The organism is Streptomyces populi (genome assembly GCF_002911015.1).
GTDB classification, from domain to species: Bacteria; Actinomycetota; Actinomycetes; order Streptomycetales; family Streptomycetaceae; genus Streptomyces; species Streptomyces populi.
Genome location: NZ_KZ626846.1, coordinates 1 through 57109, shown reverse-complemented (window position 1 = coordinate 57109; position 57109 = coordinate 1). Strand labels below are relative to the sequence as shown.

The following is a 57109-nucleotide window of genomic DNA, read 5'->3' as shown; positions in this document are numbered from 1 at the left end:
GAGAAGGACGCCAAGGAGGCGCTGGTCGCCGAACGGCTCGACCGGCGCCGGGCGGTCCCCGATCCGGCGACCGTGCTGTCGCTGGGCACCGGGCCGCGCACCCGGCTGTGGGAGCGGCGCCGCACCGACGCCGACCACCTGCTGCTGCGCGTCGGCACCGGACGGCTGCCGTCCGAGGTCGTGCTCGACGATCCCGAGCAGGACGACCACAAGCGCCAGGTCACCTGGACCATCGAGGACACGCCCGTCGCCCTCCCGCTGGCCGAGCGCGGTGTCGTCGGTATCGCCGGACCCGGTGACTCGGCCCGGGCGCTGGGCCGTTGGGCCGTCGCGCAGACCGCGGCGCTGCACAGTCCGCTGGACGTCCAGTTCTACGTCCTGACGGAGAACGGCGGCCAGGACAGCTGGGACTGGGTGCGCTGGCTCCCGCACAGCAGGCCCGCCGGCGCCCAGGACGCCAACGTCCTCATCGGCACGGACGCCGAGACCGTCGGCGCCCGCATCGGTGAGCTGACCCAGCTCCTCGACGCCCGGCAGAAGGCCGCCAGGCAGAACGGCAACAAGGCCTCGTTCGGCGATCCGGACATCGTCGTCGTCTGGGACGGGTCCCGGCGGCTGCGGTCCATGCCGGGTGTGGTGCGGCTGCTGCGCGAGGGCCCGGCCATGTCCGTGTACGCGATCTGCCTGGACGCCGAGGAGCGGTTCCTGCCCGGCGAGTGCCAGGCCGTCGTCATCGCGGAGCCCAGGCCCGAGGAGCACCCGGACGAGCGGCGGCCCGTCGAGGCCGCGCCGGCCGCCCCCGGCGGCTTCCCCTCCTTCCACGCCTGGCACGCCGCCGGGACCGACGTCTCCGCCGCGGACACGCCGAAGGCGCTCGAACTGCGGCTGCGCGTCCAGCAGGCGGGCATCGCCCGCGTGCAGGACGTACGGCCCGACCTCGTGTCGGCCGCCTGGTGCTCCCGGCTCGCGCGCGCCCTGTCCGCGCTGCGCGACATCAGCGGCGAGACCGAGGACTCGGCCCTGCCCGGCGCCAGCCGGCTGCTCGACGTGCTCCAGCTGGAGCCGCCGACCGGGGACGCGATCAGCGCGCGCTGGCGGATGGGCGGGCAGTCGACGACGGCCGTCATCGGCGAGTCCTACGACGGGCCGTTCGGCATCGACATGCGGCGCGACGGCCCGCACGGTCTGATCGCCGGTACGACGGGCTCCGGAAAGTCGGAGCTGCTCCAGACCATCGTGGCGTCGCTGGCCGTCGCCAACACCCCCGAGAACATGACGTTCGTCCTCGTCGACTACAAGGGCGGCTCGGCGTTCAAGGACTGCGTCCAGCTCCCGCACACCGTGGGCATGGTGACCGACCTCGACGCCCATCTCGTGGAGCGGGCGCTGGAATCGCTCGGCGCGGAGCTCAAGCGGCGCGAGCACATCCTCGCCGCCGCCGACGCCAAGGACATCGAGGACTACCAGGACCTCGTCCGCCGTGATCCCTCGCACGCGCCCGTGCCCCGGCTCCTCATCGTCATCGACGAGTTCGCCTCCATGGTGCGCGACCTGCCCGACTTCGTGACGGGTCTGGTCAACATCGCCCAGCGGGGCCGTTCGCTCGGCATCCACCTGCTGCTGGCCACCCAGCGGCCCAGCGGTGTCGTCTCGCCCGAGATCCGGGCCAACACCAACCTCCGGATAGCGCTGCGCGTGACCGACGGCGGCGAGTCGAGCGACGTCATCGACTCCCCGGAAGCCGGGCAGATCTCCAAGAGCACGCCGGGCCGCGCCTACGTCCGGCTCGGGCACGCCTCGCTCGTACCGTTCCAGTCGGGACGCGTCGGCGGACGCCGGCCCGGTGCCGCCGATCCGGCGGTGCTCGCACCCTGGGCGGGACCGCTCGGCTGGACGGACCTCGGGCGGGCCGCGCTGGTCAAGCCGAAGGCCGAGCAGCGCGAGGAGGAGGAGATCACCGACCTCAAGGTGCTGGTCGACGCCGTGCGCGAGGCCAACCGGGCCCTCGGCATCCCGCCCCAGCACAGCCCCTGGCTGCCCGCCCTCTCCGAGACGCTGCTGCTCGACGAGATCACCGTGCCCGCGTTCTCCGGCGGTCCGGGCAAGCTGCCGCCCGCCCCGTACGGCGTCGCGGACCTGCCCGCCGACCAGGCCCGCCGGCCCGTCGTGGTGGACTTCGCCTCCTTCGGGCACCTGCTCATCGGCGGCGCCCCCCGCAGCGGACGCTCGCAGATCCTGCGGACGATCGCGGGTTCGCTGGCCCGTACCCACTCGGCGGCCGACGTCCACCTCTACGGCATCGACTGCGGCAACGGCGCGCTCAACGCGCTGACCCGGCTGCCGCACTGCGGCGCGGTCGTCGGCCGCAACCAGACCGAACGCGCGGTCCGTCTCGTCGCCCGGCTCAAAGGTGAACTCACCCGCAGGCAGGACCTGTTGGCCGACAAGGGCTTCGCCGACATCGGCGAGCAGCGGGCCGCGTCGGCGGAGGACGAACGGCTCCCGCACATCGTGGTGCTGCTGGACCGCTGGGAAGGCTGGCTGCCGACGCTCGGCGAGTACGACCACGGCGACCTGACCGACCAGCTCACCGCGATGATGCGCGAGGGCGCGAGCGTCGGGCTGCACCTGGTGATGACGGGCGACCGCCAGATCCTCTCCACCCGGATCGGCTCGCTCACCGAGGACAAGTACGCTCTGCGGCTCGCCGACCGCTCCGACTTCTCCCTGATCGGCGTCAACGCGCGCAAGGTCCCCGAGGAGATCCCGCCCGGCCGCGGCTACCGCAACGAGCACGGCACCGAGACCCAGTTCGCCCTGCTCACGGAGGACGCCACCGGCCAGGGCCAGGCCGCGGCGCTCACGGCGATCGGCGAGGCGGCCACGGTCCGCGACGCCGGGCTGCCGCGCGCCCGGCGCCCGTTCCGGGTCGACGTGCTGCCCACCCGGATCGGCTTCGCCGAGGCGTGGGAGATGCGCGACCCGGAGGCCTCCCGCTCCCGGCTGTGGAGCCTGGTGGGCATCGGCGGCGACGACGTCATGGGCTTCGGCCCCGACCTCTCCCGGGGCGTGCCGACGTTCGTCGTCGCGGGGCCCGCCAAGTCCGGGCGCAGTACGACGCTGATGAACATGGCGCGCTCGTACCTGGCCCAGGGCGTACGTCTGGTCGTCGCGGCGCCGCGCCCGTCGCCGCTGCGTGAACTGGACGGGCGGGAAGGCGTGTTGAAGGTCTTCGACGAGGACGACATCGAGGGCGACGACCTGCGGGAGGCCATCGACTCCGCGACGCCCGAGGAGCCGGTCGTGGTGCTGGTCGACGACGGCGAGGTCCTGGAGGACTGCGACGCCGGGACGGTCTTCAAGCGGATCGTGCAGCGCGGCACCGAACGCGGTCTCGGTCTGGTCATCGCCGGTGACGAGGAGGACGTGTGCAGCGGGTTCTCCGGCTGGCAGGTCGAGATGAAGAAGGGCCGCCGCGGCATCCTGCTGTGTCCGCAGGACTCCTCCGCGGGTGAACTGATCGGCATCCGCACGAACCGCAGCATGGTCGGCGGCCCGGTCGCCCCCGGCAAGGGCCTGCTGCACCTCGGCGACGGGGAGCCGCTGACGGTGACGACACCGATGTGAGCCGCGGGCCTGAGCGGAGCGGGTGGCAGAGGGATGAAGGGGGCGGGCCCGGTGGGCGGATCGGCGAAACCGAAGCGGCGCAGGGCCGCTGGGGCGGCGCTGGGCCACGAGCACGTGCGGCGGCGGCCGTCCGCGTGGGCGCAGGCGAGGGAGAAGGCGTCCCGGGGGGAGGCGTCCGGTGGCTGTCTGATCCTTCTGGCCGCCATGGCCGCAGCCGTCGGGTTCGCGTTCATGGTCATGACCTGGGGATCCGAACTCTGGGGCGACACGGCCCCCGCCTGGCCCGGCAACGGCTACGGCTTCGCGGCCGCAGTCGGGGCCGTACTGCCCCTCGGACTGGCCACGGTGATCGTGACACTCGACAGGATGAAGTGGAGGACGAGCCCGCTCCGCTCGCTCGGCTGGGTGCTCGCCTCACTGCCCGGAGTCGCCGCCTGCTTCCTGTGGGCCGTGGTCGTGTTCGCCACCTTCCGCCCCAGGCACCACCGCGACTGGGGCTCCGCGTGCCACAGCAGGGGCAACCCCTGCTGGGTCCACGTCGAGTACCCGTATGTCTGGGCCGTCGGCCTGCTCTCGACGGTGCTCGTCGCCGCCGCGCTGATCACCGTGCTCGTCAGGATCGCGAACGCCCACGAGAAGACCCCGTCCGCCTGAGCCCCGTGCCTCCCGCCCCCGCTCCGAGCCCGCCCCTGGGGCCGGCGTCCGGCGGCCGGCCGACCCCTCCGCCGCCCCGTGTGACGCGGATCACGGGAACCCGGGGTGCACGGATCGACAGTCACGAGGGTGAGCACTGACATGCGTACCCGGATACGGGCCGGGGATCCGAGCGCGTTCGCCGAGCTGTACGACAGTTACGCACGCGCCGTGTACAACCACGCCTTCCGCCTCACCGCCGACTGGACCGCGGCGGAGGACGTGATGGCCGAGACCTTCATGGAAGCGTGGCGGCTGCGTGACCGGGTCAGCGCCGAAGGCGGCAGCCTGCGGCCGTGGCTGCTGGGCGTGGCGGTCAACGTCGCCCGTGGCCACCACCGCAGCAACCGGCGCTACCGGGCCGCGGCGAACGCCGCCGCGGAGGCCGAGACGGCGCTGCCCGACCATGCCGACGAGGTGGCGGGCCGGCTCGACGACCGACGGCGTATCGCCGCCGCCCTGCGCGCGCTCGCCGCACTGCGCAGACCCGAGCGCGAGGTCCTGACGCTGTGCCTCTGGGAGGGGCTGGAGTACACGGCCGCGGCCGAGGCGCTCGGCATCGCCGTCGGGACGGTGCGCTCACGTCTCTCCCGCGCACGCGCCAGACTGCGCAAACTCACCGAGGCCGAACTCGGCGGCCGAACTGCCGCCCGGGCGGCGCCGGTCCCGTACTCGGACCACCGCGCCGAAGGACGCACGGGAAAACCCGTACGAGGAAATCGGGAACTCGGCCGGCCGGATCGACAGACAAGAGGAGAACACATCCACTCGATCCGGCCCGTATCGGAAGGAAATCGATGAAAGCGACCCAGTCCCGGCAGAATCCGGCCGAGTGGGAGGAGAGCGCGCCTCTCCTCCCGAAGACTGCGCGCGATCTCCCGGCGGGCCGTCACCAGTTCCACAAGGAGCGTTTGATGGCCCACATCCAGCAGGACACCCAGCGGGACGCGAGCACCACGAAGGCCGCCCCCGCCCAGCCGAAGTCCCGAGGGTTCCGCCTGCTGCGCCCGGCGTTCGCGCTGCCCGCGATGGCGCTGGCCGGCGCGGTCGTCGCCGGGACGCTGCTGGTCGACAACGGCGTGCACGGCGGTGGCGCCGCCACCGGACCCACCACCGAACTCGCCACCGGACCCGCGATGATCGTCCCCGTCGGCGCCACGACCACCAGGGGCCTGCCGCAGCTGATCGATCAGGTCTCGTTGGCGGCGGCCGAGGAGACCCACCCCACGGTCGGGCCCGGCCAGTACGTCTACATCGAGTCCCAGACGTCCGACACCTTCGTGAAGACGGTCGGCGACGACAGCAGCCTCGCCAGCTACGCGCTGCACCGGCGCCAGATCTGGCGGTCCGCCGACGGCACCAAGGGCTGGCTGATCGACGCGGCCTCCAACGACAGTGCCGAGGGCGAGACGCTGAGCCTGCCCGACGAGCAGGGCAACACCCCCGAGGCCAACCTGAACCACCCGTCGTACGACTCCCTGGCCCGGCTGACCACCGACCCCGACGAGTTGCTGAAGCTGATCTACAAGGAGACCGCGGGACAGGGCAACACCCCCGACCAGGAGGCGTTCACCACGATCGGTGACCTGCTCGGCGAGAGCTACCCGCCCGCGGAGCTCTACTCGGCCCTGTTCAAGGCCGCCGCGAAGATCCCGGGCGTGGTCGTGGTGAACGACGCCAAGGACGCGCTCGGCCGCTCGGGCGTCGCGGTGGCACGGCTGGACGAGACCAGCGGCGAACGCGAGGAGTGGATCTTCGACAAGAAGACCCACGTCTTCCTCGGCGAGCGGACCGTCCAGGTCAAGTCGGTCTCCCAGGACGGGGTCGCCTTCAAGCCCGGCACCGTCCGCAACACCAGCGCCATCACCAGGCGCGCGATCGTCGACGGCATGAAGCAGACCCCCGGGCAGAAGGGCTGAGGTCCCGCCGCCCCAGGCTGAGACGCACCGCTGCTCACCGGCCCCGTGGCCGCCGTCCCAGGACGGCGGCCACCGTGCTGTGCGGGCCTCGGCGGCCGAGGCCCGGCGTCGGCACCGGCAGTGCACGGCCACTACCGGGGATTTCCGGCGCAGGCCCTAGCCCACCTTGTTCATCCGGGCCACCGGGTCCCCCGCCTCCGCGTTGTCCGTCTCGTAGGTGAGGTCGCCGCCGACAGGGGTCAGCCGGACCTCGTGGCGTCCCTTGGTGCAGACGTCACGGTTGGACTCCGAGGCCACGCTCGTGGCGACGAGCTGCTTCTTCGTGACCTTCTTCAGCACGAGGACGTCGTCGCAGATGCCGCCGATCTGGTCGGTCTGCCGGAAGGTGCCCAACTCCTGCCCCACGGCGGCCCGGTGGACGGTGACGCGGAAGGTGCCCATGGGGAGGGTGCCGCCGAGACCGAGACCGTCGCCCTCCCAGGTGCCGAGGTAGGAGGCCGGGACCGCCGACAGCTGCTCGTCGGGACCGGAGGCGCTCGTCGTCGGAGCCGGTTCCGGGGCACTCTCCGTGGAGCCCGGCTCCTCGGCGGTCGCGCTCGGCCCCGTGTCGGAGACGCTCCGGCTCGCCGTGGCCGACGGGCGCCCGCCCGCCACGCTGCCCTCGCCCTTGTCGCCGCCCGGCAGCAGGTCGAGGAGGAACGCGGATCCCACGGTCACCGCCGCCAGCGCTCCCGCGACGGCGAGCGCGACCGTGCAGCTCATCCTGCGGCCCCGTCCGCCCGCCCCGGGCGCGGAGGTCGCCGCCACGCTGACCGAGAGCCTGCCCGGCCGGTCGGACGTGCGCCGGTCCGCTGTCCCCTCGTGGTGCACGGCGTCCCGGGGCCCGGTGTCCGGGCCCGCGCCCTGTCCCGGTACGTACGCGGGCATCGTGGGCGGCGGCCCGAAGCCCGGCGGAGGCGGCCCGAAGCCGCCGCCCGGTCCCGGAGTCCCGGCCGTCCCCCCGGACACCGCCCCGCCCGTCCCGGGGCCGGACCCGGAGTCCTGGACGGCCCGGGAGCCGGTCCCGGCCGCCCGCCCGGCCTCGACCGAGGGACTGCTGAAGCCCAACGGCCCCGAGGGCGCGGCCTGCGCGGCTCCCGTCGCCTCGAGGTTCAGCAGCTGTACGGCGCTTCGGCTCACCCGCTCGACCAGGGCGCCCGGCAGCCAGCCCGCCGACACCAGCCGGGCGGCACCCTGCGGTGCGAGCCGCAGGGCCACCTCGCCCGGAGCGGGCCGCGCCGAGGGCTCCTTGGCCAGGCAGTCCGCCACCAGCTCGCGCAACTCGCCTTCCAGGGAGTCGAGTCGGGGTTCCTCGTGCACCACCTTGTAGAGGAGGGAGGCGGAGGAGTCGCCGGGGAAGGGGGGTTCCCCGGTGGCCGCGTACGCGAGGACCGCGCCGAGCGAGAAGACGTCGGCCGCTCCCGTGACGCCCTTGCCGAGGATCTGCTCGGGGGACATGTAGCCGGGGGAGCCGACGGAGACCCCCGTCGAGGTCAGCGAGGCGGTGCCGTCCGTGGCCCGCGCGATGCCGAAGTCGATCAGGAGCGGACCGTCGAGGGTGAGCAGCACGTTGGAGGGTTTGACGTCACGGTGGACGAGGCCCAGCGCGTGGACCGCCGTGAGCGCCTCGGCCAGACCCGCGCCGAGGACGCGCGCGGAGTGGGGCGGGAGCGGTCCGCCGTCCGCCACGGCGGCCGTCAGCGAGGGACCGGCCGCGTAACCGGTGGCGACCCAGGGAACCGGTGCCTCCGGGTCCGCGTCCAGGACGGGCGCCGTCCACGCGCCGCCGACCCGCCGCGCGGCCTCGACCTCGCGGCGGAAGCGGGCGCGGAACTCCTCGTCGAGCGCGAAGTGCGGATGCACGATCTTGACCGCGACCGTACGGCCGCCCGCGCTGCGTCCCAGGTACACGCGCCCCATGCCGCCGGAACCCAGCCGGCCGAGCAGCCGGTAGGGCCCCACGGCCGTGGGTTCGTCGGCTCCGAGCGGCTGCATGGCACTCACGGTTCCCCCTCCCCCGTACACACTGCCCAGCAGCGTAGTGCCGTGACCGCCCCGGGCCCCCGGAACGAACGGGACCGGGGCGGCCGGGGCCTCACGGTTGCAGGAGCCGTACGTTCACGTCCGCCGGGAACCCGGTCGTCGAGCCGACCCGGCGCGCGAACTCCCGCACGGCCTCCAGCTGGGGGCCGCCGAAGCGGAAGTCGAGCGTGGTGAAGTACTGCTCCAGGACGGACTCGTCGAAGGCCTCCCACCGGGCCGCCTGCTCGGCGACCTTGGAGACCTCGTCCAGGGAGAGGTCCCGGGAGGAGAGGAAGGCCTGGTGCACCTTGCGGGTGAGCAGCGGTTCGCGCTCCAGGTAGTCGCGCCGGGCCGCCCACACGGCGAAGACGAACGGCAGACCCGTCCACTCCTTCCACAGCGCGCCGAGGTCGTGCACCTGGAGCCCGTACTTCGGCCCGTCGAGCAGGTTGGCGCGCAGCGCCGCGTCGCCGATGAGGACGGCGGCGTCGGCCTCCTGCATCATCAGGCTCAGATCGGGCGGGCACGTGTAGTAGGAGGGCCGCACCCCGACCTTCTCGGCCAGCAGCAGCTGGGCGAGCCGCACGGAGGTGCGCGAGGTCGAGCCGAGGGCGACGCGGGCGCCGTCCAGCCGGTCGAGGGGGACCTGCGAGACGATCACGCAGGACATCACGGGGCCGTCGCAGCCGACAGCGATGTCGGGAAAGGCGACGAGGTCGTCGGCGTGCTTGAGGAACTCGACGAGCGTGATGGGCCCGATGTCGAGATCCCCTCGCACCAGCTGCTCGCTGAGCTTCTCAGGGGTGTCCTTGGTGAGCTCGAAGTCGAGGAGCGTGCCCGTTCTCGCGAGCCCCCAGTACAGGGGCAGGCAGTTCAGGAACTGGATGTGGCCGACGCGCGGCCGGGTGCGAGAATTGTCCACATCGCGAGGCTAGCCCCCATGCGATACCGTGCAGGCTCCAGGGTCGGCGTGTGCGGGTGGAAACCGTCCCGACCCCTCGTGTCAACCGTCGTGACACCTCGCAGTCAACGCACGTCAGGCCTTTGACCAGCACGGACCACCCATCCGAATGACTTGATCTTTGCCTCTATTGCTTTCGGCTGCCTGCGTGCTAGGCTCGCCGCAAGTTGCAGTTTGGTTTCCCTTGCAGTACAGAGCCTGCGGAGCATGTGACCGCGGGCTCTCGTCGTTTTCAGACGTATGCAGTTGTTTACACAATCGCAGGTTCTGGAGCAGGGCAACCCTTTGGGCCCAAGGAGGGCTTATGGCTACCGGAACCGTGAAGTGGTTCAACGCCGAAAAGGGCTTTGGTTTCATTGCCCAGGAAGGCGGCGGCCCGGACGTCTTCGTCCACTACTCCGCGATCAACGCGAACGGCTTCCGTTCGCTCGAAGAGAACCAGTCGGTTTCCTTCGACGTCACGCAGGGTCCGAAGGGCCCGCAGGCGGAGAACGTCACTCCGCTCTAAGCCTGCGGCTCCATGAGCCCGAAGCTTTGATCCGGAACGGATAGCAGTACCCAAGGAGCCCCGCGCCAGCCGGCAGCGGGGCTCCTGCCTTTGCCGGGTCAGCCGGTGAAGAGGAAGTACTTCCAGGCGCCGTCCGTCGTCGAGTTCACCGAGTCGCCCGACGAGCCCTTGACGTAGGAGTCACGCACCCGGAAACGGACGTTCTTCGGCGGGGTGCCGGTGATCTGCACCTGGGACTTGCCCGAGGAACTCAGCGTGAAGTACTGCGTGCCCGTCGTCACCCAGGAGCCCTGGGAGTAGGCCTGCATCTGCAGACGCTGCTTGCGGCCCGGGTAGGCCGTCATGGTCGTCGTGAAGACGGGGTCCGTGGACTGGTGGAAGTAGTAGTACGTGTGTCCGTACACCGACCTCGTCGTGTAGTGCTTGGAGACGGCCGTCGACACACTGACCCGGGCGCCCACCTTCACGGTCACCGACTTGGCGGCGTAGCGGGCGTCGCCCGCGAACTTCGCCGTGACCGTCGCGTTCCGCTTGAGGTCGAGGGTGACCGACAGGTTGCCGGACGCGTCGACCCTGCCGGTCCGCACCCGCGTGTTGGGCTTGTCGGAACCGTAGGGGTCGGCCCAGATCTCGACCGTGCGGTTCTTGTACGTCGAGCCGAGGTGCGCGGTGAACTTCACGTCCGCGCCGTAGGAGTACACCTTGCCGTTGTTGTTCAGCGTCAGGGCGGGGGTCGCGCGCGAGACGGCCACGGTGTCCGAGCCGGATCCCGCCGCGTGGGCGGGGTCCCCCGCGTACGCGGCCGTGTACTTCACGTTGCCGCCGACCGTCGGGGTGTCGGTGAAGGAGTACGTGCCGTCGGCGGCGACCGCCACCGAGCCGAGCGACTTGCCTCCCGGTGACTCCAGGTCGGTGCGGGTCAGCGTCAGCCGGACACCGGCCGGGAGCGCCTCCTTGGACGTGACCTTGCCCTTGACGGTCAGCTTCCTGGCGCGGGTCGCGGTGGCCGGGGCGCTCACGCTGACGGAGGTGGCCGGCTTGGCCGCGTCGACCAGGACGCGCAGCGAGTACACGCCCAGGCTGTTGGTGGAGACGGCGAAGAGCCGGCTCTGGTCGGGTGCCCAGGCGAGGCCGGACTCTGCCAGCGTGTCGGCGCCGCTGCTGTCCCCGGTGTTGGGGAAGTCGTACTGTCTGAGCGCACTCGTGGCGCCGGACCGGAAGACGTACACGTCCGGGTCGTACCAGGCGAAGGAGCCGGCCGCGACCATGCCGCTCGGGGCGATGTCGACCGCGTTCGGGTAGGCGACGGTCCGGTAGGTGCCGTCGTCCGACAGGTCCGACGTGCGGTACACGGTGTGGGCGTTGGGGCCCGCGCCGGCGACCACGACGTCCTTGCCGTCCGGTGTGACGGCCAGGTCCGCCAGGCTGCCGCCGCTCGACGGAGAGGTGTGGGCGGTACGGACGACCGTGTCCCCGGACACGTCGTACACGGCCAGTTCGAGCGGGCTCTGCACCGGGATGCCGGCGACCAGCTGACCGGGCGCACCCGGTGCGGAGGCGAGCATCGGGGCCGCGAACCAGGGACTGTCGGCGTCCTGGGCCAGCGCGACCTTGTGCTCGGGACCGGTCAGGTCGACGGATCCGATGTTGCCCTGACCGGCCGAGCCGTAGCCGAACCAGAGCCTGCCGCCCGCGAGGGCCGGGTACTTCGGGTCGGTGTTGCCGGTCGGGTAGCGGTCGGACTGGGTCGCCGTCGCCGTGTCGACCGCGACGATCGCGTCGTTGCCACCGGGCACGGCCGCGTACAGCGTGCCGGAGTCGGCCGACAGTTCGAGTCCCTGCACACCCGGCAACGAGGTGATCTGCTTGACGACGCTGCCGCTGTAGTCGGTGACCACGATCTTGCCGTTGGACGGATCGCTCACGAAGACCCGCCGGTGGACCCCGTCCACCACGATGTCGCCGACGGACTTGACCGGCAGGACCTTGCTGGAGTCGGCGGCGGCCGTCGTGGCCGTGCCGACGGTCAGGGCCACGGAGCCGAAGGCGACCGCGAACGCCGTGGCCATGGAAAGAGTGCGCTTGCGCACGCTGATTCGAACCCCCCGGAACGAAGATGTGGGGCCGCCGGACGTGCGGGCGACGGAAGCTGTGCGTGACCTGTGCACTCCGTGCGGCGAATGAGCGAAGGCTAAGTCATGGCACTGACAACCCGATCAACGGGGGGCACTTGCTACACGGCGTACAGAGCCTCTATCTCCCTGCCGAAGTCCTTCTCGATCGCCGCGCGCCGCAGCTTCATGGAGGGGGTGAGGTGGCCGGCCTCCTCGGTGAAGTCGACGGGCAGGACGGTGAACCGGCGGATGGACTCGGGGCGCGAGACGAGCCGGTTGGCCTCGTCGACGGCGCGCTGGAGGATGGCCAGCAACTCCGGTTCGTCCGCCACGAGTTCGGGGGAAACCGGGTGCTTGCCGTTCATCCGGCGCCAGTGGGTGATGCCCTCGGGGTCGAGGGTGAGAAGGGCGGAGACGAACGGGCGGCGGTCGCCCAGGACCATGCACTGGGAGACCAGCGGATGGGAGCGGAGGAAGTCCTGCAGGGGTGCCGGGGCGACGTTCTTGCCGCCCGCGGTGATCAGGATCTCCTTCTTGCGGCCGGTGATGGCGAGATAGCCGCCGTCGTCCAGTTCCCCGATGTCGCCGGTGGCGAGCCAGCCGTCCGGGGCGGCGTCGACGACACCGCCCGCGTGCGGGTCCCAGTAGCCGCGGAAGACCTGGGCGCCGCACAGCAGCACCTCCCCGTCGGCGGCGATCCGCACCCGGGTGCCCGGCAGGGGCAGACCCACCGTGCCGAGGCGCGGCTTCTGCGGGGGCGTGACGGTCGCGGCGGCCGTGGTCTCCGTCAGTCCGTACCCCTCGAAGATCTCGATCCCGGCTCCCGCGTAGAAGGCGGCGAGCCGGCGGCCGAGCGGGGAGCCGCCGCAGATGACGTGCCGGACCCTGCCGCCGAGGGCGCTCCGGATGCGGCGGTAGACCAGGGGGTCGTAGAGGGCGCGGGCCGCGCGCAGGGAGCGGCTCGGTCCGGGACCGGTGCCGTGTTGCCCGGCCTCGACCGCCTCGCCGTACTTCTGGGCGATCCGGGCCGCCCGGTCGAAGGACGGACCGCGGCCCATCCGTTCGGCCGTGGCGCGGGCGGTGTTGAAGACCTTCTCCAGGACGTACGGGATGGCGAGCAGGAAGGTCGGCCTGAACGAGGCCAGGTCCGCGAGGAGTTCCTCGGTCCCCAGACCCGGCGCGTGGCCGAGTTTCACCCGGGCGCGCAGACAGGCCACGGCCACCATGCGTCCGAAGACGTGCGAGAGGGGGAGGAAGAGGAGGGTGGAGGCGGGTTCCTGGGTGCGGGACCTGAAGACCGGGTGGAGCAGTTCGACGGCGTTGTCGACCTCGGCGAAGAAGTTGCCGTGGGACAGGACGCAGCCCTTGGGACGGCCGGTGGTTCCCGAGGTGTAGATGAGGGTGGCGAGCGTGTCCGGGCCCAGCATCCCGCGCCGTACGGCCACCTCCTGGTCCGGGACCTCTCGGCCGAGTTCCGCGAGCCGCTCCAGATGCCCCTTCTCGAAGACCCACATGTGCCGCAGGTCGGGCAGGTGATCGCGCTCGGGGCCGAGCGCCGCCGCCTGCCCCACGTTCTCCACGGCGAGCGCGACGGCCCCCGAGTCCTGGAGGATCCAGCGGGTCTGGAAGACCGAGGAGGTCGGGTAGACGGGCACGGTGACCAGGCCCGCGGCCCAGGCGGCGAAGTCGAGGAGCGTCCATTCGTACGTCGTCCGGGCCATGATGGCGATCCGGTCGCCCGGCACGAGCCCCTCCGCGATCAGCCCTTTGGCCACCGCCAGGACCTGGTCGGCGAACTCCGCGGCGCTCACGTCCCTCCAGCCCTCGCCGTCCGGCGCCTTCCGGCTGAGGACCGGCTCCAGCGGAGCCGCTGCGGCGTTGTCGAACGGGATGTCCGCGAGGGAGCCGTGCGTCACCCGGCCCACGATCGGCGGCACCGCGACCTCGCGCACGACACCGTCCAGCCGCTTGATCTCGGGCTCCGGGAGGAGGGGGACGGAGTCGGAGGAGTACGGGCTGGACACGGGGCGGCTCCTTGTCGGCCGGAGGCCGGGGCGGGTGCAAGGCGTGTTCGGGCTCGGACGGGCGCGGGGCGCACATCCTCATACGGCCCTGGGAAACGGGGGGTTCAGGGGTCTCCGCAACCCGGTGAGACGGGGATCGTACGGCGCCGAAGTGTGGGGTTTGTGACGCTTTGCCGCAGGCGAGGTGGGAGTTACCCGGGGTAGCTGTGCCCTTCTGCGCACCGACGGCCCCTGCGCCGACGGCCCCGGCGACCTCGGCGCGGACACTCCCGGGGCACCCGCGCCCGGACCCCCGCGAGCCGTCACCGGGCACCCCGGCCCCAGGGGATCTCCGCACGGCATCTCGACCCCACCCTCCCCCTGACGTAGCCTTACCCCCGGTAACTTACTCCAGAGTAAATAGATGCCCGCCCGGACACCGGACAATCCCCTTCCCGGAAAACACCGTCCCGCCCGCCGAGAGCCGCACCTCCCCGTCCGCCTGGAGACTTCGATGCGCACTCAGCCGCCCGTCCGCCCCGAGCCGCGGACCCGCACCCTCGCCGCCGCCCCCTCCCTCGTCCCGCTGCTGGCCCGCGGCGCCCTGCTCTCCCCCTTCAAGCGACCCCGCCCGGACGCCCCCGTCCCCGCCACCCGGCTCGTCCTCCCCGGCGTGCGGATCGACCTCGCCCACCTCGCCGCGTACGAGCGGGCGTGCGGGTTCCCGACCGGCGCGGACGCCCTGCCGGTGACCTATCCGCACGTGCTCGCCTTCCCGCTGGCGATGCGGATCATGGCGGGGCGCGCGTTCCCGCTCCCGCTGCTCGGGCTGGTGCACACCTCGATCGAGATCACCCGGCACGAGGGGATCACCGCGACCCAGGAGCACGAACTCGAGGTGACGGTGGAGAAGTCGGCGCCGCACCGACGGGGGACGGAGGTGACCGTGCTGACCGGGGCGAGGGCCCGCGGCAGGCTCGTGTGGGAGTCGAGGAGCACCTATCTCGCCCGGCACCGCCCCCGGACCCCGGACCGGACCGGGACCGGGACCGGGACCGGGGAGCACGAGACCCCGCCGCGCGCCCCGCTCCCCTCCCCCGGCGGATCCGAGCCGCTGCCGGCCGTCGCCGAGTGGCACCTCGCCCCGGACGTCGGCCGCCGCTACGGCGCCGTCTCCGGGGACCGCAACCCCATCCATCTGCACCCCCTCACCGCCCGCCTCTTCGGCTTCCCGCGCGCCGTCGCGCACGGCATGTGGACGGTCGCCCGCTGCCTCGCCGAGTACGGACCAGGGCAAGCGGTCGAGATACGGGCCGAGTTCAGGGCGCCGGTGCTGCTGCCGGGGACGGTGACGTACGCCGAGCGGGGGCCGTCCTTCGAACTCCGCTCGGGCGGCCGGGTCCATCTGCGGGGCGACGTACGGCCGCACGCGTGAGACGGATGACCTTCGGGCGAACGGCGCATGGCCCGAACCCCTCACCGCACGGCGCCCCGGCCGTCGGCTCCCGGTCGGCGGGGCCGGGGCGGCACGGCAGGGCGTCGGCAAGAGCGATCCGTACGCCGCCGCCCGCGCCCGGGCCGCCGCGCCGGAAGCGTCCGAACGGCTGCCCGCGCTCCGGCCGTACTACTCGCCGCAGCGGGCGGGCGCGTATCTCGAAGGCATCCTGGAGCGCAACGGCCTCGACGAGAAGGGCAGGCCACTGGCGCCCGCGCCGGACGGGAACGCGGGCCCCTGCGGACGGTGGTCCGCCGGGCCGCGCGCTGCGGCGCCAGGTCCCTGTACCGCGTGGGCCGTGAGAAGGTCGCCCCCGCGCTGCGCCGCTGGGGCCGGAACCGACGTCGGCCGGCTCGGCGGGACCCGCCGGCCGGAGGTGTCAGACCTCCGCCGCGGCCCGGGACGGGACGCCCGCGGCGGGCGGGGTCCAGGGCCGGCCCTGCATGAGGGTGCCGAGTCCCGCCCAGGCGAAGTTCATCAGGGTGGCGGCGGCCTGCCGGGCCGAGACGCCGGGGGTGGCGTTGGCCCACGCTGCCATCGACTCGGCGGCGCCGACGAGCGCCTCCGCGAGTCCGGCGACCTCGCGCGCGGGCAACGACGGGTCGCGGTGCGCCTCGCGCGCCGCGACGACGATCAACTGCGTGACGAACCGGACCAGTTCCTCGCGCATCGCGAAGACCTCGGCGGCGAAGGGCTCACCGTGCGTACGGGCCTGGAGGTGCAGGACCGACCAGCCGTCGGGGTGCTCGGCGGTGTGGGTGAAGAACGCCCGCAGCCCTTCCCAGAGTTGCCGGTCCGCGGGCAGCTCCGTGCGGACGCCGGAGCGGACCGCCGCGGTGAGCGCCTCGGCCTCACGCCGGATGCACGCGGTGAAGAGGTCTTCCTTCGAGTTCAGGTACAGGTACACCAACGGCTTGGACACGCCCGCCAGTTCGGCGATCTCGTCCATCGACGCGGCCCGGTACCCACGCTGCCCGAAGGTCCGTACGGCCGCGTCCAGCATCTGCTGTTCGCGCACCGCACGCGGCATCCGCTTGTTCTTCACAGCACCCATGCGCCAAGCCTACGAGGGGCCGCCGCCCGGCCGGGCGCACAGCGGCCTCAGGAAGCCTGGTTCGCGGCGCCCCGGGCGGCCTCGTCCACGGCGGCGTCCTCCTGGTTGCGGTTGCGCTCCAGGTTGGCCTTGGCGCGGTCGACGCGGGCGACGACCTGCTCCGAGGCGCGGTCGCGGGCGCCGCGCAGCGCGACGAAGCTGATCGGCGCGGAGATCACCAGGGCCAGCAGGACGATCCACATGAAGTTCGAGTCGCCGAGGCCGCGCGGGGCGATGCCCGAGTAGACGAGGCCCCAGACGACCACGAAGCAGCCCACGAAGACACCGAGGCGCATCAGTGTGTAGCGGAGCATCTCAAATCCACTCTTCCGTTCCGAATGTTCCCGAAGAACCCCGTCCAGTGAAGCACGCCGGGAGGTCGATCTTGCAGGGGGTCCTCCGTCGCCCGGCGCCGGGCACCTCAGGCGCGCCGGGCGAGGGGCAGCAGCATCGTGACGTCGTCCCGTTCCTCGCCGGGCGCGACGCGGATCGCGCCCGGGACCCGCCCGACCTCCTTGTAGCCGCAGGAGGCGTAGAAGCGCTCCAGGCCTTCGCCGCCCCGGCAGGTCAGCCGTATCGCGTCGATGCCGTCGAGGCCGCCCGCGGCCTCCTCCGCGGCGGCGAGCAGGTCCCGGCCGTACCCCTTGCCCTGGTGCCGTGGGTGCACCATCACGGTGTACAGCCAGACCCAGTGCCGCATCAGCCGGTGGGTGTTGTGGGTGATGAAGGCGGTCGCCGCGACGGCGCCCCCCTCGTCCCGCCCCACCAGGAGCCGGGTGCGGCCCTCCGCCATGGCGACGAAGTGCTTCACGAGTTCGGGGCGCACGTCGCCGGCGGCCACCGGCGGCACGAAGCCGACGGAGCCGCCCGCGTTCGAGACGTCCACCCACAGGGCGACGACACCGTCCCGGAGTTCGGGGGTGACCGCCGGGTCCAGTTCGAAGACCAGTGCCACGTCAGACCCGCATCGGCTGGGGCGCCTCACGGCGCGCCGGGTCCGGTCCGTCGTACTCGCGGATGATCTCGTACCGCGTGTTGCGCTCCACCGGGCGGAAGCCCGCGTCGCGGATGAGGTCCAGCAGGTCCTCACGGGTGAGCTTGTTCGGGGTGCCGTAGTTGTCGGCGTCGTGCGTGATCTTGTACTCGACGACCGAGCCGTCCATGTCGTCGGCGCCGTGCTGGAGCGCGAGCTGGGCGGTCTGGACGCCGTGCATGACCCAGAAGACCTTGACGTGCGGGACGTTGTCGAAGAGCAGGCGCGAGACCGCGAAGGTCTTCAGCGCCTCGGCACCGGTCGCCATCTGGGTGCGCGCCTGGAGCCGGTTCCTGACCTTGCCGTCCTGCATGTCCACGAAGTCGTGCTGGTAGCGCAGCGGGATGAAGACCTGGAAACCGCCGGTCTCGTCCTGGAGCTCACGCAGCCGCAGCACGTGGTCGACCCGGTGCCGGGGCTCCTCGATGTGCCCGTACAGCATCGTGCACGGGGTCTTGAGACCCTTCTCGTGCGCGAGGCGGTGGATGCGCGACCAGTCCTCCCAGTGGGTGCGGTGGTCGACGATGTGCTGCCTGACCTCCCAGTCGAAGATCTCCGCGCCGCCGCCGGTCAGCGACTCCAGACCGGCCTCGATCAGCTCGTCGAGGATCTCGGAGGCCGACAGCCCCGAGATGGTCTCGAAGTGGTGGATCTCGGTGGCCGTGAACGCCTTCAGCGAGACGTTCGGCAGGGCCTTCTTCAGCTCGCTGAGCGAGCGCGGGTAGTAGCGCCAGGGCAGGCTGGGGTGCAGGCCGTTGACGATGTGCAGCTCGGTGAGGTTCTCGCCCTCCATCGCCTTGGCGAGCTTCACCGCCTCCTCGATGCGCATCGTGTACGCGTCCTTCTCGCCCGGCTTGCGCTGGAACGAGCAGTACGCGCAGGACGCGGTGCACACGTTCGTCATGTTCAGGTGGCGGTTGACGTTGAAGTGGACGACGTCGCCGTTCTTGCGCGTGCGCACCTCGTGCGCGAGGCCGCCGAGCCACGCCAGGTCGTCCGACTCGTAGAGCGCGATGCCGTCCTCGCGGGTCAGCCGCTCACCGGCCCGGACCTTGTCCTCCAGCTCGCGCTTGAGCCCGACATCCATGCGATTACCTCTCCCTGTGACGAACGCTGCAACCGTACTCCCCGCCCTCTCGGCGAAAAGCCCCCACCTGGGCCTTTCGCCCCCCGGGGTGTGCCTAGTCCTCTTCCGGCAGCTCTCCGACCCGGTTCTCCCACTTCGTGGAGAGCACGATCGTCGTACGGGTGCGGGAGACGCCCTTGGTCCCGGACAGGCGCCGGATGGTCTTCTCCAGTCCGTCGACGTCGCTGGAGCGCACCTTGAGCATGAACGAGTCGTCGCCCGCGATGAACCAGCAGTCCTCGATCTCGCTGAGGTCGCGCAGCCGCCGGGCCACGTCCTCGTGGTCGGCCGCGTCGGAGAGCGAGATGCCGATCAGGGCGGTGACGCCGAGACCGAGCGAGGCCGAGTCGACCGTCGCGCGGTACCCGGTGATGACGCCGGCCGCCTCCAGCCGGTTGATGCGGTCGGTGACACTGGGTCCCGACAGACCGACGAGGCGCCCCAGCTCCGCGTAGGAGGCCCGGCCGTTCTCCCTCAGGGCCTGGATGAGCTGCCTGTCCACCGCGTCCATGCGATCGAAGCCTTCCACTGAAAAGGTCTGAGAAGTCCTGAGAATCTTGCGAGTCTAGGGGGTCGCGCCCCGGGAACCGCTCCCGAGTTCGCCCTTCCACCGGCGGTAGAGACCGTGTTCGACGCCCGCCGCGTCGAGGACCCGCCCGGCGACGAAGTCCACCAGGTCCTGGATGTGCGTGGCTCCCGCGTAGAACGCCGGCGAGGCGGGCAGCACGATGGCGCCCGCGTCGTCCAGGGAGACCAGGTGACGCAGTGTCTGCCCGTTCAGCGGGGTCTCCCGCACGGCCACGACCAGCTTGCGCCCCTCCTTCAGGGTGACGCTCGCGGACCGCTGCAACAGGTCCTTGGACAGGCCGAGCGCGACCCCGGCCACGCACGCGGTGGAGGCGGGTACGATCAGCATGCCCCGGGCCGGGTACGAGCCCGACGAGGGCCCGGCCGCCAGGTCGCCCGCGCTCCAGTGCCGTACGGCGTCGAGGTGCTCGTCGGGGACGTCGAAGGTGCCGGGCTTGCCGTCGGCGCCCCGCTCCAGCCACGCGCGCAGGTCGCCCCGCCAGTGGGCGTCACGGAAGGGGAGGCCGGTCTCGTCGAGCAGCGTGAGCCGCGAGGCCCTGCTGACGACCAGGTCGACGCTCTCCCCCGCGTCCAGCAGCGAACGCAGCACCGCGGCCGCGTACGGCGTACCGGACGCGCCGGACACCCCCACGATCCAAGGCCGGCGCTGCGTCTGTCCTGGCTTCATGATGTCGAGCCTATCCGGCCACCGCCCATGTTCAGACCGTCAGCCCGCGCACCAGCAGGTCGAGCAGGGCGCACACGAACAGGGCGATCCCGATGAAGCCGTTGACCTGGAAGAACGCCCGGTTGAGCCGGCTCAGGTCGTGCGGCTTCACGATGGAGTGCTCGTAGAGGAACGCGCCCGCCACGATCACCAGACCGAGCCAGAAGAAGGCTCCGGCGCCGGTGGCCACCCCGTACCCGACGAAGAGCGCCGTCGTCACCGCGTGGCAGACCCGCGCGCCCGTGACCGCGGCCGGGATGCCGAAGCGGGCCGGCACGGACATCACACCGATCTCGCGGTCCGTCTCGACGTCCTGGCAGGCGTAGATCAGGTCGAAGCCGCCGATCCAGACGCCGACCGCGAGACCGAGGAGGACCGCGTCCCAGGACCAGGAGCCGGTGACGGCGATCCAGGCGCCGACCGGGCCCATCGCCTGGGCGAGCCCGAGGATGGCCTGCGGGAAGTTCGTGAACCGCTTGCCGTACGGGTAGACGACCATCGGGATGACCGCGACGGGCGCCAGCGCCAGGCACAGCGGGTTGAGCAGGGCCGCGGCACCGAGGAAGACGACCAGGGCGATCAGCGCGCCGGTCCAGGCGTGCTTGACGCTCATCGCGCCGGTGACCAGTTCGCGCTGGGCCGTACGGGGGTTGCGGGCGTCGATCTCGCGGTCGATGATCCGGTTCGCCGCCATGGCGAAGGTGCGCAGACCCACCATCGCGACGGTCACCAGGAGCAGCTTTCCCCAGTGGATGTTCTTGTCGACCTCGAACATCGCCGTCAGCGCCGCGATGTACGCGAAGGGCAGCGCGAACACCGAGTGCTCGATCATGACGAGGCGCAGGAACGCCTTGGTGCGGCCCGGCTGCGGAAGCGCCGCGGAAGCTGAACTCACAGCCCGTACTCCTTCCAACGGCGGTCGACCGTCGCCGCCGTCTTCGGGTCGGACAGCACCATCTCGGGCCAGCCGCCGTCCCGGGTGTAGCCCTCCTCGGGCCACTTCCTCGTCGCGTCGATGCCCGCCTTGCCGCCCCAGAACTGCTGGTAGGAGGCGTGGTCGAGATGGTCGACCGGGCCTTCGACGACGGTGAGGTCACGGGCGTAGTCCGTGTTGCCGAGGGCGCGCCAGGCGACCTCGTGCAGGTCGTGGACGTCGCAGTCCGCGTCGACGACCACGATGAGCTTCGTCAGGGACATCATGTGGGCGCCCCAGACGGCGTGCATCACCTTCTGGGCGTGCTTGGGGTACTTCTTGTCGATCGCGACGATCGCGCAGTTGTGGAAACCGCCCGCCTCGGGGAGGTGGTAGTCCACGATGTCCGGCACGATGATCTTCAGCAGGGGCAGGAAGAACCGCTCCGTCGCCCGGCCGAGGGGCCCGTCCTCCGTCGGGGGCCGCCCCACCACGATCGACTGGAGCAGCGGCCGGCGCCGCATCGTCACGCAGTCGATGGTCAGCGCCGGGAACGGCTCCTGCGGGGTGTAGAAACCGGTGTGGTCGCCGAACGGCCCCTCGGGCAGCATCTCGCCCGGCTCCAGCCAGCCCTCCAGGACGACCTCGGCGTTGGCGGGCACCTGGAGCGGGACGGTCTTGCAGTCGACCATCTCGATCCGCTTGCCCTGGAGGAACCCGGCGAAGAGGTACTCGTCGATGTCCCCGGGCAGCGGGGCGGTCGAGGCGTAGGTCACGGCGGGCGGGCAGCCGAAGGCGATCGCCACGGGCAGCCGCTCGCCCCTGCGGGCCGCGACCTGGTAGTGGTTGCGGCTGTCCTTGTGGATCTGCCAGTGCATGCCGATGGTGCGCTTGTCGTGGCGCTGGAGCCGGTAGAGACCGAGGTTGCGGATGCCGGACTCGGGGTCCTTGGTGTGGGTGAGCCCGAGGTTGAAGAAGGAGCCGCCGTCGTCGGGCCAGGTGAACAGGGCGGGCAGGGCGTCGAGGTCGACGTCCTCACCGCGCAGCACCACCTCCTGCACCGGCGCGTCCTTGACCTTCTTCGGCGGCACGTGCGCCATCGCGCCGAGCTTGCCGAAGGCCTCGCGCACGCCGACGAAGCCGTGCGGCAGCTCCGGCCTGAGCAGTCCGCCGATCTTGTCGGAGATCTCGCCGTACGACTTCAGCCCGAGGGCCTTCAGCAGGCGCCGGTCGGTGCCGAACACGTTCATCGCGAGGGGCATGGCGGAGCCCTTCACGTTCTCGAAGAGGAGCGCGGGCCCGCCGGCCTTCTGCACCCGGTCGACGATCTCCCCGACCTCCAGGTACGGATCCACCTCGGCCTTGATGCGCTTGAGGTCTCCCTCGCGCTCCAGCGCCCTGAGCAGGGAGCGAAGATCGTCGTAAGCCATGTGTCCAAGTATCGGCCACCCGCTAATCTGTGCCCGTCACCGGGGGGCCCGTGCCGCCCCGCCGTCGCTCACTGGGGGATCGTTCGGCCATGCTCAGGTATCTGCCCTTCCTGCTGGTCCTGGCGCTGTGGATCTACGCCTTCATCGACTGTCTGAACACGCCGGAGGAGGAGGTCAAGGGCCTGCCGAAGGTGGTCTGGGTCATCATCATCCTGCTCTTCGGCGAGGTGCTGGTCGGTCCGATCGCCTGGCTGGTCGCGGGCCGCAACCGCCGGGGCCCCGCGGGCGGCTCCACCCCCTCCGAATGGCACCGCAACCACCGGACGGAGTTCGTCGCGCCCGACGACAACCCCGAGTTCCTGAAGTCCCTCAAGGCCGAGAACCGCAAGGACGAGGCCCTGCTGAAGGACTGGGAGGCGGACCTGCGCCGCCGCGAGGAGGAACTGCGCCGGCGCGAGGACCGGGGCGGGTCCGACGAGGAGTCCTGAAGGGTCCTGAGGAGTCCCGAGATGGAACTGCGCCTGCTGGTGACCTTCGAGAAGGTCGCGACCGTGCTGAGCTTCACCCGGGCCGCGGCCGAGCTGGCGTACGCGCAGTCCAGTGTGACCGGCCAGATCCGCGCCCTGGAGTCCTCGCTCGGCACGGAGCTCTTCGACCGGCTGGGCGGCAGGATCCGGCTGACCGGGGCGGGCGAGCGGCTGCTGCCCTACGCCCGGCAGATCATCGAGCTGACCGAGGAGGCGCGGGCCGCGGTCGTCGACGCCGGGGAACCCTCCGGGGCGCTCACCGTCGGCACGATGGAGTCCCTCACCTCGTACCGGCTGCCGCCGCTCCTGGAGTTCTTCCACCACCGTCACCCCGGGGTGAAGCTGTCGCTGCGCACGACCATCGGCGACGAGACCCGCCAGGCCCTGCGCCAGGGCACGTACGACGTCGGCTTCCTGATGGAGGCGGAGACCGAGCACGCGGGTCTGGAGGTCGTGGTGCTCGCGCGGGAACCCCTCGCGCTGGTCGCCGCGCCCGGCGATCCGCTCGCCGGTACGGCACCGGACACGGCCCGCCTGCCGAGCCGCCCGCTGCTCGCCACCGAACCCGGCTGCGCCTACCGGGACTTGTTCGAGCGGGAGATCGACTCCCGCCTCCCGGAGGGCTCCTCCCCCGACTTCACCGAGTTCGGCACGATCGAGGCGACCAAACGCGCCGCGGCGGCCGGCCTCGGGATCGCGCTGCTGCCCGAGGTGACGGTCGCCGCGGAACTGGAGCGGGGCGAGCTCGTACGGCTGGACTGGGAGCCGCCGTTCACGCTGTGGACGCAGCTCGCCTGGCGGGCCGGGAAGCGGCTTCCGGCTCATGCGCGGCTGTTCGTGGAGCGGGCCCGGCGACTGGTGTCCGAGGAGTCCGGTCCGCCGGGGTGAGCGAGGCGTTCTCGGCGATCCGGCGGGCCATGACGCTCCTGGCGCTCTCGGTCTTCCCGGAAAGCGTCACCTTCAGGCTGGCGGTCACGATCAGCGGGACGCCGAGGGCCTGGACGAGCCCGATGTGGTGGCCGTACACCGCCCAGTCCATGACCATCGCGACGGCCGGGTAGGTGAAGGCGAGCACCGCGATCTTCGCGGTCGGGAGCTTGGCGTACGCGGCGTACATCAGGACGTACATCAGCCCCGTGTGGACGACTCCGAGCCCGATCAGCCAGCCCCAGTCCGCGCCGGTCCCCCGCATCGCGCCGAAGTCGGCGAAGGGGAGCAGCAGCGGGATGCCGACGACGACCTGGACGAGCGCGACGAGGTGCGGGCGGACACCGGTGACGCTCCCCCTCTGCTCAACGCGTGGGGGCACCCCCATGGTGACCAGGGTGGAGAGGCCGTAGAGGAGCGCGGCGAGGAGCGCCTGTCCGACGCCGGTGAGATACGCGCCGCCGTGCGCGAAGTCGGCCGGGGAGACACCGGCGACGAGGACCAGGCCGACGAAGGCCAGTGCGATCCAGCCGGCCTTGGCGGCGGTGAGCCGTTCGCGGAAGAGCAGGGCGCCCAGCAGCACCACGTAGAACGGCTGGGTGTGGTAGACGACGGTGGCGACGGAGATCGAGGTGTTCTCGTACGACTGGAAGAGCAGGACCCAGTTGAAGACGATGAACACCCCGCCGAGCGCGGCGAGTCCGAGGGTGCGCGGGGTGAAGCCGTGGCCCCGGAAGTAGCCCCGGGCCAGCGCGTAGCCGCCGAGGGCGAGGGCCCCGAACAGGACGCGGAAGAAGACGACGTCGAACGGCGAGGCCCCGGACTCGACGACGAAGACGCCGAGGGTCCCGGAGAGCATCATGGCGGCCGTGAGCTGGACGGCGCCCTTGTTCTCGACTGCGGTGGCTGAGGTCATGCCCCGAAGGTAGGAGCGGCGGCACCCCGCGGGCCACGGCCCACCGGGGCGTCCTGCCGATGCCCTCATCGGCGGTGCCGATGACCCCTGGTGAGGGCTCCTAGAGGGCCGGCTCCTCGCGCAGGACGAGGGCGAGGAGGCCCGGGAAGCGGGCGTCGAACTCCGCCCGGCGCAGCCGGTTGACCCGCTTGGGTCCCTCGTCACGCTGCTCGACGAGACCGGCGCCGCGCAGCACGGCGAAGTGATGGCTGAGGGCGGCCTTGCCGACGGGCACGTCGAAGGAGCCGCAGCTGCGGCTCCACTCCGGGGACCCGGCCAGCTCCCTGACGAGCCGGATGCGCACGGGATCGGCGAGCGCGGCGAGGGCGGTGAGCACGGGGACCTCGTCGGGGTGGACGTGCTCGGGCGCCGCCCGGTGACTGGTGCGCTCCGCCACGTCGGCCTCCCTGGTCCCGCTGATCCGCTTGCAGAGTGTTCGATGAAAACCATACACTCCCGAGTGTTCGCTTTTCATTGAACAGTCGAGCGTCAACCAGGGGTGTGCCATGCGTACGGTCGAATTCCAGGAGTACGGCGGTCCCGAGGTGCTGCGGGTCACCGAGGCGAAGGTCCCCGACCCGGGCCCCGGGCAGGTGAGCATCGACGTGGCCTACGTGGGCGTGAACTTCGCCGACCTCAAGGCGAGGTCGGAGGGCTACCGCGTCCCCGCCCTGCCCTTCGTGCCCGGACTCGAGGTCTCGGGCCGGATCCGGGCGGTCGGACCGGACGTCACGGGACTGCGGGTGGGCCAGGAGGTCACCGCGCTCACGGAGGGCGGGGCGTACGCGGAGGTGACCGTGGCCGACGCCGTGACGGTCTTCCCGCTGCCCGACGGCATCGGGCTGCGCACCGGCGCCGGACTGCCCACCGTCCTGCCCACGGCGTACGCGCTGCTGCACACGGTGGGCCGGATCCGGCCCGGCGAGACGGTGCTCGTCCAGGGTGCGGCGGGCGGCGTGGGCACGGTTCTCGGCCAGTTGGCGAAGGCGGCCGGGGCCGGCACGGTGTACGGCGTCGTGTCCGGCCCGGCGAAGGCCGAGTACGCCCTCGGCAACGGCTACGACGAGGTGTTCGTGGGCTCCTTCACGGACGAGGTCCGCGCCGCGACCGGCGGGCGCGGAGTGGACCTGGCCCTGGACCCGGTGGGCGGCGAGACCCTGCGCGGCTCCCTCGCCTCCCTCGCGCCCTTCGGCCGGCTGGTGTCCTTCGGCAACGCGAGCTCGGCGGAGCCCTGGACGGTGGGCCAGCCGGAGCTCTACCCGACCGGCCTGTCGGTCTCCGGGTTCTCGATCCTCGGCCTGGCGAAGACGGCCCCGGCCGCCCTCCGCGACATCGCCTCGCGCGCGTTCGAGACGGTGGCCGACGGCACCGTCAGCCTGCCGGTGACGGCGGAGTTCGCCCTGGAGGACGCCGCCGAGGCGCACACGCTGATGGGATCGCGGACGAGCACGGGCAAGCTGCTGCTGCGGGTGGCCGGTTCGCAGTGGTCGTGACCGTGGCCGTCGCACCCCCCGTCTAGCCTTCACCGCCATGACGACCCGCCTCCACGCCACCCGCGCCTCCTACGACACCGTCGCCGCCGACTACGCCGAGCTGCTCAAGGACGAGCTGGACGGGAAGCCGCTGGACACGGCGATGCTGGCGGCGTTCGCCGAGCGGGTGCGGGCCGGCGGGGGCGGGGCCGTGGCGGACCTCGGGTGCGGGCCCGGCCGGGTGACGGTCCGTCTGGAGGGCCTCGGGCTCGACGCGTTCGGGATCGACCTGTCGCCCGGGATGGTGGCGGTGGCCCGGCGGGCGCATCCCCATCTGCGGTTCGAGACGGGCACGATGACCGGCCTCGACATCCCGGACGGCACGCTCGCCGGAGCGCTCGCCTGGTACTCCACCGTGCACACGCCGATCGACGAACTGCCCGTGATGTTCGCCGAGTTCCACCGTGTCCTCGCCCCCGGCGGCCATCTGCTCATCGCGTTCAAGGCCGGCGACGAACAGGTCCGGCTGGAGCACGCGTACGGCCATGACGTGGACCTCGACGTCCACCGCTTCCCGCCCGAGCGGGTCGCCGGACTCCTGCGGGCGGCCGGCCTGTCCGAGGTCGCCCGTCTCGTCCGCGAGGCCGACGGCCGGGAGAAGACCCCGCAGGCCTTCGTCCTGGCCCGCAGGGCCGAAGACCCCCCGGCCCCCGCGACGGCGCCCTGAGCGCTTCCCCGCACCGCCCCCGTGTTCCGGCCGCGGAAGAGGACGGCCCGCGGGACAGTGGAGACATGGAGCGCATCGATCAGGCACAGGCCCGCGCGTGGCTCGCGACCGCCCTGGCGGAGGCTCGCGCCGGGCTCGCCGAGGGCGGGATCCCCGTCGGGGCCGCGCTGTACGGCGCGGACGGCACCCTCCTCGGACGCGGCCGCAACCGCCGCGTCCAGGACGGCGACCCCTCGGCGCACGGCGAGACGGCCGCCTTCCGCGACGCGGGACGGCAGCGGTCGTACCGCGGCACGACCATGGTGACCACCCTGTCGCCGTGCTGGTACTGCAGCGGGCTGGTCCGGCAGTTCGGGATCTCCCGGGTGGTCGTCGGCGAGGCGGCCACCTTCCACGGCGGCCACGACTGGCTCGCCGGGCACGGGGTGCAGATCGTGCTGCTCGACGACCCGGAGTGCACCGCGCTGATGCGCGGCTTCATCGAGAAGAACCCGGCGCTGTGGAACGAGGACATCGGTGAATGACCGGTCCGATCACCATCGGGCGGACGGCGGGACACCTTCGTAAGCGAACGACCCCGGAGCGGACACCGAGCGGCCTATCCCGAATCAAGTGCCCCTTTCGCACCCATATGTTGATACACATCGCAGCAGTACATCGGACCGGGCCACGGACCAGGGGGAGGAACGGTGCACACAGGGCTGCACGGCCGGGAGGCGCTGTTCGACACCGATCCGCCCGGACTCGCGTCACGGCTGGTGGGCCTGCGCCCGTACCAGTCGCGCGCCACGCCGTACGAACATCCCGCGGAGCCGCCCTTCGTGGTCTTCGCCGGCGGCCGGGGCCTGGGCAAGACCGCCGTGCTCCTCGCCCTGCGCGACGCCTACCGCGGGCGCACCCCCACCGCTCTCCTCGACGCCGAGGAAAGGGAGTTCGGCGCGCCACCCCCGGACCGTCCGGCCGCGTGCTGGTCGCCGGTGGGGCAGGCGCTCACCACGGCCGCCGGGCAGCTCGCCGAACCGGTGGAGGGCGCCGGACGGACCGGGTTCCCGCGGCTGTCGTCCGGACTGCTGGCGGTCGCGGCGGGCGGCTGGAGCGGCCGCGACGTGCCGCGCGTCCGGCGGGAGGCGGAGCGCCTCCTGCTGCTCGGCGAGACGGAGTCCTGGCTGTCGGGGTTCGCGGGGCGCTGGGTGGACAAGGTGGTCTCCCGGCTCGTCGCGTCGATGAGCGCGACGGGTCCGGTGGTGGAGCCCGTCGTCGAGGCGACCCTGGAGGCCTTCGCGGAGGGCGTCTCCCCGGCCCACCGCCGACTGCGCAGGGCCGCCGGCTGGTACCGGGACTACCCGGACGCGGGCGGGAGCCCCAAGCGCGCGCTGCTCCTGCTCTCCCGGCACTTCCGGGCGGGCGGCGACTCCCGCAGGCACGCCGAACGCCATCTCGTACGGGCGCTGCTGGCCGACCTCGACGACGCGCACGGGGGCGTCGGCCGGCGCTCGCACCGGCGGGGGCGCCCGGTCCTGCTGATCGACAACGTCCAGGAGCCCGCGGGCCTCGGACTCCTGGAGCCGGTCCTGCGCGACCGCGCCGACGGCATCAGGGACCAGGCCGTCTTCTTCGCCGCGCTACGGGGCCACACGCATCCGGCGCTGCGCAACGCGGGCCGCCTCGCGCTGTCCGACACCGCCCGGGCCACCGGCTGGCGGCCCGGCCCCTCCCCGTCCTCGCGGGCCCTGCTCGTCCCGCTGCCGCCGGCCCCCGACGGCACCCCGTGCATCAGGGACACCGCGTAGGCGGCCGGGGGCGTACGACGAAGGCCGGCCCCGCGCGACAGGAGTCGTGCGGGGCCGGCCTTCACGCGTCGGAGCGGGTCAGACTCCCGCGTAGGAGTGCTTGCCGCCGACGAAGATGTTGACGCCGTAGTAGTTGAACAGCCAGCAGCCGAAGGCGATCAGGGCGATGTAGGCGGCCTTGCGGCCCTTCCAGCCGGCCGTGGCCCGCGCGTGCAGGTGGCAGGCGTAGGCGACCCAGGTGATGAACGCCCAGGTCTCCTTCGGGTCCCAGCCCCAGTAGCGGCCCCAGGCGTCGCCCGCCCAGATCGCGCCCGCGATGATCGTGAAGGTCCACAGCGGGAAGACGGCGGCGTTCACGCGGTAGGAGAACTTGTCGAGCGAGGCCGAGGCGGGCAGGCGCTCCATGACCGAGGTGGCGAACCGGCCGGGCTTGCCGCCGTTCACGAGCTTGTTCTCGTACGAGTCCTTGAACAGGTACAGGATCGTGCTGACGGCGCCCACGTAGAAGACGGCGCCGCACAGGATCGCCGTCGAGACGTGGATGTACAGCCAGTACGAGTGCAGCGCGGGGACCAGCTGGTCGCTCGCGGTGTACAGGACGGTGACGGCGAGACCGAGGTCGAGCAGGACCGTGGTGATCAGGGGCAGGCCGAGCCAGCGGACGTTCTTCTTCAGCGCGAGCAGGACGAGGAAGACCCCGACGGCCACGGTGGAGAAGGTGATGTTGAACTCGTACATGTTGCCCCAGGGGGCCCGCCGCACCGACAGGGCGCGGGCGAGCACACCGGCCGCCTCGACGCCCCACGCGAGCACGCTGAGGGACACGGCGATCCGCCCGTAGAGGTCGCCCTGCTCGTCCCCTCCGTGGGCGCCGGGCCCGTCGGGCACGTCCCGCGCGCCCGAGGCGGAGCGGGTGACGACCTTCGGCCGCTCCAGCACCGTGGTGGTGCCGCCCTTCCGCGCGGTGACCGCGGGGGCCGCCGCGGCCGCCTGCGCACCGTTCGCGGTGAGCGCGCTGGCGGTGCGGGCGACCTTGCTGCGGCTGCCGAAGAGCCACTCGGCGATGAAGGCGAAGAAGGCCAGGGTGTAGACGGCCATCGCGGAGTAGATCAGCGTGTTGCTGATGTTGGCGAGGTGTTCGTTGGTCGCGGTGGCCAGTTCGGTCACGGCGCCCAGGTCGTGTGCGGTGGCGAGCGTCACTGCTTCTCGGCCCCTTCGGCGGCGGGTACGGGGGGTTCGGCGTCGGCGGGTGCCGCGTCCTCGTCGGACGTGGTGGGTGCCTGTTCGTGCACGAGCGCGGCCAGGTCGCCGAGCTCCTCGGGGAGTTTCGCGGACTCGCTGCGGCCGAGCCCGGCCATCTCGACGACGGTGACGCCGTCGTCGCCGGTGGTCGCCCGCACCCAGACGCGGCGGCGCTGGATGAACAGCGAACCGGCGAGTCCGACGATCGCGGCGAACGCCCCGGCCAGCGCCCAGTCACTGCCGGGCTGCTGGGTGACCTGGAAGTTCGCCCACTCCTTGATGTCCTTGTCGAAGGTGATCGACCCGGCGCCGTCCGGCAGCGTCATCGTCTCGCCGGGCCGCAGCCGCGCCTTGAGGATCTCGCCCTTGGCGTCCTTGAACTGCTTCATGTGGGTCGTGTCGAGCTGGTACACGTTCTGCGGGAGGCCCGCGTTGACACCGAGGCTGCCGTGGAAGCCGCTCAGCGCGAGCACGGGGTAGTCGAGCGCGGGGAACTGGGAGAACATGTCGCCCTTGCCCGCCCCGGCGAACGTCGGCACGAAGAACGCGGAGAAGCCGAGCTGGTCGAACTCGCCCCGCGCGTCCCGGTAGCCGTCCATGACCTTGATGGCGCCCTGCGAGGTGACGTTGGAGTCGAGCGGCAGCAGGGGCACGGCGTCGTGGAAGACGACCTTGCCCCTGCCGTCCCGGACGGTCACGGTGGGCGCGTAGCCGTGGGCGGTCAGATAGACCTTCGTGTCGCCGATCACGAGCGGCTCGTTGACCTTGACGACGGTCTTGCGCTCCTTGCCGTAGGCGCCCTCGCTGTAGGTGAGTTCCGCCTGGTACGTGCGGGGCGTGCCCTTGTTGGGACCGGTCCGCTCGTAGGTGCCGGTGAAGTTCTTCAGGTCGAAGCTGAACGGTGTCAGGTCGTCGACGCTGAAGAGGTTGCCGGACTTGAAGTCGTCGTAGGACATGAGCGCGTTGGCGAAGCCGCCGCCCTCGACGATCAGCTTGTCGCCCTCGGACTTGAAGAGCTGGCCCCAGGCGAAGGCGACGAGCATCACGATCAGCGCGATGTGGAAGAGCAGGTTGCCGGCCTCGCGCAGGTAGCCCTTCTCCGCGGCGACGGCGTCCTTGTCGACGTGCGCCCGGAAGCGCTTCTCCTTGAGGACCTTCAGCGCGATCTCACGGACCTGCTCGGGCTCCGCGGCGGTGCGCCAGGTCGTGTACGCCGGCAGCCGGGTCAGCCGCTTGGGGGCGCCCGGCGGACGGCCCCGCAGCTGTCCGACGAACTGCCAGGTGCGGGGCACGATGCAGCCGATGAGCGAGACGAACAGCAGGATGTAGATCGCGGAGAACCACACCGAGCTGTACACGTGGAACAGACCGAGCCGGTCGTAGAGCGGACCGAGCACGCTGTGCGCGTCCTTGAACGCCTGCACCTTGTCCGCGTCGGTGCCGGACTGCGGGATCAGTGATCCGGGGATGGCGCCGAGCGACAGCAGGAAGAGCAGGATCAGCGCGACCCGCATCGAGGTGAGCTGGCGCCAGATCCAGCGGGCCCAGCCGGTGACCTCGCGGGCGGTCCAGGCGAGCCAACCGGTGGCGCCGGGAGCGCGGGAGCCGCCGAAGGAGCCGGGCATCGCCGTCTCGACCGGCGCGGTGGACAGCTGCGACCCGGCCTCGCCGATCTCGTGGGCGTCCCCCGCCTCCCGGGGGGAGGCCAGGACGTCCTCGCCGGCCGGCTCGCCGGCGTCGGGGCCGGCCGTGCTGCCGGTGTCAGTGCTGCTCATGGATCAGATCCCTACCGTGAAACCGTCGGACCAGGCCTGCATCTGCTGCACGATGCCGTCCCAGGCACCGGTGAGCAGGAGAAGTCCGGTCGCGATCATCATTCCGCCGCCGATCCGCATCACCCAGGCGTAGTGACGCTTCACCCAGCCGAACGCGCCGAGCGCCTTGCGGAAGGCGACCGCGGTGAGGACGAAGGGCACGCCGAGGCCGAGGCAGTAGGCGACCGTCAGTATGGCCCCGCGTCCGGCGCTCGCCTGGTCCATGGAGAGCAGGTTGACGGAGGTGAGCGTCGGGCCCAGGCACGGCGTCCAGCCGACGCCGAAGAGCGCGCCCAGGACCGGCGCCCCCGCGAGCCCGGTCACCGGCCGCTTGTGGAAGCGGAACTCACGCTGGGTGAGCCAGGGCATCAGCCCCATGAAGAACACGCCCATCACGACCATCAGCACCCCGAGGACCTTGCTGATCGTGCCGCTGTACTCGTGCAGCGTCCAGCCGAAGTAGCCGAACAGCGCACCGCCGGAGACGAACACGGCGGTGAAGCCGAGCACGAAGAGACTGGCCCCGGCGACCATCCGCCCCCGTCGGGCCTCGGCCAGGTCCGTGCCGCTGACACCGGTGACGTACGACAGGTAGCCGGGCACCAGCGGCAGGACGCACGGCGAGAAGAAGGAGACGAGCCCGCCGAGCACGGCGATGGGCAGCGCGAGCAGCAGGGCGCCGCTGTAGACCGTGGTGTTCATGTCGGTCGCGGCGGCGAGGTTCGTGGTCGTCTGGAGGAGGGACACGGCGGTCACTTCTCCGCGAGGACGGGGTCGAGCATCTCGTGCAGCTTGTCCTCGCTGAGCGCCTGGAGCGTGCGGGCCGCGATCTTCCCGTCCCGGTCGATGACGATCGTGGAGGGGATCGTCTGCGGGTTGAGCGTGCCCTTCTTGAAGCGGAGCATCAGCTTGCCCGTCGGGTCGTACAGGCTGGGGTACGGGACGCCCTGCTCCTTCTCGAAGGCCCGGGGCAGGGCGATGCTGCCGTCACGGGTGTTGATGCCGACGAACTGCACGCCCTTGGCGGCGGTCTCCTTGGCGACCTTGACGAGGTTGGGCGTCTCGGCGCGGCACGGCGGGCACCAGGAGCCCCACACGTTGAGGACGACGACCTTGCCCTTGAAGTCGGCGACGTCGACCTGCTTGCCGTCGACGGTCTTGCCGGAGAGGTCCGGGGCGGCGGCCCTGGACCCCTTGGCGACGGTGGAGATGCCGTCCTTGCCCTTGACGAAGTTGTTGCCGCCGCCGCCACCGGAGGTGCCGCCGGAGCCGCACGCGGACAGCAGGAGCGCGGCAAGGGCGGCCCCCGCGGTGTACAGGGCGGCGCGGGGGCGGTTCGGGCGCTGGTCTGCGCGGCAGGCGGCACTCATGTGAAAAGTTTCGCATGCCCGTTTCGGGGATCTTCCGCACCCCCCTTGCGGGCCGAAACCCGCATTTCAGGCGGCCTGCCCCCGGAGGTAGCGGTGCCAGCCGCCGGCGGGCTCCTCCCCCACGTCCATCGACTGGAGCTTCGCCAGTACCTCGGGCCGCTGGACGTCCAGCCAGTCCACGAACTGCCGGAAGGAGACCATGCGCACGTCGGAGCCCTTCTCCTTCTCCCGGGCGATGTGGGTGAAGACGTGTTCGACGGCGTCCATGTAGATGCCGCCGTTCCACTCCTCGAAGTGGTTGCCGATGAAGAAGGGCGCCCGGTTCGTCTCGTACGCCCGCTTGAACCCGGCCACGTACGACGCGGACGCCTGGGTGCGCCAGCCCGGGTAGTTGTACGAGGGCGCCCGGGTGGTGGCGATCGACTGGTTGGCGAGGATGTTGTAGTCCATCGACAGGACCTCGAAGCGGTGGCCGGGGAAGGGCATCGCCTGCAAGGGCAGGTCCCACAGTCCCTGCTTCTTCTGCGGCCAGCGCTGGACACCGCCGGGCGAGGAGGCGTCGTAGCGCCAGCCGAGCTCCTTGACGGCGGGCAGCAGGTTGTTCTGGCCGAGCAGGCACGGGGTGCGGGCGCCGATGAGCTCCTTCTCGTAGTCGAAGGGCAGCGGGGGCAGGTCGGTCCAGCCCGTGTTGGTGCGCCACTCCTTGACGAAGGACTTGGCCTGTTCGATCTCGCTGGTCCACTGCCGGGGCGTCCAGTTGCCGACCGAGCCGGAGCCGCCGCAGAAGTGGCCGTTGAAGTGGGTGCCGATCTCGTGGCCGTCGAGCCAGGCCTGACGGACCAGCTTCAGGGTGGAGCGGACGTGTTCGTCGCTGAGGTAACCGATGTCCGAGGCGCCGCGGGGGTTGTTCGGCGGGTCGTACAGACGCTTCTTCGACTCGGGCAGCAGGTACAGCCCGGAGAGGAAGAACGTCATGTGCGCGTCGTTCTCCTTGGCGAGCCGGAGGAAGCGGTCGAAGAGGCCGGTACCGACCTCTCCGGCCCCGTCCCAGGAGAAGACCACGAACTGCGGCGGGGTCTCGCCGGGTTCCAGCGGCACGGGGGCCTCCGGCTGGCGCGGCTGCTTGCCCGTGTAGGCGGTGGAGCCGTCGCCGATGAGACGCATGACCGGCTTCTTCGGGGCGCCGGGCCGGCCGGTGCCGGACGAGGCGGAGGTGGAGGCGTCAGGGTGTCGCGGGGTCTCCTTGCCCGAGGTCGTACCGCACGCGGCGAGTCCGAGCGCGCTCGCCGCACCCGCACCGAGGCCGATCATTCCTCTTCGGCTGACGTTGCGCATACGGTCCTCTTTTCATCGCACCCTCTCAGCTGACTCTCAGCTTGTATCCCATGAGAGGGCACGACGAAGACGGGGGTTCCGTTTAACGCGCTCGGATTTATACGATTTTACGAATATGCGCCCATTTGGACCGGCTCTCCGTTCCGAACCATCAGGCCCCGAACGCCTTGGCCTTCCCCTTCACCGGCTTGGCGCCCGCGAGGAGGTGAGCCGGAACCAGATCGCGCGCGGGCTCGGTGTAGCCCACGGACACGATCTTGTCGCCGCGGTAGGTGAACGTCGTCAGCGAGGCCAGGGTGCACTGCCGCTTGCGCGGGTCGTGCCACAACCGCCGCTTCTCCGCGTAGCTGCGGACGATCCAGATCGGCAGCTGATGGCTCACCAGCACCGCCTCGTGGCCGCGCGCCGCGTCCTTGGCGGCGTCCAGCGCCCCCATCATGCGCACGACCTGGTCCACGTACGGCTCGCCCCAGGACGGCTTGAAGGGGTTGACGAGGTGCTTCCAGTTCTCCGGCCGCCGCAGCGCGCCGTCCCCGACACCGAAGGTCTTGCCCTGGAAGACGTTGTCGGCCTCGATGAGCCGCCCGTCGGTCGCCAGGTCGAGCCCGTGGGCCTTCGCGATCGGCGTGGCCGTCTCCTGCGCCCGCTCCAGCGGCGAGGCCACGACGTGCGTGACGTCGCGCGAGGTGAGGTGCTCGGCCACCCGGTCGGCCATCTGCCGCCCCAGCTCGGACAGGTGGTACCCGGGCAGCCGCCCGTAGAGCACCCCGTCCGGGTTGGCGACCTCGCCGTGCCGCATCAGGTGGACGACCGTGATGTCGCCCGCGCCGTTCTTGCCGCTGTTCTCGCTCATGCCGTGGCCTCCGCCGCTGCCCGCGCCGCCGCCGGAAGGGCGTCGGCGATCCTCTGAACCGCCTGGTCGTCATGGGCCGTCGACACGAACCACGACTCGAACGAGGACGGCGGCAGGTAGACGCCCTGCGCCAGCATCGAGTGGAAGAACGCGGTGTAGCGGAAGGACTCCTGCGCCTTCGCGCCCTCGTAGTCGCGCACCTCACGGCCCGTGAAGAAGACCGAGAACATGTTGGAGGCGCGCTGCAGACGGTGGGTCACACCCTCCTTGGCGAGCGCCTCGGTCACCAGCTCCTGGATCCGCGCCGACACCGCGTCGACCTTGTCGTACGCGGCCTGGTCGAGCAGCCGCAGCTGCGCGAGCCCGGCGGCGGTGGCGACGGGATTGCCCGAGAGCGTGCCCGCCTGGTACACCGGCCCGGCCGGCGCCAGGTGCTCCATCACGTCCGCGCGGCCACCGAACGCGGCGGCCGGGAAGCCGCCGCCCATCACCTTGCCGAACGTCATCAGGTCGGGACGCACGCCGTCGATCCCGTACCAGCCGGCCCTGCTGGTACGGAAGCCGGTCATCACCTCGTCGGAGATGTAGAGGGCACCGTTCTTCGCGCAGGCGTCCTTGAGGCCCTGGTTGAAACCGGGCGCCGGCGGCACCACGCCCATGTTGCCGGGCGAGGCCTCGGTGATCACACAGGCGATCTCGCCGGGGTGCGCGTGGAACGCGGCCTGCACGGCCTCGAGGTCGTTGTAGGGCAGGACGATCGTGTCGGCGGCCTGGGCACCGGTGACACCGGGCGTGTCGGGCAGCGCGAAGGTCGCCACCCCGCTGCCCGCCGCGGCGAGCAGCGAGTCGACGTGGCCGTGGTAGCAGCCGGCGAACTTGATCACCTTCGTGCGCCGGGTGAACCCGCGGGCGAGCCGGATGGCCGACATGGTCGCCTCGGTGCCGCTGGAGACGAGCCGGACCTGCTCGACGGGCTCGATGCGGGCGACGATCTCCTCCGCGAGGGCGACCTCCCCCTCACCGGGCGTACCGAAGGACGTACCGCGCGCGACGGCCGCCTGCACGGCGGCGATGACCTCGGGGTGGGAGTGCCCGAGGATCATCGGCCCCCAGGAACAGACGAGGTCGACGTACTCACGGCCGTCGGCGTCGGTCAGGTACGGTCCGGTACCGGACACCATGAACCGGGGCGTACCGCCCACGGCGCGGAAGGCGCGCACCGGAGAATTCACGCCACCTGGTGTGACGGCCGCCGCACGGTCGAACAGCGACTGCGAGGCTGGGGCTTCGTAGGGATAAGGCAGTTCGGTCATGACCTGCGACGTCTCCGTCTCCGGGGGCTAGTGACCTCCTCAGGGTAGGCCAGGGGCCCCGGTGGGCCGTGAGGGGAAGAGCGGGGCGCCGTGAACGGAGCGCCCCGGCCCGACGTACGGCTCCACAGAGGAATGATCCCGGCCATCGCCGGGCCGGTGTGACGGAGCCCGGGACGACAACCGGGTCCCTTCCCCCGGCCATCTGCGAAACTGGGACACGAACGGACAGGTCACATGAACGACGGTGTTCAGGGGCCGCGAAGATCCCGCGGACAGGTGTTTCGGCGCACGTTTCGTCGTGCGACCGTGGGGGAGGTCACTGTCACGATGATCGGGTTGCGTGGCGGGGGTCGCGCGACTTAGAAAAGCAGTCGGGTGGAGATATGCATCGCGGTGGCGGACTGGGCGAGGGGACCGATGACCTCAACCCTCGGCGTGCCCGGCGGGGGAAGCACCGGCGTGAGGCGGAGGAAGCGGCCGGCAGAGCAGGACAGGTACAGGGATCACAGGGTGACCCCGACGAGCGGATCGACCGCGCGGTCGAGCGACTGCGGGCGGAGAGCGGGAATGGTGGCCGAGTGGGGGTGACGTACAAATACTTCGGCGCGCCGGACGGCGCGACGGCAGCCAGGGTCCCGATCTCGATGCGCCCCGAGGAACTCGGCGGCGACGAACTCGGCATGAACGGCATGTTCACCAAGATCAAGCCGGAGACGATGGCCGCGATGGTCCTCACCGGCATAGAAGGCGTCCCCCTGAGCAAGGTGCCGCCGCTGGAGCTCGTCGTCCTGCACCCCGACTACGCCGTGGTCAAGCTCCCGATGACCGTCGTCGACCCGATCCGCGGCATAGGCGAGGAGGCCGTGGGCGCGGCCGCCTTCATCTGGTCCACCGTCCCGGACCGGGGCGGCCCGCGGGACGCCTTCAACGTCTACCAGCTGCTGCACGAGTGGCAGGACTTCTCGAACCGCCTGCACGAGGCGGGGCACCAGCCGTACTGCCTGGTGTGGCCCTGATCCGGGGTTCCCACGGCGGCGGGCGGGGTCCCCGGACCCCGCCTTTTTCGTGCGCCGGGACCCGCTTCCGGCGCTCCCGGCCCGCCCCCGCGAGGCGGACCACCGGGTGACCCCTTCTACAGCCCGCCCGCGACCCGCAGGACCGCCCCCGTCGTGTACGAGGCGTCGTCCGACAGGAGCCAGGCCACCGCGCCGGAGATCTCCTCCGGCCGGCCCGCCCGGCCCATGGGGATGACGGCGGCCACCTTGGCCGGACGCTGCGGGTCCTCGTGGAAGTCGGTCCAGACCGTGCCCGGGGCGACACCGTTCACGCGGATGCCGACGGCCGCCACCTCCTTGGACAGGCCCACGGTCAGGGTGTCGACGGCCGCCTTCGCCGCCGCGTAGTGGACGTACTGTCCCGGGCTGCCGAGGGTCGCCGCGGCGGACGAGACGTTGACGATCGCGCCCCCGCCGGACGCGGTCATCTCCCGTACGGCACGGCGCGCGCAGAGCAGATAGCCGAGGACGTTGACCGCCAGGGCCTCCCGCATGCCGTCGGGGTCTGCGTCGGCCAGCGGTCCGTTGGGGCCACTGACGCCCGCGTTGTTCACCAGCCCGGTGACCGGACCGAGTTCGGCGGCCGCCGTGTCGAAGAGTCCGTCGACCGCGGCGGCGTCGGAGGTGTCCACGGCCACCGGCAGACCGCGCCGGCCCGCCTCCACGACGGCGCGCGCCACCTCCTCGGCCGACCCGCGGTCGGACCGGTAACCGATGACGACGTCATGGCCCTCCAGGGCCAGCCGCCCGCAGACGGCGGCGCCGATACCGCGGCTGCCGCCGGTCACCACCGTGACCTTCCGTCCGTTCCCCATGGCCGCCCCTCTCCGCACCGCGGACGATCAGTGTGCCGGAGAAAGGTCCCGCCCCTGTTCTCCCACGCCGCCGGACGCCCCACGCCTCCGGACGCCCCGGACGCCCCGGCCCACCGGCCCCCAGAAGCGCCGCAAGAGCATGACTCCCCATGGATCCCCATGGGGATCCATGGGGATCCATGGGTCCTCCGCGGCCGTCCCGGGACAAGAGCCGCCGGGACAACGGGATCTGACGGTCGGCACCTCGCACGGCCCATCCGGCGAAGCAGACGTGTCGCCGCCGATCGGGTCATGCGCGAAGCGCCGATCGAGGGGCCCGGTCTCCCGGCGGACACGACGAATGGGCAGGTCAGAGAGGTCGGACCGGCTTCGGCCGATCGTCGGGGCAACCGGCGGGCAGGGGCCTGGCCATGGGCCGGGCGAGCTTCCCGGGTGGTGCGCTTCGCACATCGGATTGACGGTTGATCATGTCGCACCGGGTTTTCGCCTGCTGACACGAGGTCAGCTACCTGGTTCTGACGGAAGGACTCCGACAATGCGATCTGCCCGCATGCTCCTGGCCGCCGCGACGGCCACCGCCGCTCTCGCGATCGGCGCTCCCGGCGCGTACGCCGCGGCGGCCGGCGACTGGGACCACAGCGATTCCTCTTCCTCCTCCTCTCCCTCGTCCTCCTCCTCTTCCTCCTCTTCCTCCTCCAAGGAGCACTCCGACTCCGGATACGGCAAGGAGCACACCGACTCCGGGTCCTCCAAGGAGCAGTCCGACTCGGGCTACGGCAAGGAGCACTCCGACTCCGGGTCCTCCAAGGAGCAGTCCGACTCCGGTTACGGCAAGGAGCACTCCGACTCCGGATACGGCAAGGAGCACGAGGACTCCGGATACGGCAAGGAGGAGCACGGCAAGCCCAGCGACAGCGGCCACGGCAAGCCCAGCTGGCACCACCAGAAGCCGGAAGGGGGCGTGCACACCGGCGGCGGCGCGCTGACGTCCGTCACGACGGACGACTCCGCCAAGGGCGACAAGAAGTACGACCCGGAGACCTACAAGGACAAGGACTCCTCCAGCTCCGACAGCGGCAGCGGTTCCTGGGGCTCCGGGACGGACAAGGGCTCGTGGGGCTCCGGCACGGACAAGGGCTCGTGGGACTCGAGCAGCAAGGGTTCGTGGGACTCGAGCAGCAAGGAATCCGAGGACAAGCCGCACGGCGGCGTCCACACCGGTGGCGGCGGTCTCGCCACGTCCTCCGGTGTCACGGCCGGCGGAATCGGGGTCCTGGGCCTCGCTGCGGCGGGCGTGTACATGCTGCGCCGTAGGAACACCGAGGGTGGTGCGTCCTGACCATGCCTGACGACATAGCGGTCCGGGCCGCCACCCCCTCACCCCGTGGCGGCCCGCCCGGTCCCTCCTCCTGTTGCCCCTGCCTGTTCCACCGCTGCCGCTCCTCCCGCCACCGCCGCTCGCACCACCCTTGCCGCCCCTCCTCTTATGCCACCCCTGCCTCTGCTGCCTCTGCTGCCGGTCCCGCCGCTCCCCACGCCCCCTCCCCCACCGCCCCCTCCGCTCCCTCCGCTCCCGACCGATCCGCTCCGCTGCCCCGACCCGATGAGGTGGTACCCGATGGCAGCCCGGTTGTCCTCTCCCGCCGAGACCTCGTACACGTCACCCAAGCGGACCTTCCGACGCCGTGCGACGTGGGTCGTGTGGTGCGCCGGCATCGCGGTCCTGCTGGCCACGAACGTGCTCCACCGCCAGGACGGGCCGTCCGGCCCCTCCCCCGCCTCCCGCGCCGCGGCGGCCCCCGCGCACTCGCACCCGCCCGTGTCCTCGGCCTCCGCCTCGGCCTCGAACGACCGCCCGGCCGGGAAGCACCTCCCGCGGGCCGAGCCCACCCGGCTGCTCATTCCGAAGATCGCGGTGAACGCGCCCTTCACCGAACTCGCCATCGACGACACGGGCAAGCTCCAGCCCCCTCCCGCGAACGACACGAATCTGGTCGGCTGGTACGCCAAGGGCGTCTCCCCCGGTGAGACGGGTACGGCGATCATCGCCGGGCACGTCGACACGAAGACCTCCGCCGCCGTGTTCGCCGGCCTCGCGGACCTGAAGAAGGGCGACACGTTCAGCGTCGAGCGGTCCGACGGCCGGACGGCGTCCTTCGTCGTCGACAGCGCGGAGACCTTCGCGAAGGACGCCTTCCCCGACGACCGGGTGTACGCCGACACCCCCGACGCCGAGGTGCGCCTCATCACCTGCGCCGGCACCTACAACCACACCGTCAAGGACTACACCGACAACCTGGTGGTCTTCGCCCATCTCGTCTGACCCGGCCGTCCGATCCGGCCGTCCGATCCGGCGGGCGTCCGGTCCGGAAGGAAGGGCCGCCCGCCCCGTCAGCTCCCGGCCACGAGTTCCCTGAGCGCGATGTTGAGTCCGAGGACGTCGACCCGGGGTTCGCCGATGAAGCCGAGGGTGCGTCCCTCGGTGTGCCCGTCGACCAGTTTCCGCACCCGGGCGACGGAGAGGTGGTTGCGTTCGGCGACCCGGGGGACCTGGAGTTCCGCGTACCGCGGGGAGATGTCCGGGTCGAGGCCGGAGCCGGAGGAGGTGACGGCGTCGGCGGGGACGTCCGAGGGCCTGACCGTGTGGCCGGGCACCGAGTTGTCCTCGACGACGGCGGCCTTGGCCTCCTCGACCTGCTGGACGAGGTCCTTGTTGTCGGCGGCGAGGTTGGTGGCGCCGGACAGGAGCAGCTCGTACCGGGTGTTGAGGGAGTTGGTGCCGAGCCCGTTCGCGGGGCGGCCCTGGAACCACTTGAGGTCCGGTTCGGGGGTCTCCTGGCCCTTCTTCGGCGGCAGGTCGTACGACTGCCCGATCAGGGACGAGCCGACGACCCTGCCGTCCGCCTTGACCTCGGAGCCGTTCGCCTTGTCGCCGAACAGCCCTTGCGCGATGCCGGTGACCGCCAGCGGGTAGAGGACACCGGTCACCAGGGTCAGCACGAGGAGGGCGCGCAGACCCGCCCCGAGCAGCCGGGCGGTGTTGGTCACGGAGTTGTTCATGGCAGTCAGCACGCTTTCGAGGAGTTACAGCCCGGGGACGAGGGAGATGAGCACATCGATGATCTTGATGCCGACGAACGGGGCGACCAGGCCGCCGAGACCGTAGATCCCGAGGTTGCGGCGGAGCATCCTGTCGGCGCTCATCGGGCGGTAACGCACCCCCTTCAGGGACAGCGGCACCAGCGCGACGATGATCAGGGCGTTGAAAATGACGGCGGAGAGGATCGCGGAGTCGGGCGAGGACAGGTGCATGATGTTGAGCTCGTCCAGGCCCGGGTAGACCGCGGCGAACAGCGCCGGGATGATCGCGAAGTACTTGGCGACGTCGTTGGCGATGGAGAACGTCGTCAACGCGCCCCGGGTGATCAGCAGTTGCTTGCCGATCTCGACGATCTCGATGAGTTTGGTGGGGTCGGAGTCCAGGTCCACCATGTTCCCGGCCTCCTTGGCGGCCGAGGTCCCGGTGTTCATGGCCACGCCGACGTCGGCCTGTGCCAGCGCGGGGGCGTCGTTGGTGCCGTCGCCGGTCATGGCGACGAGCTTGCCGCCCGCCTGTTCCCGTTTGATGAGCGCCATCTTGTCCTCGGGGGTGGCCTCGGCGAGGAAGTCGTCGACGCCCGCCTCCTCGGCGATCGCCTTCGCGGTCAGCGGGTTGTCACCCGTGATCATGACCGTCCTGATGCCCATGCGGCGCAGCTCGTCGAACCGCTCGCGCATGCCGTCCTTGACGACGTCCTTGAGGTGGATCACGCCGAGGACCCGGGCGCCGCGCTCGTCCTCGACGGCCACGAGCAGCGGGGTGCCGCCCGCCCCGGAGATCCGGTCCGCGAGGGCACCGGCGTCCGCGGAGACCGTGCCGCCCCGCTCCCCGACCCAGGCGACGACCGAGGCGGCCGCACCCTTGCGGACCTTGCGCCCGTCGACGTCGACACCCGACATGCGGGTCTGGGCGGTGAAGGCGATCCACTCGGCACCGCTCAGCTCGCCCCGGTGGCGCTCGCGCAGTCCGTACCGCTCCTTCGCCAGGACGACGACGGAGCGGCCCTCGGGGGTCTCGTCCGCGAGCGAGGAGAGCTGGGCGGCGTCGGCGACCTCGGCCTCGGTGGTGCCGCTCACCGGGACGAACTCGGCGGCCCGCCGGTTGCCGAGCGTGATGGTGCCGGTCTTGTCCAGCAGCAGCGTCGACACGTCTCCGGCGGCCTCGACCGCCCGGCCGGACATGGCCAGGACGTTGCGCTGCACGAGGCGGTCCATGCCGGCGATGCCGATCGCGGAGAGCAGCGCGCCGATGGTGGTCGGGATGAGGCAGACCAGCAGGGCCACCAGCACGACCATCGTCAGGTGCGTGCCCGCGTGGTCCGCGAGCGGCGGCAGCGTGGCGCAGGCCAGCAGGAAGACGATCGTCAGGGACGCGAGAAGGATGTTGAGCGCGATCTCGTTGGGGGTCTTCTGCCGGGCCGCGCCCTCGACCAGGTTGATCATCCGGTCGATGAAGGTCTCGCCGGGCCGGGTAGTGATCTTGATGACGACCCGGTCGGAGAGGACCTTCGTGCCGCCGGTGACGGCCGAGCGGTCACCGCCGGACTCCCGGATCACGGGGGCGGACTCTCCGGTGATGGCCGACTCGTCGACGGACGCGACGCCCTCGATGACGTCCCCGTCGCCGGGGATGATGTCGCCGGCCTCGCAGACGACCAGGTCACCGATCGTCAGCGCGGTGCCCGGGACCTGCTCCTCGGATCCGTCGTTCAGCATCCGGCGGGCGACGGTGTCGGTCTTGGCCTTGCGCAGGGTGTCGGCCTGCGCCTTGCCGCGGCCCTCGGCGACGGCCTCGGCCAGGTTGGCGAAGACGACGGTGAGCCACAGCCAGGCACTGATCGTCCAGCCGAACCAGTCGCCCGGGTGCCGGAAGGAGAAAACGGTGGTCAGGACCGAGCCGATCCACACCACGAACATCACCGGGGACTTGACCATCACCCGCGGGTCGAGCTTGCGGAACGCGTCCGGCAGGGACTTGACCAGCGCCTTGGGATCGAAGAGGCCCGCACCGACGCGGCCTTCGGTGGGCTTGTGCCCGGTCGGCGCGTCCTGGTGGGGCGCAAGGGTGGGAGTGGACGTGGACATGGAGTCCTCGTGTTTTTCCGTTCGGGTGGTCATGACGCCAGTCCCTCGGCGAGCGGGCCCAGGGCGAGGGCCGGGAAGTAGGTCAGGCCGGTGACGATCAGGATCGCGCCCACCAGCAGACCGGTGAACAGCGGTTTCTCGGTGCGCAGGGTGCCCGCGGTCGCCGGGACCGGCCGCTGCCCGGCGAGCGAGCCGGCCAGCGCCAGAACGAAGACCATCGGCAGGAAGCGGCCCAGCAGCATCGCGAGCCCGGTCGTCGTGTTGAACCAGTCGGTGTTCGCGTTCAGACCGGCGAAGGCCGAGCCGTTGTTGTTCGACGCCGAGGTGAAGGCGTACAGCACCTCGGAGAATCCGTGCGCGCCGGGATTGAGCATCGAGTGCGGCGGGGTCGGCAGCGCCACCGAGGCCGCCGTGAGGACCAGCACCAGGGCGGGGGTGATCAGGATGTAGCAGGCGGCGAGCTTCATCTCGCGGGTGCCGATCTTCCTGCCCAGGTACTCGGGGGTGCGGCCGACCATCAGACCGGCGATGAACACCGCGATGACCGCCATGATCAGCATGCCGTAGAGGCCGGATCCGGTGCCACCGGGCGCGATCTCGCCGAGCTGCATGCCGAGCAGGGTGATGCCGCCGCCTAGCCCGGTGAACGAGGAGTGGAAGGAGTCCACCGCGCCGGTCGAGGTCAGCGTCGTCGCCACGGCGAAGATCGACGAGCCGCCGACGCCGAAGCGGGTCTCCTTGCCCTCCATCGCCCCGCCCGCGGCCTGTAGCGCCGGGCCGTGGTGGGCGAACTCGGTCCACATCATCAGCGCGGTGAAGCCCAGCCAGATGGTGGCCATCGCGGCGAGGATCGCGTACCCCTGCCGCACCGAGCCGACCATCACGCCGAAGGTCCGGGTCAGGGAGAAGGGGACGAGGAGGATCAGGAAGATCTCGAAGAGGTTGGTGAACGGGGTCGGGTTCTCGAAGGGGTGGGCGCTGTTGGCGTTGAAGTAGCCGCCGCCGTTGGTGCCGAGCTCCTTGATCGCCTCCTGCGAGGCCACCGCCCCGCCGTTCCACTGCTGCGAGCCCCCCATGAACTGGCCGACCTCGTGGATGCCGGAGAAGTTCTGGATCACCCCGCAGGCCACCAGGATCACCGCGGCGACCGCGGCGACCGGCACCAGGATCCGTAGCGTGCCGCGCACCAGGTCGGCCCAGAAGTTGCCGAGATCACCGGTGCGTGAGCGCGCGAAGCCGCGGACGAGAGCGACGGCCACCGCCATGCCGACGGCCGCCGAGACGAAGTTCTGCACGGCCAGACCGGCGGTCTGCACGACGTGCCCCATGGTCTGCTCGCCGTAGTACGACTGCCAGTTCGTGTTCGTCACGAACGACACGGCCGTGTTGAACGACTGCGCCGGATCGACCGGGTCGAAGCCGAGTGAGCCGGGCAGGATGCCCTGGAGCCGCTGGAGCAGGTAGAGGAACAGCACGCTGACCGCGGAGAAGGCCAGGACGCCGCGGAGATACGCAGGCCAGCGCATCTGCGCGTCGGGATCGGCGCCGATGCCCTTGTAGATCCACTTCTCCACCCGCAGGTGCTTCTCGGAGGAGTAGACCCGGGCCATGTACGTGCCGAAAGGGATGTGGACGAGCGCCAGCGCGCCTATCAGGGCGACGAGCTGGAGCAAGCCCGCGAGTACGGAACTCATGTCTGATCTCAGAACCTCTCCGGGAAGATCAGGGCGAGGACGAGATAGCCCAGCAGGGCGACGGCCACGACCAGGCCGACGCCCATCTCGAAATCGAATGCGGCCTCGGCGGTCACAGCTTCGTCACCCCCTTGGCGACGAGAGCCACCAGCGCGAACACCGCGATCGTGGTGACGACGAAGGCCACGTCGGCCATCGTGAGCTCCTAGGGGAGGTTCGGTTTCGGACTGACAGTCCGAGCAGAACCCCTCGCACGCCGGACGCGGCCGCCGTTGACGCCTCCCATACGGCGCACGGCACGCCCTTGACGCATCCCATACAGGGCGGAGCCGTCCTTGTCGCGCCGTTGACGCCGGGCCCGTCGAAGACCGCGGCGCCCGCCGCACCCGGAGGCGGCGAGATCTGCCGGTCCGTGAGCCGGCCGGCACCTGAACGGGCGACGAACCCCTCCTCGCCCGGTGCTCTCGTGATGCGCGACCAGCAGGTCTTAACGCAAGCTTGACGCCTGAGGCCCCTGGACGCTCGGGCCCGTGCATCACTCTCTGCATACGCTGATGGGCGCCGTCTCCTCGATGGCCGGAACCGTTCGAAGAGACGCATGTCAGGAGAGTCACCGATGGCCAGCACCGAGCCCGCCCCGCCGAGCCGCTTGCGGGCGTGGATGCTGGAAGGCCTGTCCGACATCAGCAAGAGCAAGGGCCGCCGGCTGCCGCAGCCGGCCGCCGAACCCACGCCCGTCCACAAGGGACAACGCTGGTGGCGCGTCATGTGCCTGACCGGCGTCGACTACTTCTCCACCCTCGGCTACCAGCCCGGTATCGCCGCCCTCGCGGCCGGACTGCTGTCCCCCGTGGCGACCATCGTGCTCGTCGTCGTCACCCTGGCCGGCGCACTGCCCGTCTACCGCCGGGTCTCGGAGGAGAGCCCGCACGGCGAGGGATCCATCGCGATGCTGGAACGCCTGCTCTCCTTCTGGAAGGGCAAGCTGTTCGTCCTCACCCTGCTCGGCTTCGCCGCCACCGACTTCCTGATCACCATCACCCTCTCGGCGGCCGACGCCTCCACCCACCTGGTGGAGAACCCCCATCTGAACAGCGTCCTGCACGACAAACAGATGATGATCACTCTGTTCCTGGTGGCCCTGCTGGGAGCGGTCTTCCTCAAGGGCTTCCTGGAGGCGATCGGCGTCGCGGTGGTCCTGGTGGGCATCTACCTCGGGCTCAACGTCGTCGTCGCCGTCGCGGGCCTCTGGGAGGTCGCCACCCACGAGCACCTCGTCACCGACTGGTCCACCGCGCTGACCGCCGAACACGGCAACGCCCTCGCCATGATCGGCGTGTCCCTGCTCGTCTTCCCGAAACTCGCGCTCGGCCTGTCCGGCTTCGAGACCGGGGTCGCGGTCATGCCGCACGTGGAGGGCGACCCGGCCGACACCGAGGAGAAGCCCGCCGGACGGATCCGCGGTGCCAAGAAGCTGCTGACCACCTCCGCCGTGATCATGAGCGTCTTCCTGATCATCACCAGCTTCATCACCACCGTGCTGATCCCGGAGAAGGAGTTCCAGCCGGGCGGCCAGGCCAACGGCCGCGCCCTCGCCTACCTCGCCCACGAATACCTCGGCAACGCCTTCGGCACGGTCTACGACATCTCCACGATCTGCATCCTGTGGTTCGCCGGCGCCTCCGCCATGGCCGGACTGCTCAACCTCATGCCGCGCTACCTCCCGCGCTACGGCATGGCCCCGCACTGGGCCCGCGCCGTCCGCCCCATGGTGATCGTCTTCATCCTGATCGCGTTCCTGGTCACCTGGATCTTCGACGCCGACGTCGACAAGCAGGGCGGCGCGTACGCCACCGGTGTCCTCGTCCTGATCAGCTCCGCCGCCATCGCCGTCACCATCGCCGCCCGCAAGGCCCGCCAGAAGCACTGGACCGTCCTCTTCGCGGTCATCTCGGCGGTCTTCCTCTACACGACCGTCGTCAACATCATCGAGCGTCCCGACGGTGTGAAGATCGGTGCCTGCTTCATCGCCGGCATCATGCTCGTCTCCTTCCTCTCCCGGCTCGCCCGCGCCTTCGAGCTGCGCGTGACCAGCATGAGCATGGACGACATGGCCGAGCGGTTCGTCCGGGACATCGCGAGCCGGCGGATCCGCTTCATCGCCAACGAGCCCGACAAGCGCGACATCACCGAGTACCGCGAGAAGATCGAGCAGATCCGCGCCGACCACGACCTCCCCGCCCAGGAGGACTTCGTCTTCCTGGAGGTCACCGTGGGCGACCCCTCGGAGTTCGAGTCGGTCATGAACGTACGCGGCGAGGTGCTCCACGGCCGCTACCGCGTCCTCACCCTGGAGTCCGCCTCCATCCCCAACGCCCTCGCCGCCCTGCTGCTCCACGTCCGCGACACCACCGGCGGCATCCCGCACATCTACTTCGAGTGGACCGAGGGCAGCCCCTTCACCAACTTCCTGCGCTTCTTCCTCTTCGGCCAGGGCGAGGTCGCCCCCGTCACCAGGGAAGTCCTGCGCGAGGCCGAACCCGACCGCGCGCGACGGCCGCGGGTGCACGTCGGCTGACACCTCCGGGGGCACGTCGGCTGACACCTCCGGGGCGCGGTGGGAACCGATACGGCACGGTGAGAAGCCGGTGCACGTGCCCGGGCCTTTCCGGCACGTCCGACACTCCGGAAAGAAGTGAGAGGCCGGTAAGAAGGCCCGTCACGGACCCGCTCACCAGGCCGCACCCCACCGACCGCTTGGCAGACTGGTCGAGTGCCCCAGAACGTACTGCTCGCCGAGGACGACCGCGCCATCCGCCACGCCCTGGAAAGGGCACTGACACTGGAGGGCTACCGGGTGACGGCCGTGGCCGACGGGGTGGAGGCGCTGGCCCAGGCCCACCGCACCCCGCCGGACGTCCTCGTCCTCGACGTCATGATGCCCGGCATCGACGGCCTCCAGGTGTGCCGCGTGCTGCGCGCCGAGGGCGACCGCACCCCGATCCTGATGCTCACCGCCCTCGTCGAGACCGCCGACCGCATCGCCGGCCTCGACGCGGGCGCCGACGACTACGTCGTCAAACCGTTCGACGTCGAGGAGGTCTTCGCCCGGCTGCGCGCCCTGCTGCGCCGCACCGGCAACGGCGCCTTCGACGAGGACGCCCCGGCGCCCGCGCCCCGGGAACCGCGGACGTCCGGCGCGCAGGTCTCCGCGGCCGGGCTGCGCATGGACATCCAGGCCCGCCGGGCCTGGCGCGGGCAGCGCGAGCTGGAGCTGACCCGGACCGAGTTCGAGCTGCTCGAACTGCTCGTCCGCAACGCGGGCATCGTCCTCGACCACTCCACCATCTACGACCGGATCTGGGGCTACGACTTCGGCCCCGGCTCCAAGAACCTCGCCGTGTACGTGGGCTATCTGCGGCGCAAGCTCGACGAGCCCGGCGCTCCGGCGCTGATCCACACCGTGCGGGGCGTGGGGTACGTCCTGAGGGAGGACTGAGTGCGACGACGGCTGCGGCAGGTGTCCTCCCTGCGGGCCACCTTCACCGTGTCCTTCGCGGCCGTCGCCGCCGCCGTCACGGTCCTGGTCGGGTTCCTGAGCTACGACGCCGCCGCGCGACTGGTGCGGGTCGACCAGCAGACCGTCTTCGCCGAGGTGGTGCAGGACCTGCGCGACCAGGTGCGTGAGCACCCGCTGGAGCCGGGCGACTTCGTCTCCTCCGACCCGGACCACGCCGGGCCCCTGGACGACATCATCCGGCCCAGCCGTACCGACGTGCAGGTGCTCGGGGCGGGCGGCGCGATCGTCGACCGGGGCGTTCCGCCCCTGCCCGTGGACGGCCGCGACCGGACGGTCGCCGGCCACGCCGCGGCGGGCGTTCTGGTGCAGCACAAGGACGTCGACGTCGCCGGGGACCGCTACCGCCTGACCACCGTGTCGCTCGGCGGCGGACGGGGCGCCGTGCAGGTCGCCCAGCAGTTCAGCGACACGGAGGATCTGCTCCGGGAGCTCCAGCAGCGGACGGTCCTGCTCGTCGGGGCCGTCGTGATCGCCGCGGGGCTGTTCGGCTGGTGGCTGGCCCGGCGCATCACCCGGCGCCTGGTGCGGCTCGCCGGGGCCGCCGAGGACGTGGCGCGCACCGGTCGTCTCGGCATCCAGGTGCCGGTCACCGGTCATGACGAGGTGGCCCGGCTCGGCCGGTCCTTCGACCGGATGCTCGGCCGGCTCGCCCAGTCCGAGGAGGACCAGCGGCGCCTGGTCCAGGACGCGGGGCACGAACTCCGTACGCCGCTGACCTCGCTGCGCACGAACATCTCGATGCTCCGCCGGATCGACGAGCTGCCGCCCGACGCGCGTGAGGAACTCGTCGCCGATCTGGCGCTGGAGTCCCGGGAGCTGACCGACCTGGTCAACGAACTCGTCGCCCTCGCGGCCGGCCAGTCGGACACCGAGCCCGTACGGCGGCTGGACCTCGCCGAACTCGCCGAGGACGTCGCGATCGTCTCCCGCCGCCGCACCGGGCGGGACATCACCGTCCGGGCCGCCGGCGACACCGCGGTCGACGGCCGCCCGACCGCCCTCCAGCGCGCGGTCTCCAACCTCGTGGAGAACGCCGCCAAGTTCGACCGGGGCGGGACGGCGCCGATCGAGGTCGTGGTGACGGGGCCCGTACGGCAGGCCGACGCCGCCGATCCTTCTTCCGGTCCCGCCGATGCCCCCGCGGGCTCCACGAGCCACACCGGCTTCCCCGGCACCGCGGCTCCCGCCGGCTTCGGGGGCCGTCGCGGGCCGGTCCGTGTCGAGGTGCTCGACCGGGGTCCCGGTATCGGTGACGACGACCTCGTGCGTGTCTTCGACCGCTTCTACCGAGCCGCCGACGCCCGCAGCCTCCCCGGCTCGGGCCTCGGCCTGTCCATCGTCCGCGAGGTCTCCGCAGCCCATGGAGGCACCCCGTTCGCCCATCCCCGGAAGGGCGGTGGCACGGTGATCGGCTTCACGGTGGAGGACACGCGTCCGATCGGCTGAGGTGCCTGCGGGCCGGTCCGGTGGGTGGGTCGGGGCCGTGCCGGTGCATCAGCCCGTCGCCGTCGGACAGGGATGTGGGCGTCGGTGGCGACGGGCATCGATGTACCGGCACGGCCCCTCACGCCGGATCCCGGGTGCGGGCACACTCCGGGAAGGTTCCAGCGGGAAGGTTTCGGCCCCTCCGGCGTCTGAGGAGCGGGGTCCGGGGCGGAGCCCCCGGGGGCGCTGGGGGTCCCCCTGGTCTGGGGGTCCCTCCCGGCCGAAGGCTGGGGGAGAAGCCGAGACCTTGGGGGAGGGTAGGGGCGGAGGGGGCGAAAAACTCGCTACGCCCGCAGCGCCGCGAGCTGCTCCTCGAACGGGACCACGTGGAAACCGTCCGCGCGGCCGGGCGCGGGCTGGGCGGGGACGACCGCCTCGGACCCGGCCGAGGCCGAGGAGGGCATCGGGGCCGGGGCCGGTGTACCGGCCGGCATCAGCGCGGCCAGTTCACCCGCGGCCCGCTCGATCCGCTCCGCGAGCCCCTCGGCCCCCCAGTCCTCCGACGCCGCGTACACGCCGGTCGGCACGACCACCGCCCGCAGGTACGCGAACAGCGGACGCAGCGCGTGTTCGAGGACCAGCGAGTGCCGCCCGGTCCCCCCGGTCGCCGCGATCAGCACGGGCCTGCCCGCCAGCGCGTCCTTGTCGAGCACGTCGAAGAACGACTTGAACAGACCGCTGTAGGACGCGGAGAAGACGGGCGTGACGACGATCAGACCGTCCGCGGAGGTCACGTCGTCGATCGCGGCGGACAGGGCGCGGCCGGGGAAGCCGTTGGTGAAGTTGTGCGCGATCTCGACCGCGAGGTCGCGCAGTTCGACGACCCTGAGGTCCACCTCACCGGACACCCGGCCGGCGGTCGCGGCCGCCAGCCGGTCGCCCAGCAGCCGCGTGGACGACGGGACGCTCAGCCCCGCCGAGACGACGACGAGCTTCATGCGCGGCTCACCTCTTCCTTCTCCTCGGCCGCGGCCACCCGGGCCGCGTGGGTCGGCGCGTCCGGCACGTCGGCCGGACGGTTCTTGGCGAACTCCTCGCGCAGCACCGGCACGACCTGTTCGCCCAGCAGGTCGAGCTGCTCCAGGACCGTCTTGAGCGGCAGCCCGGCGTGGTCCATCAGGAAGAGCTGGCGCTGGTAGTCACCGGCGTACTCGCGGAAGGACAGCGTCTTCTCGATGACCTGCTGCGGAGAGCCGACGGTGAGCGGGGTCTGCTCGGTGAAGTCCTCCAGGGAGGGACCGTGGCCGTAGACGGGAGCGTTGTCGAAGTACGGACGGAACTCCCGTACGGCGTCCTGGGAGTTGGGCCGCATGAACACCTGGCCGCCGAGGCCGACGATGGCCTGCTCGGCGGTGCCGTGCCCGTAGTGCGCGTACCGCTCGCGGTAGAGCTCGACCATCCGCTTGGTGTGGTCGGCGGGCCAGAAGATGTTGTTGTGGAAGAAGCCGTCGCCGTAGTACGCGGCCTGCTCGGCGATCTCGGGCGAGCGGATGGAGCCGTGCCAGACGAACGGCGCGACGCCGTCCAGCGGGCGCGGGGTCGACGTGAACGACTGGAGCGGCGTACGGAACTTGCCCTCCCACGTCACCACGTCCTCGCGCCACAGGCGGTGCAGCAGCGCGTAGTTCTCGACGGCGAGGTTGATGCCCTGCCGGATGTCCTGCCCGAACCAGGGGTAGACCGGTCCCGTGTTGCCGCGGCCCATCATCAGGTCGACCCGGCCGTCCGCGAGGTGCTGGAGCATCGCGTAGTCCTCGGCGATCTTCACCGGGTCGTTGGTGGTGATGAGGGTGGTGGAGGTGGAGAGGATCAGCTTCTCCGTCCTCGCCGCTATGTAGCCGAGCATCGTGGTCGGGGACGACGGCACGAACGGCGGGTTGTGGTGCTCTCCGGTCGCGAAGACGTCGAGGCCGACCTCCTCGGCCTTCAGCGCGATGGCGACCATGGCCTTGATGCGCTCGCGCTCGGTCGGCTCCCGGCCCGTGGTGGGGTCCGGTGTCACATCACCGACGCTGAAGATCCCGAACTGCATGGTCGCTCACCCTCCAAGTTGTTGATGCTTCAACTATACCCGTGAACCACCACCCCGCCCCGGCTATTCCGCGACTGTCGGTGCCCCGCCCTACGATCCCGACATGGCCGCCCCACGCCGTGACACCCGAGGCATCGTCGACGCCGCGGAGCTCTTCGCGCGCGTCCGCTTCCGCCGCCACGAGCCCGCCGAGCCGCTGCGCCCCTACCTGGAGCACTACTGGCTGATCGACTGGGACCTCACCCAGCCCTACGCCTCGCACGTGGTCCCGCACCCGTCGGTCAACGTCGTCTTCCAGCGGTACGCGGGACAGGACCCCTTCGGCGAGGTCGCCGGCATCGGACTCGGCCTGTTCACCCAGAAACTGGAGGGCCGGGGAAGGGTGTGCGGGATCCAGTTCCGCCCTGGCGGCTTCCGCCCCTTCGCCCCCGGCCGCCCCCTGTCGGCCCTCACCGGGAAGCGACTCCCCCTCCCCGAGGTCTTCCCGGACTCCGCGAGCGCCGTCGCGGCCGTCCTCGACCCGGACGACGAGCGGGCCCGGGTGGCCGCCCTCGACGCCTTCCTCCTGGACCTCGATCCGCACCCGGACCCGGCGGCCGCCCTGGCGACGGCCCTGGTGGACCGCATCCGCGCCGACCGCGCGATCCGAAACGTCGGCACGCTCGCCGAGGCCGAGGGCATGACGGTCCGCGCCCTGCAACGCCTGTTCTCCGCGTACGTCGGCGTCGGCCCGAAGTGGATCATCCTGCGCTACCGCATCCACGAGGCCCTCGAACGGGCCGAGGGGTCCGAGCCGGTGAACTGGGCCGCCCTGGCCGCCGACCTCGGCTACGCCGACCAGGCCCACCTGGTCCGGGACTTCACCGCGACGGTCGGAGTCCCCCCGACGTCGTACGCGGCCGGCCACGGGCCCGCCTGACCTCCGCCCGCGCCGCCCCCGCACCACACCCCGCACGGGCACTCCGCTCTCCCGACCGCGCGATATCCCGCTTGACCTCACCCCACCCCATGCCCGACATTTATCTGCGTGACACAGATACTGCATGACGCACGCGAAACCGGAAGCCATCCTCCCGCCCGCGTCCGCTGGGCGATCCTCGGCGTCGTCCTCGCCGCCGACGTCCTGGACCTCCTCGACAGCACCATCACCAACATCGCCGCCCCGACCATCACCCACGACCTCGGCGGCGGCACCGTCCTCATCCAGTGGCTCGGCGCGTCCTACGCCCTCGCCCTCGGCGTCCTGCTCGTCCTCGGCGGGCGGCTCGGCGACAAGTACGGCCGCCGCCGGCTCTTCCTGACCGGCCTCGCGGGCTTCACCGCCGCCTCGGCCGCCTGCGGCCTCGCGCCCACCCCGGGCACCCTCGTCGCCGCCCGCCTGGTCCAGGGCGCGTTCGGCGCGCTCGTCATCCCGCAGGGCTTCGGCATCCTCGGCGCGACCTGGCCCCGGGACCAGATCGGCAAGGCCTACAGCCTGTTCGGACCGGTGATGGGCCTGTCCGCCGTCGGCGGCCCGGTCCTCGCCGGGTTCATCGTCGACGCCGACCTCGCCGGCCTCGGCTGGCGCCCGATGTTCCTCATCAACATCGTTCTCGGCGGCGCCGCGCTCCTCGCCGCCGCCCGGCTGCTCCCCCGTGACACCGGCGACCGCGCGACCACCGTCGACGCCCCCGGTTCCGTCCTCCTCGGCGCCACCATGCTCACCCTGCTCACCGGCCTCATCGAGGGCTCGGCCCACGGCTGGGACGCGCCCCCCGTCCTGCTCCTGCTCGCCGGCCTCGCCCTCTTCGCCGGGTTCTGCCACCGCCAGCGCACCGCGCCCAGCCCCCTGATCAAGCCCTCCCTCCTCCACAACCGCGGCTTCACCTCGGGACTGGTCATCGGCGTCGTCTTCTTCGCCGCGGTCGCCGGCCTCCTCTACGTCGTCTCCCTCTTCCTCCAGCAGGGCCTCGGCCGCTCCCCCGCGGCCGCCGCGCTCGCCCTGACACCCCTGTCCGCGGGCATCGTCATCGCCTCGATCGCCTGCTACCGCCTGATCGGCCGCCTGGGCCGCCGTCTCGTCCTCATCGGTTTCCTGGTCACCCTCGCCGGAACGGCCCACCTCATCGCCCTGGTCGCCACCTCCGGCACGGACACCGGCGGCTGGGCCCTGGTCCCGCCGCTGCTCGTCATCGGCCTCGGCATGGGCGCCTGCTTCGGCTCGCTCTACGACGTCACCATCGGCGACATCGCCCCCGAGGAGGCCGGCAGCGCGGGCGGCTCGCTCGGCGCCGTCCAGCAGCTCGCCAACGCGATCGGAGCCGCCGCCGTCACCACCGTCTACTTCCGGACCGGCGGCGGGGCCCACGCCACCACCGTGAGCCTCACCGTCGTCGCCGCCGTCGCCCTCCTGTGCTGCCCCCTCGTACGCCTGCTCCCGCTCAAGGCACCGGAGCAGCACCACTAGGGGTTCCAACCGGGCCGCCGGCTAGGGCACGAGGACCAGCCGGCCCCGCAGTCCGCCCTCCGCGAGCCGCGCGTGCACCTTGACGGCCTCGTCGAGCGCGTACGTCCCGGCGACCCGGGTGGTCAACGCCCCCTCGTCGACGAGCGCCACGAGCTCCGCGAGCCGGGCGCCGTCGGCGGCGACCTCCACCGCGCCGGTCCGCACCCCGCGCACGGACGCCGGCTGGGCTCCCGGGATGACGCCCAGGAAGGCGCCCCCGTCCCGCACCCGCTCCAGGGCGACCTCGCCCAGGAGCGCCGCGTCCAGCACCGCGTCCACGCTCCCCGGGGCCACCGCCTCCGGCTCCGACACGAACCGGTCCGCCCCCAGGGACCGCACGAACTCCTCGTCGCCCTCACGGGCCAGCGCGGTCACGCTCACCCCGAGCCGGGCGGCGAGCTGCACGGCGTACCCGCCGACCGCCCCCGCGGCCCCCGTGACCAGCAGACTCGCGCCCGGCTCCAGGCGCAGCCCGTCCAGGGCCTGGGCCGCGGTCAGCGCGTTGAGCGGCAGGCTCGCCGCGTGCGCCGCGTCGACCGAGCGGGGCGCCACGGCCACCGCGTCGGCGTCGACCACCACGTGATCGGCGTGCGTACCGAGGGACTTGGCGGTCCCGTACGCCAGCGCCACCACCTCGTCACCGACGTTCCACCCCGACGCGACCCCCACCGCATCCACGACACCTGCCACGTCCCAACCGAGCCCCAGCCGCTTCCCCGCACCCCCGAAGACACCGGCGCGCACCCCGGCGTCCACGGGATTGACCCCCGCGGCCGCCACCTTGATCCGCACCTGCCGGGCCCCCGGCTCCGGCAGGGCGACCTCGACGATCTCGACGGATTCCGGACCACCGAACGACGTCACAACCGCTGCACGCATCCCAGCTCACCCCATCTGTAGGCCATCCGCGGGTCTCTCACCCGCCACAACAACCCTAGGAAGAGTTACTATCCATTGGTAAGTAGGCACCTGAAGGTGCGTACGTCACCCGGAGGTGAGTCATGGCGACCACGACGGCGGCCCAACGGCGTCAGCAGGCCCGCATCGAGTACGACGCCTTCATCAAGAGCTGCCCCACCAACCAGCTCCTGGACCGCATCAGCGACAAGTGGGTCAGCCTGATCGTGAGCGCGCTCGCCGACGCGGGCGGACCGATGCGCTACAGCGACCTCGGCCGCAAGATCGCCGGAGTCAGCCCCAAGATGCTGACGCAGACCCTGCGTTCACTGGAGCGCGACGGCATCCTCTCCCGCACGGTCACCCCGTCCGTACCGGTCCGCGTCGACTACGAACTCACGCCCCTGGGCACCAACCTGAGCTGCCTGCTCACCGCCGTCAAGGACTGGGCGGAGCACCACATCGAGGAGGTCGTGGAGGCCCGCGAGCGCTACGACGCCTCGTCCGAGGCCTCCTGAAAGTCCCCGGACCGCAGCCGGGCGACCTGCTCGGCACTGAAGTCGACCGTACGGCGCATGTGCCCGATGATCAGGGCGACCTCGGCGTCGTCGAGCCCGTCGAACAGGCCGTACCAGCCGGCGCCAAGACGCTCCCACATCCGCCCGAACTCGGCGATCTTCTCGGGCACGACCGCCACCAGCACCCGCCGCCGGTCGACCACATCGCGTTCCCGCACCACGTAACCGGCCTTCTCCAGCCGGTCCACCAACCGCGTGGCCGACCCGGTCGTCAGCCCCGTCATCTCGGCGATCCGCCCGGTGGTCACGGGCCCGTCCTCCAGGCTGAGCAGGTTCACGCACTGCACGTCCGTCGGATGCAGTCCGACGTGGTCGGCGAGGGCCTGGTTGAACAGCGCGTACGAGGCCATGTACCGCCGCGACACGTCCGCCAGCTCCTCCAGCAGCCGCTTCCGAGAATCCCCAGCCATACGACCCCTTTCCACCAGCCGAAATCGTACGCCGCCGCCCCTCCCCCACCAGGATCCAGCACCCGCCCCCACACAAGCTTCTTTCGCCCCTACCCGACCCGTACCGGGGGCGCCGCCCCCGGCCCCCGCTCCTCAAACGCCGGAGGGGCTGAGAACCACGCCGATGAGGGGCTGCGCCCGAACCACGACGCACCCGCAGCCGGGTACGCACGCGAGGGGCCGTGCCGGTACATCGATGCCCGTCGCCACCGACGCCCACATCTTTGTCCAACGGCGACGGGCTGATGCACCGGCACGGC

The 57109-nt window shown here is 71.5% G+C and carries 51 protein-coding genes (1 of these 51 cut by a window edge); 21 read left to right on the top strand and 30 right to left on the bottom strand.

The window, feature by feature from the left end:
- The 4 genes from CW362_RS05870 to CW362_RS05855 all read left to right on the top strand — a co-directional run.
- Positions 1–3627: the 3' portion of an FtsK/SpoIIIE domain-containing protein gene (locus tag CW362_RS05870; RefSeq protein ID WP_103548386.1), read on the top strand. The gene continues 939 nt to the left of window position 1, outside the view; only the last 3627 of its 4566 coding nucleotides appear in the window; the start codon falls outside the window, past its left edge; its stop codon occupies positions 3625–3627.
- Between the two features lie 204 nt (positions 3628–3831).
- Positions 3832–4281 (top strand): hypothetical protein, encoded by a 450-nt coding sequence (locus tag CW362_RS05865; protein WP_162683973.1) that lies wholly within the window; start codon positions 3832–3834, stop codon positions 4279–4281.
- 129 nt (positions 4282–4410) lie between these two features.
- Complete coding sequence (locus CW362_RS05860) at positions 4411–5121, top strand: RNA polymerase sigma factor (protein WP_103548281.1); 711 nt, start codon at positions 4411–4413, stop codon at positions 5119–5121.
- Positions 5118–6239, top strand: coding sequence for a CU044_5270 family protein (locus CW362_RS05855; protein WP_103548280.1), 1122 nt, complete (start codon positions 5118–5120; stop codon positions 6237–6239). The genes CW362_RS05860 and CW362_RS05855 overlap by 4 nt, the downstream gene beginning before the upstream one ends.
- A 156-nt stretch (positions 6240–6395) precedes the next feature.
- On the opposite strand, the gene CW362_RS05850 is transcribed toward CW362_RS05855, so the two are convergent.
- A complete protein-coding gene (locus CW362_RS05850) occupies positions 6396–8273 on the bottom strand; it encodes a serine/threonine-protein kinase (protein WP_103548279.1) in 1878 nt (625 codons plus the stop codon).
- Positions 8274–8373: 100 nt separating this feature from the next.
- Positions 8374–9222, bottom strand: a complete 849-nt coding sequence (locus tag CW362_RS05845; RefSeq protein ID WP_103548278.1) for a menaquinone biosynthetic enzyme MqnA/MqnD family protein — start codon at positions 9220–9222, stop codon at positions 8374–8376.
- A gap of 343 nt (positions 9223–9565) precedes the next feature.
- Here CW362_RS05845 and CW362_RS05840 point away from each other — a divergent pair, with 343 nt between their 5' ends.
- Positions 9566–9769, top strand: a complete 204-nt coding sequence (locus tag CW362_RS05840; protein ID WP_037627265.1) for a cold-shock protein — start codon at positions 9566–9568, stop codon at positions 9767–9769.
- A gap of 98 nt (positions 9770–9867) precedes the next feature.
- On the opposite strand, the gene CW362_RS05835 is transcribed toward CW362_RS05840, so the two are convergent.
- Positions 9868–11859, bottom strand: coding sequence for a hypothetical protein (locus tag CW362_RS05835; RefSeq protein ID WP_103548277.1), 1992 nt, complete (start codon positions 11857–11859; stop codon positions 9868–9870).
- A 143-nt stretch (positions 11860–12002) separates the two neighbouring features.
- Entirely contained in the window at positions 12003–13907 is a 1905-nt protein-coding gene (locus CW362_RS05830; RefSeq protein ID WP_103548276.1) for an AMP-dependent synthetase/ligase, read from the bottom strand.
- Positions 13908–14400: 493 nt separating this feature from the next.
- Here CW362_RS05830 and CW362_RS05825 point away from each other — a divergent pair, with 493 nt between their 5' ends.
- Complete coding sequence (locus tag CW362_RS05825) at positions 14401–15321, top strand: MaoC family dehydratase (protein WP_103548275.1); 921 nt, start codon at positions 14401–14403, stop codon at positions 15319–15321.
- 439 nt (positions 15322–15760) lie between these two features.
- Here CW362_RS05825 and CW362_RS05820 read toward each other — a convergent pair whose 3' ends face one another.
- The 8 genes from CW362_RS05820 to CW362_RS05785 all read right to left on the bottom strand — a co-directional run bounded on the left by CW362_RS05820 (position 15761) and on the right by CW362_RS05785 (position 22270).
- Positions 15761–16435, bottom strand: a complete 675-nt coding sequence (locus CW362_RS05820) for a TetR/AcrR family transcriptional regulator (RefSeq protein ID WP_103548274.1) — start codon at positions 16433–16435, stop codon at positions 15761–15763.
- Positions 16436–16482: 47 nt separating this feature from the next.
- Positions 16483–16788 carry a DUF4229 domain-containing protein gene (locus tag CW362_RS05815; protein ID WP_103548273.1) on the bottom strand — a complete coding sequence of 102 codons (306 nt, stop codon included), beginning with the start codon at positions 16786–16788 and terminating at the stop codon, positions 16483–16485.
- A gap of 107 nt (positions 16789–16895) precedes the next feature.
- The gene (locus CW362_RS05810; RefSeq protein ID WP_103548272.1) at positions 16896–17429 is read right to left on the bottom strand and encodes a GNAT family N-acetyltransferase; all 534 of its coding nucleotides are present in this window, start codon (positions 17427–17429) and stop codon (positions 16896–16898) included.
- Position 17430: 1 nt separating this feature from the next.
- On the bottom strand, positions 17431–18594 hold the full coding sequence (gene mqnE / locus CW362_RS05805) for an aminofutalosine synthase MqnE (RefSeq protein WP_103548271.1): 1164 nt from the start codon (positions 18592–18594) through the stop codon (positions 17431–17433).
- Positions 18595–18688: 94 nt separating this feature from the next.
- A complete protein-coding gene (locus CW362_RS05800; protein ID WP_037627278.1) occupies positions 18689–19144 on the bottom strand; it encodes an Lrp/AsnC family transcriptional regulator in 456 nt (151 codons plus the stop codon).
- A 54-nt stretch (positions 19145–19198) separates the two neighbouring features.
- Positions 19199–19888: a UbiX family flavin prenyltransferase gene (locus CW362_RS05795; RefSeq protein WP_103548270.1), complete on the bottom strand. Its 690-nt coding sequence runs from the start codon at positions 19886–19888 to the stop codon at positions 19199–19201.
- A 31-nt stretch (positions 19889–19919) separates the two neighbouring features.
- The gene (gene mqnP, locus CW362_RS05790) at positions 19920–20822 is read right to left on the bottom strand and encodes a menaquinone biosynthesis prenyltransferase MqnP (protein WP_103548269.1); all 903 of its coding nucleotides are present in this window, start codon (positions 20820–20822) and stop codon (positions 19920–19922) included.
- Entirely contained in the window at positions 20819–22270 is a 1452-nt protein-coding gene (locus tag CW362_RS05785; protein WP_103548268.1) for a menaquinone biosynthesis decarboxylase, read from the bottom strand. The genes mqnP and CW362_RS05785 overlap by 4 nt, the downstream gene beginning before the upstream one ends.
- A gap of 89 nt (positions 22271–22359) precedes the next feature.
- Here CW362_RS05785 and CW362_RS05780 point away from each other — a divergent pair, with 89 nt between their 5' ends.
- Positions 22360–22758, top strand: a complete 399-nt coding sequence (locus tag CW362_RS05780) for a PLD nuclease N-terminal domain-containing protein (RefSeq protein WP_103548267.1) — start codon at positions 22360–22362, stop codon at positions 22756–22758.
- Positions 22759–22779: 21 nt separating this feature from the next.
- Positions 22780–23685, top strand: coding sequence for a LysR family transcriptional regulator (locus tag CW362_RS05775; RefSeq protein WP_162683972.1), 906 nt, complete (start codon positions 22780–22782; stop codon positions 23683–23685).
- Here CW362_RS05775 and CW362_RS05770 read toward each other — a convergent pair.
- A complete protein-coding gene (locus CW362_RS05770) occupies positions 23570–24640 on the bottom strand; it encodes a DMT family transporter (RefSeq protein ID WP_103548266.1) in 1071 nt (356 codons plus the stop codon). The two genes, CW362_RS05775 and CW362_RS05770, sit on opposite strands and share 116 nt — an antisense overlap.
- Before the next feature lie 100 nt (positions 24641–24740).
- The gene (locus tag CW362_RS05765; RefSeq protein ID WP_240657669.1) at positions 24741–25076 is read right to left on the bottom strand and encodes an ArsR/SmtB family transcription factor; all 336 of its coding nucleotides are present in this window, start codon (positions 25074–25076) and stop codon (positions 24741–24743) included.
- 109 nt (positions 25077–25185) lie between these two features.
- Here CW362_RS05765 and CW362_RS05760 point away from each other — a divergent pair, with 109 nt between their 5' ends.
- The 4 genes from CW362_RS05760 (at position 25186) to CW362_RS05745 (ending at position 28668) form a co-directional block, all read left to right on the top strand.
- Positions 25186–26172 carry a quinone oxidoreductase family protein gene (locus CW362_RS05760; protein ID WP_103548264.1) on the top strand — a complete coding sequence of 329 codons (987 nt, stop codon included), beginning with the start codon at positions 25186–25188 and terminating at the stop codon, positions 26170–26172.
- Positions 26173–26209: 37 nt separating this feature from the next.
- Entirely contained in the window at positions 26210–26878 is a 669-nt protein-coding gene (locus tag CW362_RS05755) for a class I SAM-dependent DNA methyltransferase (RefSeq protein ID WP_103548263.1), read from the top strand.
- Positions 26879–26943: 65 nt separating this feature from the next.
- The gene (locus tag CW362_RS05750) at positions 26944–27402 is read left to right on the top strand and encodes a nucleoside deaminase (RefSeq protein ID WP_103548262.1); all 459 of its coding nucleotides are present in this window, start codon (positions 26944–26946) and stop codon (positions 27400–27402) included.
- Between the two features lie 165 nt (positions 27403–27567).
- Positions 27568–28668: a hypothetical protein gene (locus CW362_RS05745; protein WP_206300874.1), complete on the top strand. Its 1101-nt coding sequence runs from the start codon at positions 27568–27570 to the stop codon at positions 28666–28668.
- A gap of 78 nt (positions 28669–28746) precedes the next feature.
- Here the strand turns inward: CW362_RS05745 and ccsB are convergent, their stop codons facing one another.
- The 7 genes from ccsB to hemL form a co-directional block, all read right to left on the bottom strand.
- Complete coding sequence (gene ccsB, locus CW362_RS05740) at positions 28747–29868, bottom strand: c-type cytochrome biogenesis protein CcsB (RefSeq protein WP_206300873.1); 1122 nt, start codon at positions 29866–29868, stop codon at positions 28747–28749.
- Positions 29865–31685 carry a cytochrome c biogenesis protein ResB gene (resB, locus tag CW362_RS05735; RefSeq protein WP_103548261.1) on the bottom strand — a complete coding sequence of 607 codons (1821 nt, stop codon included), beginning with the start codon at positions 31683–31685 and terminating at the stop codon, positions 29865–29867. Before resB ends, ccsB begins: the two co-directional genes overlap by 4 nt.
- A gap of 3 nt (positions 31686–31688) precedes the next feature.
- Positions 31689–32426, bottom strand: coding sequence for a cytochrome c biogenesis CcdA family protein (locus CW362_RS05730; RefSeq protein WP_103548384.1), 738 nt, complete (start codon positions 32424–32426; stop codon positions 31689–31691).
- Between the two features lie 50 nt (positions 32427–32476).
- Entirely contained in the window at positions 32477–33094 is a 618-nt protein-coding gene (locus CW362_RS05725; protein ID WP_103548260.1) for a TlpA family protein disulfide reductase, read from the bottom strand.
- Positions 33095–33160: 66 nt separating this feature from the next.
- Positions 33161–34429 carry a polysaccharide deacetylase family protein gene (locus CW362_RS05720; RefSeq protein ID WP_103548259.1) on the bottom strand — a complete coding sequence of 423 codons (1269 nt, stop codon included), beginning with the start codon at positions 34427–34429 and terminating at the stop codon, positions 33161–33163.
- A gap of 151 nt (positions 34430–34580) precedes the next feature.
- A complete protein-coding gene (locus CW362_RS05715; RefSeq protein WP_103548258.1) occupies positions 34581–35282 on the bottom strand; it encodes a histidine phosphatase family protein in 702 nt (233 codons plus the stop codon).
- Complete coding sequence (gene hemL / locus CW362_RS05710) at positions 35279–36595, bottom strand: glutamate-1-semialdehyde 2,1-aminomutase (RefSeq protein ID WP_103548257.1); 1317 nt, start codon at positions 36593–36595, stop codon at positions 35279–35281. The genes CW362_RS05715 and hemL overlap by 4 nt, the downstream gene beginning before the upstream one ends.
- 383 nt (positions 36596–36978) lie before the next feature.
- On the opposite strand from hemL, the gene CW362_RS05700 reads away from it, so the two are divergent.
- Complete coding sequence (locus tag CW362_RS05700; RefSeq protein WP_162683971.1) at positions 36979–37611, top strand: hypothetical protein; 633 nt, start codon at positions 36979–36981, stop codon at positions 37609–37611.
- Positions 37612–37727: 116 nt separating this feature from the next.
- On the opposite strand, the gene CW362_RS05695 is transcribed toward CW362_RS05700, so the two are convergent.
- Complete coding sequence (locus CW362_RS05695; protein WP_103548254.1) at positions 37728–38465, bottom strand: SDR family NAD(P)-dependent oxidoreductase; 738 nt, start codon at positions 38463–38465, stop codon at positions 37728–37730.
- 535 nt (positions 38466–39000) lie between these two features.
- On the opposite strand from CW362_RS05695, the gene CW362_RS05690 reads away from it, so the two are divergent.
- Together CW362_RS05690 and CW362_RS05685 are read left to right on the top strand one after the other, a co-directional pair.
- A complete protein-coding gene (locus CW362_RS05690; RefSeq protein WP_240657667.1) occupies positions 39001–39804 on the top strand; it encodes a hypothetical protein in 804 nt (267 codons plus the stop codon).
- A 279-nt stretch (positions 39805–40083) separates the two neighbouring features.
- Positions 40084–40788, top strand: coding sequence for a class F sortase (locus CW362_RS05685; RefSeq protein WP_103548252.1), 705 nt, complete (start codon positions 40084–40086; stop codon positions 40786–40788).
- Between the two features lie 68 nt (positions 40789–40856).
- Here the strand turns inward: CW362_RS05685 and CW362_RS05680 are convergent, their stop codons facing one another.
- Genes CW362_RS05680 through kdpF form a run of 4 tightly spaced genes read right to left on the bottom strand, consistent with a single transcriptional unit; the run spans position 40857 to position 45429 of the window.
- A complete protein-coding gene (locus CW362_RS05680; protein ID WP_206300877.1) occupies positions 40857–41525 on the bottom strand; it encodes a potassium-transporting ATPase subunit C in 669 nt (222 codons plus the stop codon).
- Positions 41526–41549: 24 nt separating this feature from the next.
- On the bottom strand, positions 41550–43649 hold the full coding sequence (kdpB, locus tag CW362_RS05675) for a potassium-transporting ATPase subunit KdpB (protein ID WP_103548250.1): 2100 nt from the start codon (positions 43647–43649) through the stop codon (positions 41550–41552).
- Positions 43650–43678: 29 nt separating this feature from the next.
- A complete protein-coding gene (gene kdpA / locus CW362_RS05670) occupies positions 43679–45343 on the bottom strand; it encodes a potassium-transporting ATPase subunit KdpA (protein ID WP_103548249.1) in 1665 nt (554 codons plus the stop codon).
- Positions 45344–45351: 8 nt separating this feature from the next.
- On the bottom strand, positions 45352–45429 hold the full coding sequence (gene kdpF / locus CW362_RS05665; RefSeq protein ID WP_103548383.1) for a K(+)-transporting ATPase subunit F: 78 nt from the start codon (positions 45427–45429) through the stop codon (positions 45352–45354).
- Positions 45430–45959: 530 nt separating this feature from the next.
- On the opposite strand from kdpF, the gene CW362_RS05660 reads away from it, so the two are divergent.
- The 3 genes from CW362_RS05660 (at position 45960) to CW362_RS05650 (ending at position 50369) form a co-directional block, all read left to right on the top strand.
- On the top strand, positions 45960–47921 hold the full coding sequence (locus tag CW362_RS05660) for an APC family permease (protein ID WP_103548248.1): 1962 nt from the start codon (positions 45960–45962) through the stop codon (positions 47919–47921).
- Between the two features lie 195 nt (positions 47922–48116).
- Positions 48117–48842, top strand: coding sequence for a response regulator transcription factor (locus CW362_RS05655; protein WP_103548247.1), 726 nt, complete (start codon positions 48117–48119; stop codon positions 48840–48842).
- Complete coding sequence (locus CW362_RS05650) at positions 48843–50369, top strand: sensor histidine kinase (RefSeq protein ID WP_240657665.1); 1527 nt, start codon at positions 48843–48845, stop codon at positions 50367–50369.
- A gap of 323 nt (positions 50370–50692) precedes the next feature.
- Here the strand turns inward: CW362_RS05650 and CW362_RS05645 are convergent, their stop codons facing one another.
- Positions 50693–51346, bottom strand: a complete 654-nt coding sequence (locus CW362_RS05645; RefSeq protein ID WP_103548246.1) for an FMN reductase — start codon at positions 51344–51346, stop codon at positions 50693–50695.
- Positions 51343–52440 (bottom strand): LLM class flavin-dependent oxidoreductase, encoded by a 1098-nt coding sequence (locus CW362_RS05640; protein ID WP_103548245.1) that lies wholly within the window; start codon positions 52438–52440, stop codon positions 51343–51345. Before CW362_RS05640 ends, CW362_RS05645 begins: the two co-directional genes overlap by 4 nt.
- 103 nt (positions 52441–52543) lie before the next feature.
- Here CW362_RS05640 and CW362_RS05635 point away from each other — a divergent pair, with 103 nt between their 5' ends.
- Together CW362_RS05635 and CW362_RS05630 are read left to right on the top strand one after the other, a co-directional pair.
- Positions 52544–53359, top strand: a complete 816-nt coding sequence (locus CW362_RS05635) for a helix-turn-helix domain-containing protein (protein ID WP_103548244.1) — start codon at positions 52544–52546, stop codon at positions 53357–53359.
- A gap of 108 nt (positions 53360–53467) precedes the next feature.
- Positions 53468–54886 (top strand): MFS transporter, encoded by a 1419-nt coding sequence (locus CW362_RS05630; RefSeq protein WP_103548243.1) that lies wholly within the window; start codon positions 53468–53470, stop codon positions 54884–54886.
- Positions 54887–54907: 21 nt separating this feature from the next.
- Here CW362_RS05630 and CW362_RS05625 read toward each other — a convergent pair whose 3' ends face one another.
- Positions 54908–55804 (bottom strand): NADP-dependent oxidoreductase, encoded by an 897-nt coding sequence (locus tag CW362_RS05625; RefSeq protein WP_103548242.1) that lies wholly within the window; start codon positions 55802–55804, stop codon positions 54908–54910.
- 122 nt (positions 55805–55926) lie between these two features.
- Here CW362_RS05625 and CW362_RS05620 point away from each other — a divergent pair, with 122 nt between their 5' ends.
- Positions 55927–56340, top strand: coding sequence for a winged helix-turn-helix transcriptional regulator (locus tag CW362_RS05620; protein ID WP_103548241.1), 414 nt, complete (start codon positions 55927–55929; stop codon positions 56338–56340).
- Here CW362_RS05620 and CW362_RS05615 read toward each other — a convergent pair.
- The gene (locus CW362_RS05615; protein ID WP_103548240.1) at positions 56313–56810 is read right to left on the bottom strand and encodes a MarR family winged helix-turn-helix transcriptional regulator; all 498 of its coding nucleotides are present in this window, start codon (positions 56808–56810) and stop codon (positions 56313–56315) included. The genes CW362_RS05620 and CW362_RS05615 overlap by 28 nt on opposite strands.
- Between the last annotated feature and the right edge of the window lie 299 nt (positions 56811–57109).

Bases quoted from the DNA above. Each gene is read 5' to 3' on its own strand.
- CW362_RS05785 (WP_103548268.1), bottom strand. From the start codon at position 22,270: ATGGCTTACGACGATCTTCGCTCCCTGCTCAGGGCGCTGGAGCGCGAG.
- CW362_RS05815 (WP_103548273.1), bottom strand. From the start codon at position 16,788: ATGCTCCGCTACACACTGATGCGCCTCGGTGTCTTCGTGGGCTGCTTC.
- CW362_RS05660 (WP_103548248.1), top strand. From the start codon at position 45,960: ATGGCCAGCACCGAGCCCGCCCCGCCGAGCCGCTTGCGGGCGTGGATG.
- hemL (WP_103548257.1), bottom strand. From the start codon at position 36,595: ATGACCGAACTGCCTTATCCCTACGAAGCCCCAGCCTCGCAGTCGCTG.
- CW362_RS05755 (WP_103548263.1), top strand. From the start codon at position 26,210: ATGACGACCCGCCTCCACGCCACCCGCGCCTCCTACGACACCGTCGCC.
- CW362_RS05775 (WP_162683972.1), top strand. From the start codon at position 22,780: ATGGAACTGCGCCTGCTGGTGACCTTCGAGAAGGTCGCGACCGTGCTG.
- CW362_RS05855 (WP_103548280.1), top strand. From the start codon at position 5,118: ATGAAAGCGACCCAGTCCCGGCAGAATCCGGCCGAGTGGGAGGAGAGC.
- CW362_RS05780 (WP_103548267.1), top strand. From the start codon at position 22,360: ATGCTCAGGTATCTGCCCTTCCTGCTGGTCCTGGCGCTGTGGATCTAC.
- CW362_RS05645 (WP_103548246.1), bottom strand. From the start codon at position 51,346: ATGAAGCTCGTCGTCGTCTCGGCGGGGCTGAGCGTCCCGTCGTCCACG.
- CW362_RS05625 (WP_103548242.1), bottom strand. From the start codon at position 55,804: ATGCGTGCAGCGGTTGTGACGTCGTTCGGTGGTCCGGAATCCGTCGAG.
- CW362_RS05865 (WP_162683973.1), top strand. From the start codon at position 3,832: ATGGCCGCAGCCGTCGGGTTCGCGTTCATGGTCATGACCTGGGGATCC.
- kdpB (WP_103548250.1), bottom strand. From the start codon at position 43,649: ATGTCCACGTCCACTCCCACCCTTGCGCCCCACCAGGACGCGCCGACC.
- CW362_RS05635 (WP_103548244.1), top strand. From the start codon at position 52,544: ATGGCCGCCCCACGCCGTGACACCCGAGGCATCGTCGACGCCGCGGAG.
- CW362_RS05800 (WP_037627278.1), bottom strand. From the start codon at position 19,144: ATGGACGCGGTGGACAGGCAGCTCATCCAGGCCCTGAGGGAGAACGGC.
- resB (WP_103548261.1), bottom strand. From the start codon at position 31,685: ATGAGCAGCACTGACACCGGCAGCACGGCCGGCCCCGACGCCGGCGAG.
- CW362_RS05715 (WP_103548258.1), bottom strand. From the start codon at position 35,282: ATGAGCGAGAACAGCGGCAAGAACGGCGCGGGCGACATCACGGTCGTC.
- CW362_RS05725 (WP_103548260.1), bottom strand. From the start codon at position 33,094: ATGAGTGCCGCCTGCCGCGCAGACCAGCGCCCGAACCGCCCCCGCGCC.
- CW362_RS05750 (WP_103548262.1), top strand. From the start codon at position 26,944: ATGGAGCGCATCGATCAGGCACAGGCCCGCGCGTGGCTCGCGACCGCC.
- kdpF (WP_103548383.1), bottom strand. From the start codon at position 45,429: ATGGGCGTCGGCCTGGTCGTGGCCGTCGCCCTGCTGGGCTATCTCGTC.
- CW362_RS05720 (WP_103548259.1), bottom strand. From the start codon at position 34,429: ATGCGCAACGTCAGCCGAAGAGGAATGATCGGCCTCGGTGCGGGTGCG.
- CW362_RS05615 (WP_103548240.1), bottom strand. From the start codon at position 56,810: ATGGCTGGGGATTCTCGGAAGCGGCTGCTGGAGGAGCTGGCGGACGTG.
- CW362_RS05795 (WP_103548270.1), bottom strand. From the start codon at position 19,888: ATGAAGCCAGGACAGACGCAGCGCCGGCCTTGGATCGTGGGGGTGTCC.
- CW362_RS05825 (WP_103548275.1), top strand. From the start codon at position 14,401: ATGCGCACTCAGCCGCCCGTCCGCCCCGAGCCGCGGACCCGCACCCTC.
- CW362_RS05820 (WP_103548274.1), bottom strand. From the start codon at position 16,435: ATGGGTGCTGTGAAGAACAAGCGGATGCCGCGTGCGGTGCGCGAACAG.
- CW362_RS05685 (WP_103548252.1), top strand. From the start codon at position 40,084: ATGGCAGCCCGGTTGTCCTCTCCCGCCGAGACCTCGTACACGTCACCC.
- CW362_RS05690 (WP_240657667.1), top strand. From the start codon at position 39,001: ATGCGATCTGCCCGCATGCTCCTGGCCGCCGCGACGGCCACCGCCGCT.
- CW362_RS05760 (WP_103548264.1), top strand. From the start codon at position 25,186: ATGCGTACGGTCGAATTCCAGGAGTACGGCGGTCCCGAGGTGCTGCGG.
- CW362_RS05620 (WP_103548241.1), top strand. From the start codon at position 55,927: ATGGCGACCACGACGGCGGCCCAACGGCGTCAGCAGGCCCGCATCGAG.
- CW362_RS05730 (WP_103548384.1), bottom strand. From the start codon at position 32,426: ATGAACACCACGGTCTACAGCGGCGCCCTGCTGCTCGCGCTGCCCATC.
- CW362_RS05700 (WP_162683971.1), top strand. From the start codon at position 36,979: ATGCATCGCGGTGGCGGACTGGGCGAGGGGACCGATGACCTCAACCCT.
- CW362_RS05770 (WP_103548266.1), bottom strand. From the start codon at position 24,640: ATGACCTCAGCCACCGCAGTCGAGAACAAGGGCGCCGTCCAGCTCACG.
- mqnE (WP_103548271.1), bottom strand. From the start codon at position 18,594: ATGGATGTCGGGCTCAAGCGCGAGCTGGAGGACAAGGTCCGGGCCGGT.
- CW362_RS05680 (WP_206300877.1), bottom strand. From the start codon at position 41,525: ATGAACAACTCCGTGACCAACACCGCCCGGCTGCTCGGGGCGGGTCTG.
- CW362_RS05640 (WP_103548245.1), bottom strand. From the start codon at position 52,440: ATGCAGTTCGGGATCTTCAGCGTCGGTGATGTGACACCGGACCCCACC.
- CW362_RS05840 (WP_037627265.1), top strand. From the start codon at position 9,566: ATGGCTACCGGAACCGTGAAGTGGTTCAACGCCGAAAAGGGCTTTGGT.
- kdpA (WP_103548249.1), bottom strand. From the start codon at position 45,343: ATGAGTTCCGTACTCGCGGGCTTGCTCCAGCTCGTCGCCCTGATAGGC.
- CW362_RS05695 (WP_103548254.1), bottom strand. From the start codon at position 38,465: ATGGGGAACGGACGGAAGGTCACGGTGGTGACCGGCGGCAGCCGCGGT.
- CW362_RS05850 (WP_103548279.1), bottom strand. From the start codon at position 8,273: ATGCAGCCGCTCGGAGCCGACGAACCCACGGCCGTGGGGCCCTACCGG.